The sequence below is a fragment of the Paenibacillus sp. FSL H7-0735 genome (assembly GCF_038008505.1).
Lineage (GTDB): Bacteria > Bacillota > Bacilli > Paenibacillales > Paenibacillaceae > Paenibacillus_AQ > Paenibacillus_AQ odorifer.
Map to the genome: position 1 here is coordinate 1 of NZ_JBBOZH010000001.1, position 57,671 is coordinate 57,671.

A 57,671-nucleotide genomic window follows, 5' to 3' on the forward strand; every position below is an offset into this window, starting at 1 on the left:
GGTGTCGTTGACGGTGTCGGTGTCGGTGTTGGCATTGGTGTCGTTGACGGTGTCGGTGTCGGCGTCAGCACCTGCGGCTGCTGTGCCTGTTCCTGCTGCTGTCTTTGCTGCTCCAAGGCTTTTTTCTGCTCCTCGAATTTTTGCTTCGCAGCATCCGAAAGTTGTTGCTTCAACTTTTCCTCTGCTTGTTTACGAGCTTCTTCTAGTTTGTTCTTGTTCTCCTGCTCGATTCGTTCTTGTTCAGCTTTGATCCTATCTAATAAGGATTGGTTCTTTGCAGCGGCTAGTTCACGCAGCTTATTTTGCTCCTCCAGCAGCCTTTTTTGTTCTTCCTCCAATTGCTTCTGTTTTTCCTGCAGCTGCTTTTGCTCATCCGTTAATTGAAGTGGCAGGACATTATTTAGGTCGATCTTTGTATCGGAATGCTTATTGACCTGATCAATAAGTGACTGCAACTCTCCTTGATTCATTACTTTCTTTTCAAGCGCCTGCTTTAAAATATTACTGAGCAGATTATCCAAATTATTTTGATATTGCTCCAGGTCGCGCTGAGACAAGCCGCCCGAATTTTTACCAGGGATAGAGCCGAAAGCCTCATTCCTCATTCTCTCCAGTATCTCCGCATTTTCCTGATCTATTTTCTGCTTTTGATTCAATAGTGATTCGATGATAGCAGGTGAAAGTTGATCAACGAGACTGAATGGGTCAACCATAACAGGCTCACTTGGTGAATCTGATCCTGGAAAAAAGTTCAGTACCTGAGTAGGATACACTAAAATTGGATTCTGACTGGTTCCGTTGCCGCTTCCCTGAACCAGTCCGCTATTTACAACAAGCGTCGGCAGCGCCGTAACCGGATCGATACCCACCATGAAATTTGTGCCGCGAACATTGGTCACAGCCGTCGGCGTCAGGATTTTGAAGGTATCCTTGGCATTTATCAGCGAGGACACATTGGCCAAAACCAGCCCGCTCCATAGCATAAAGCTTGTTTGCTTTGTAAGGGTTGTATCACTTAAATTTGATATATACAGCTCCGAATTTTCGCTAATCGTAATTTCATCCTTACGGTCGACCGTCTTTAATATCGCACTCGTATTATTTTCCGTGAGAAGTTGATCGCCTTGATGAAGAGTCATGCCCTTATAGGCTTGGTAAGCCAAAGAACCGCCCGCCTGAGTGACCCAGACCGTTCCTGTAATCTGTTCAAGAACCGCAGTGCGCGACTTACGATCTGCTACAGGTAGCTCATCTACGGCTTCCTTGATTTCTCGCAAAATAACCGTCCTCGTGCTTCGATCCCATTGCACATCTGCTCCGAATGCCTCACTGAAAAATCGGATTGGAACATAGGAACGGCCATCTTTCGTATATGGCGCTGCCTCAATTTCTCGTTGCTCTTCTGCATCCGCCTTCGCATTGTTAATGGAAATCACTTTACTCCCCATTTGCAGCCTGATGCTTACGTCTCCCTTTGTCAATTCAATGGTACGCTGGTTATCCAACAATTCAACCTTATAGCCCAGCATTTCGCTTAAAGCTCTCACAGGCACCATCGTGCGTCCCTTCACAATTTCGGGCTGCACGTCAAGGCTGATCACGGTATCATCGATCACAACCTTCACCTGATCATTGTGGGGCAAATTGGTTGGAAGCTGGTAATACTCAAGCTCACGGATTTTATTGTTATAGCTGTCCGCAATGAGCAAGCCGCCATTTGGCAGAACCGCTACATCTGTCGGATTATGGAGCAGATTATGACCGTTAATGCCATCTACTTGACCAAACTGAGCAGGTACACCAGCAATTGTACTCACATACCCGTCAACAAGATAACGAATCGTGTGGTTCAAGCTATCGGCAATGACTAGTCCCCCATCCTTTGTCACAACGATTCCTCTAGGAGACTGAAAGCGTGCCTGTGTAGCGGCACCATCCGCATAACCACCTTCGACATACAGGCTACCATTCGCATACACAGGCTCCTCCCCCGCAGACAAACCCGCCGCGGTTGTCACTGTACGATTGACCAGATCAATATAGCGAATTACTTGATTGCCTGTATCACTTACATATAAGTTGCCTTTATGGTCGATTGCAATGCTGGTAGGATCATTAAACTTGGCGGTTGAAAGCTTACCATCTGCATAATCACCTGCAGGAACAGCATAGCCGCCAATCACCTCGACGACTCGATCAGATGCAGCGTTAAGCGTAGTCACTTGACCATCCGCTGTTATTTGCCGGATTAAATGATTTAACGAATCCGCAACATACAAGGTTCCATCTGCAGCGACAGCCACATCCTGGGGATGATAGAATCCCGCTTCATTACCTATACCGTCTTCATTGCCGATTATGCCATCACCGGCAACCGTTGTTACCATCCCATCCTTAGATATTTTTCGTATTCGATGATTTTCGGTATCTGCTATGTATATATTACCTTCCAAATCCGTATCCATGCCCGAAGGACCGTTGAACACGGCATCTTCTTTAGCACCATCGTGCCAAGCTCCCTCAGGAGTTCCGTTGTCTTCCGCGTCAAGCATTAAGCCCGCATAGGTAGAAACCTCTCCATTCTTCACTTGACGGATGAGATGATTCCGGGTGTCCGCCACAAGCACAGAACCATCCTTCAAGACAGCGATTCCCTGAGGCATACGAAAAGAAGCCTCTGATGCCGCTCCATCCCAATCGTCAAATTCACCACTTCCTGCAAATACCGTTACTTTTGATAGAGCTTCATGGCTGTCGTCCAGGGACGGCTCGCTTTGAATGCCGGCAGCCCCTGCGGCTGTGCCTCCAATTAATGTGAAACTCATAACAGCGACTAGTAAACGACGATATACTTTCCTCACATTGATCCCCCTTCACCCGATAAAATCCAAGCAACAAAAAAACGACTATAATTCGACTTCCTCTGGACATTATAGTGATAAATATAATAGTTTGTAGTCCTACGAAAGTAGTATTCTATAAGATTATGCGGTAAATAGACGCTTAATTTTCCTTACAGCACCTCTCCTGTATACTTTTTCAGAACTTCATAAACTCCCTTTTTACGGGCACGTTTGATAATGAATTTAAAGAGAGAACGTTGTATCCAGAATGGAATACCCACGACTAGAGTGTTTTGTAGTGTTAAAACGAAAGCGGTATGGGCAAGTGACTTGGGGTTGCCCTTCTCATCTGTTAATCCATCGTCCATGAGCCCGTAATGAATGCGAACCGATTGTTCGAACTTGCTTGGCGGCGTTAGCCGAACGCGGAATACAACTGGCTCTTCATGCTCGTTCGCAAAGGTATGTGACGTTTTAAGTGGGGCAATACGGCGGTTTCCCGCTTATAACACATGCTTTGTTTTACCTAAAGTTACGGTGAGCTTACCTGTAATCACTTCAAATTGCTCTTCAAACTGATCATGAATATGCAAAGGTGGACCTTTGCCAAATGGAGGCAGTGCAACTTCGATTAATAAATACTCCCCGTTCGTATCCTTTGCCGTTTCTAGAAAAGTAATTTGTTCTCCTGTGACTTTATTCTTAACCGTTTGTTCCATTCATGTTCGCTCCTTGTTGATTATTTACCAAAACTAGATGCATAGACGCTTCATTATTAATTGTTTTCACGCAAAAAAAAGTCCTACGAAAGGAGTACACAGTAAAAAGGAGGGGGTGAACGACAAGCACCGCGCACAGTTCAAATCAAAAAATGGAAGAACTCACCAAGTTCTTCCACTCTGTAATAGTTTAAATCCTAAATCGCATAACGCTGGATTTCGGAGTTATTTTTGCAAGTATACAAGTTCGTCTGCACAGCGATCTTCCCCAGAGGTCGCCAATTTCATACCCCCCGGGCCTCGGGGATCGTTCGCCCTACTTATGATACGGTTCCCCCCGATTGATCTTCACCGCGCGATACACCTGCTCCACCAGCACCAGGCGCATGAGCTGATGAGGCAGCGTCATGCGCCCGAAGCTCATGCGCTGCTGCGCGCGGCGCATGACCTCGTCGGAGAGCCCGTGGCTCCCTCCGATGACGAACACGACATGGCTCGTCCCGTAGGTGCCGAGCCGGTCAATTTCTGCGGCAAGCTCTTCCGAGCTCCACAGCTTGCCGTCGATCGCGAGCGCAATGACATGCGCCTCGCTCTTAATCTGCGCGAGGATGCGTTCGCCCTCGCGTCCCTTTACCTGCACGACCTCTGCTTCGCTTAGAGAATCGGGTGCTTTTTCATCTGCCACCTCAATGACCTGAAACTTCAGGTATGGTGTCAGCCGTTTTGCATACTCCGCGATGCCATCGATCAAGTACTTTTCCTTCAATTTTCCTACGCCAATAATTTGAATAAGCATAAGTGCCTCCTGTCATAATCCTCTATAGAAATAGCAAAAGGACGCGCACTGGGCGTCCCTTGTAGTTTTAGTAAGTACCTTCTGTTCTATCACATATTTGGTGGAAAAGAAACGACAATTAAAACGGCCTACTCTTGCGCAGTCCCTAAATGTCCTATTTTTCATGCAATCTATGGATCTCCTGATCCCACGTATTCCTAGATTGCCTGAATCTAGAATTTCATGTATTCCTCGTCCTCAGCAGGTTCAATCCATCCCTACTTACTTTCTTCCTGCTCCTCCATCACAAAATCCGGTTTCCCCCCAGCTTCATAAGCGCTCAATATAGAGTCCAGCAAGCCTGGGAAACGTGCATTAAGATCCTCAGTCCGCAGGGACAACATGCGCTGTGTTCCTTGAACTCGTGTAAAAACAACTCCTGACTCGCGCAAAGTACGGGCATGGTGAGACATAGTGGATTTTGCGATCGGGACGTTGAAGCCGTTGCAAGCCTGTTCTCCATTTAAGTGAATATCCGATACGATATGTAAGCGAATCGGATCGCTGAGTGCATACAATACGGAGGCAAGCTGAATGTCCTTGCGGTCCGGATGAAATAGTATTTTCACGGATGATTATCCCCTTTTGTCGTACGATGAATGCGAAAAAAATATTGGTGTTCCTAATTGCATTTTATATCAACGCATGCTATATTTCAATTGTTCGTAAGTAATCGAACTATTAAACAATAATAAAAGGAGTGCTTCGCACATGACTTCTGTAAATAACCTCTCCGCGAATGCGGATCATGAAGCCTCCGTTCCGGAAGCGCCTCTTCCACGAGAAGGCCTGCTGACCCTGCTGTTCAGTGTCGCTGTGGTTCTCGTCATCATGAATACGGCTATGTTCAATCTGGCGCTGCCTGATGTGACCGAAGCCTTCGGGATTACGGCTGCGTCCGCTTCTTGGATTGTCACCGGGTATTCCATTATGTTCTCGATTGCCTCAATCACGTACAGCCGGCTTTCTGATTTTCTGCCGATTCGCCGTCTGTTGGTTATAGGCTTGTTGACGCTGGGCCTCGCGGCTGTTGCCGGCTTTTTCAGCACCAACTTTATCTTCCTGCTTATCGTACGCATTCTCCAGGCCTCAGGCGCGGGCGCAGTAATGTCCTTGTCGCTTGTCCTGTTTACCCGCTATATCCCGCAAGCTCGCCGCGGCAAAGCAATGGCGACAATTATGTCAGCCGTCTCGCTGGGTCTAGGGCTTGGGCCGGTCGCGGGCGGAGCCATCGTCGAATATCTTGGCTGGATTTGGCTATTCTCTGTAACGGCAGCTATTCTGCTTCTAGTGCCGCTGTTCCGTATCCTGCTGCCCAAAGAAGTACCCACCCGTGGCTCCTTTGATGTGCTTGGCGGGCTGTTCTTGGGCGTCGGCACGACCGGGCTGCTGCTGTTCCTGACCAGCGGGCTGTGGATTGCCTTGATCGCCGGAATTGTCGCCATTGCTTTATTTGTTGGCCGTATCCGCAGCACACCTGATCCATTCGTGATGCCGGAGCTTTTCCGTAACCGCTCATATCTCGTGTTGGCTCTGATCGGAGTTGCCTCCTACCTATGCAGCTTTGCCACGTTATTCCTGCTGCCGCAGATTCTGACTCACCGTTTCGGCTTCAGCGCAAGCCATGCCGGGCTTGTGATCTTTCCGGGTTCGCTGCTCGCCATCTTTGTCTCCCGCTCCGTCGGGCGAATCATTGACCGTTATGGCAATGCGGGGATTTTGCGTTTTGCACCATTGCTCGTATTGACCGCTACCATCCTATTCGCTTTCTTTGCTGGGCGGTCATGGATTGCCGTCATGTTCATCTATATGATTATGAGTCTGGCCTTCACGACACTGTCCAGTAGTGTATCCAATGAAATCTCTCGGATTCTGCCTTCTTCACAAATTGGCTCCGGGATGGGCCTGTTCCAGCTGCTGCAATTCTTCAGCGGCGCCTTCAGCGTGGCTATGGCCGCAAGCGCACTAGAATGGCAGCGCGGACTGCCGCTTTCTGCAGCCTACTCCAATATCTACTGGGGACTCTCTATTGCAGCATTAATCGCCATCATCTCAGCTATTCTCTACCGCCGAGGCAACCGAAGTAGCTCGCTGACCGACATAGTAGATGCAGCAGATGCATAAGACCTAATCGGCTAACACATATATTATTTCATGCAAAAAAACACCCTGCGGCCCATTTCCGGGACTGCAAGGTGTTTTTAATAAATTTTAACAGTCCTTTAGACCACTAAATATTCCGCATTCTTCTCACATTCCGCACATTTGGCCGGCGGGTCCCAGTCCGAGAACTCGGTCTCCTTCAAGTCCACAATATCAGGTGCATCCTCATACTCGTCCACAAATTTGTCGATGGCTAACTCTACATGTTCTTTACATACTACATACATTCAACCAAGCATCCCTTTCTGTGCCGCTGCGGCCTATACTCCTTCTATTGTTCTACCATACTTCCCACGAAAATGGAACTCCTATCTATCCATTCCAGCAATCTGTTCATCCATTGTCTATATTCTTGCCCTACCGAAAAAAAAGATTCCTCTCACCCCAAACGGGCAAAAGGAATCTCTTCACTAATATCTCTCTAATTTCTATAAATGTTATCTACCAACTCTCCATCTTACCCTAGAAACTCCACTGGACGATCCAGCTCATACAATCTGCGGTAACGTGGTTCTTTTTCCATCAGCTCCGCATGGGTTCCACGCATTTCTACCGAGCCATTTTCCATAAAAATCACTTCATCCATCTGCTCTGCACCAACCAAATGATGCGTTACCCAGATCAGAGATTTACCGTCCATAGCTTCAAACATCGTCTGCAAAAGATCACGTTCCGTGCTTGGGTCCAGCCCTACGGTCGGTTCGTCAAGAATGACGACAGGTGTATTTTGCAGCAAAATACGAGCTAACGCTATCCGCTGACGCTCTCCACCGGAGAAACGTTGCCCCGCTTCACGGACAAAGGTATTGTATCCCTCTGGTAACGAGGAGATCAGCGTATCCATTTTGGCTAATGCGCCAGCTTCTTTAATCGCTTGTTCGGAAGCCTTCGGATCACCCATGCGAATATTGTTCGCTACCGTAGTATCAAATAAGTGTGGGCTTTGATTTAGCACCGCAATAATAGAAGGAATATTATCGCCATAGGCAGCCGCCGCGATTCCATTAATCATAGCCGAACCTGCAGAAGGTTGGATAACCCCTTGAATAGCCTTTAACAACGTCGATTTCCCTGCCCCACTACGGCCGATGATGGCAATTTTTTTGCCTTGTGGGATGTCGAGGCTGAGATCACGAACCGACCAGTTATCCTCTGATCCATAGCGGTAACCCACATTTTCGAGCTGGATATGAGCACTTTTTATGGCCTGAGGTAGAACATCAACTACAGATGCCTGTTCGGAAACTATATTATGCTCTTCTCCAACCACTCCAGACAACCGCTCCAGCGAGTTACGGTACTGCGGGATTTTCTCCACAGCTTCGGATACTGGCAAAAAAGCATCTGCCACAGGAAAAACAACCAATACAAACGCCGCAATCAACGTACCTGCAATAGCACCATCCGCATACTCCCCGGCGGCCCAATATAACATCGAAAGCACGCCAACTCCAACAACTGCTTGCCCGATGAACGCACGTAGACGCGCCCAGCTGCGCAGCGCTGCATCCGTTTTGGCCACTTTTTTCTCATCTGCTTCATAGGTCTCCACGAACTGGCTTTGCCGTCCACTAATGACCCAATCGCCCATACCGAGAACGGCGTCAGTCAGCTTTTGATAGAGGCGATTACGCTCTACCTTCACTTCACGTTGACGTTTCTGGGTGAACAACAAAGATATAAGCGGCAATACCACGACCAACACCAAAATATACAAAGCCATTAATAACGCAAAACCGATATCAAAGGTGCCCAACGCAATCACCGCAACCCCGTAGATCAATAAAGCAATAACACTTGGAAATACAGTTCTCAGATATACATTTTGCAAATATTCGATGTCATCAGCTAACATCCCGAAAATATCCCCAGTACGGAAACGCGACGACAGGAACAAGGCCTGTGGCTCCAAAATATTGTACAGGCGCACACGCATTTTAGAAAGAATCCGTAAAATGGTGTCATGCCCAATCAGCCGTTCCACGTAGTGAATGACTGCTCGGCTTGTTCCGAACGTACGTACACCAACAATCGGCACGTAGATCATCAGGATATTTTCGACCGGTGTAGACGCTTTTGAGATCAGAAATCCTGAAGTATACATCAATGAAGAGGCTGTAAATATCGTCAACGCCCCAAGCACAATAATTAGCACAAAACGCCAAAAATACGACGATACATAGGGAGCAAACCATCCTTCACGTTTCAATGGATTCCCTCCAATTGCGACCCAATCAACTCATAATACGCACCCTTGCGGGCAAGTAACTCCTGATGGGTACCGATTTCTGCCACTTGGCCTTGCTTCATTACTACAATAATGTCCATATCTAGCATCCAGTGTAGGCGATGGGTAGCCAGAAAGACCAGCTTTCCTTCAAAAAGAGGCACCATCGTCTCCTTCAGCTCATATTCCGTTTCAATATCCAGATGCGCCGTTGGCTCATCTAGAAGCATAATTGGACGGCTGCTAAGCAGTGCCCGGGCTAATGCCACCCGTTGCTCCTGGCCACCGCTGAACGAACGGCCGCCGCCACCAATCATCTCATCTAAACCATGCGGAAGAGTATCCACCAGCCCCGATAAACCAGTAGCTTTCACTGCCGCGGCAACAGCTTCCATAGAAGCCTCAGGGTAATAAAAACGTATATTATCCGCTAACGTGCCGCTAAAAATATACGGACGCTGCGGGATATATGAGGTCTGTTTTCGCCAAGCCTCATCCGTTAATGCACTAACCGTTGTACTGTTAACCGTGATACTTCCTGAGGTAGGGTGTAAGAAGCCCCCTAATATATCCACTAAAGTAGATTTACCGGCCCCGCTCTCTCCGATAATCCCAATTTTGCTAGCTCCTTTAAATTGCAGGTTCAGCGCTTCCAGCGAAGAAAGCCCTGCTTCCTCATACTTCACGCTAACGTCATTTAATGTGAGCACGCTATTCTCATGCCAAGTGAATATTTGTTCCGATGTTTTTGCTGCAGAACCGACAGATAGATTACCGTTAGGGCCGATTACTTCAGCCTTCACCTCATCTTGATCTATAATGCTCTTCATTGCTTCAGCGGCTTCTTTCCCATCCAAAGTAGCATGGAAATCTGAACCCACCAATCTGACAGGCAGGAAATATTCCGGAGCCAAGATTAGAATCGTTAAGCCCGTAACCAATGTCATCTGTTCATTTACAAGCCGTAAACCGAGGCTTACCGCTACAGATGCTACAGACAGCATAGTGAAGAAATCCAGGGCGAACGATGACAAAAAGGCCACTCGCAGCGTACGCATGGTCGCCGAGCGATAACGATCGCTGACCGTAGCAATGCTGTCGCTATGACTACGACTTCGTCCTAGAAATTTTAATGTTTCTAGCCCACGTAGTGAGTCTACAAAATGATTAGATAATGTGCGATATGATTTCAACTGCCGATCCATTTGCTTACGGGCCGTCATCCCAATCAAAATCATAAAAACAATAATAATCGGCATAGTTACCGTAAGAATAATCCCGCTCGTAGTGTCCATCGTAAAGACGTAAATAAGCACCAAGACCGGTGTAACAGACATCCCTACCATTCTAGGAATGATTGCTTCCAGATACGTGCGGAATTTAGTTACGCCTTCCAGCACTAGTGTAACAAGATCCCCGGTTCCACGCCCGCCCACCATTCTAGGGCCAAGCTGGAAGAGCTTGTCCATCATTTCCCTCCGCATAGTGCTGCCCGTTGCTTCCGCGAAGCGGTAAGAGACACGGCTCATCAGCATAGCACAAGCATGGCGCACAAGAAATGCAAGAAGGAACAATAGCGCAGTGCCCCATTGTTCCTTCAGAGGTTCTCCCGCAAATAGCGCAGAGATGACTTCTGCCAGCGATTTAGCCAGCAGAAGTATGGACAAGCTTTGCACCAGGGTAAGGAAGCCTACAATCAGAAAGACTGGCTTAACTCCTTTATACCCAAGCAAGTTTTTATCCATTAGTATTCAAGATGCTCCTTCTCGTGAACCCGTTTATGAAAGACAAAGTAACTCCAAATTTGATATCCCAATACGAACGGAAGGATGGTCAGTGCCACAATCGTCATTACCTTCAAAGAGTAATGGCCCGAAGCCGCATTAGTGATCGTCAAATTAAAAGCTTGATCAATTGAACTAATCATAACACGCGGGAACAATCCTACAAAGATAGAAGTTACCGAAAGCGCCATTACCGCTCCTGTCATTCCAAAAGCGTAGCCGTCCTTCTTCTTCGTCATGAAGTAACCGGACAGTACAAAGGCGATAACTCCCAGGGCTACAATAATCATAAGAACCGTTCCACGTTGCTCGAAAATATCCGTCATATTATAAGTCATAATCACAAAAGCAGTAAATAAAGCTGCGAGTGGTATCAGCAATTTTTGTGCCAACTTGCGAGCGCGAGCCTGTAGATCACCCACTGTACGCAGCGTTGTGAACATGAGACCATGCACTAGGCACAGAAGGACAACAGTAAGCCCTGCTACTACAGTGTACACATTCACGATATCTGTGAACCCTGCATACATTTGCATATCCCCATCAATAGGCAACCCTTTGATAAAGCTTGCAAACACTACAGCCAAGAGGAATGGTGGAAGGAAGCTGCCGATAAAGATACAGGCATCCCAAGTTCTTTTCCAAGCTAATGAATCACGTTTACCTCTGAATTCAAAAGCGACACCACGCGCTATCAGAGCTAATAAGGCAAATACAAAAGGAATATAGAATCCACTAAACAGCGTTGCATACCACTCCGGGAAAGCCGCAAACATTGCACCCGCAGCTGTGATAAGCCATACCTCATTCCCATCCCAGAAAGGTCCGATCGAGTTAATCAGAACACGGCGCTCTGTATCATTTTTAGCGAGAATTTGTGTTTCCATCCCTACGCCGAAATCGAAACCCTCCAGGAAGAAGAACCCTATAAACAGAACTGCAATCAGCACAAACCACAATTCATTAAGAGATATCATGGGAACCCTCCTCGTTATATGGATCATTCGAATCGCCGTGATCGTTATCCATCGCATAAGGACCTTTTTTAATCACTTTAATAAACAATCCGACCAACACTAATCCTAGAATTAAATAAATCGTTGTAAAAGAAATCACGGAGAACAGAACTTGACCACTTGTAATATTAGGCGACACACTGTCTTCCGTTGTCATCAGTCCGAATACCGTCCATGGCTGACGCCCGAATTCGGTCATGACCCAACCGGCTGTATTCGCAATCGGAGGAAGCAACAAGCCCCATAACATGAACCGCATAAACCAAGTGTTCGGACGGTCCATTTTTTTGCGCCACATTAAGTACATAGCGTACATTCCCAATACAATCATTAACGTTCCTGCTAGAACCATGATCCGGAAACTCCAGAATGTCGTACGTACAGGTGGAATATAGTCACCGGGGCCATAGGTTTGCTCATACTCCGCTTGCAGCTCAAGCATACCTTTAACTTCACCGGAAAATTTACTGTATGAAAGGAAACTCAGCATATAAGGAATTTGAAATTCTCCAGTACTGATTTGATTCTCTGGATCAATGTTTGCCCATACGGTCCAAGGTGCCGGGTCACCACTCTTACCCCACAGTCCTTCGGAAGCTGCCATTTTCATTGGTTGAGTTTCAACCAAATATTGCGCTTGGGCGTGACCAGCAACAGCTACACCAATAGAAGAAATAATCCCTACGATAGCTGCAATCTGAAAAGACTTCTTAAAGAAAGAAACCTCTTGTTTCTTCAATATTTTATAAGCACTAATACCTGTTACAAGAAAAGCACCTGTTGCATAAGCAGCCAGTACTGTATGTGGGAATTCAACCAGCAATTGTCCGTTCGTAATAAGCGCGAAGAAATCATTCATTTCTGCACGTCCATTATTTATCTCAAAACCCACAGGATGCTGCATAAAAGAGTTAGCCGCTAGAATCCAGAATGCAGATAACATCGTACCGAATGCTACCAGCCAGATGGACAGTAAATGTACTCGCTTGGATACCTTATCCCAGCCGAATATCCATATCCCAATAAAAGTAGACTCCAGGAAAAAGGCTGCCAATGCCTCAACTGCAAGTGGAGCCCCGAATACATCACCCACAAAACGTGAATAATCGGACCAGTTCATCCCGAACTGAAATTCCTGCAATATCCCTGTAACTACCCCTACTGCAAAATTGATGAGGAATAGCTTTCCCCAGAACTGCGCCATTTTTTTGTACTCTTCATTACCTTTTCTAACGTACATTGTCTCCATGATTGCAATCAAGAGCGCTAGTCCGATTGATACCGGTACAAAGAAATAGTGGAATATTGTCGTCGACGCAAATTGTATACGCGACAGCATTACTGTATCCATATTTGTCCCTTCCTTCTCCCCTTTTCGTTAATTATATTCTGTCAAAAATTTAAGCTTCTTTTTGTGATAAATGTCACATAAAGATAGTCATTTAACGGTGAAATTCAAATGATTTGTGACAAAGATCACAATTTAGCATAAAGAAAGCAAAAAAAATAAGACGGTTTACCCGTCTTGAGTGGTTCGTCGTTCTATTAAATGCTTGACTCATTTAGGTATTGGTTAGATGGAAATACCCTTCTTCAGCGATTTGAGATCGCCATTCGAATTAAGCAATTGGGGTAGCATCTTCGTGCTGCGAACCATTGGAGAGTCACATAGACGGCAAGAAGGCGCATGTTCAAATGCGAAATTATCCCTCATCCATCCGTTGCATCCCTCATTGGTACATGCCCAAATTGCGGTATTTTCTTCCGGTATTTCTTCCAAAGGTTTCTTCCGGTAGTTCATTGCCGTTCCTCCCATCCTGTAAGTCAATAGTGAGTAACTAGATATAAAAAGACCGTCCCAACTTTCACAAGCTGGGACGGTTTCTTCTATTATTACAGTTTTACAACGTTTTCGGCTTGTGGTCCACGGTTGCCTTGAACAACGTTGAATTCAACGCGTTGGCCTTCGTCCAAAGTTTTGAAGCCGTCGCCAGTGATTGCGCTGAAGTGAACGAATACGTCGCTTCCGCCTTCAACTTCGATAAATCCGAATCCTTTTTCTGCGTTGAACCATTTAACTGTACCTGTTTGCATGTGTGTTACCTCCACAAATTTAAATTAATATGTTCTTTTTATCTTCAAACAAAGAAAAAATTCACACATTGAAAAAGGTTGTATTACCAAATATGACAGCCCTTTTCAATGCGAGAATTAGGGACTAAATGTATGATTGATATCATATTACCACACCTGATTAGCAAAGGCAAGCAAGCATCCGAATATATCCGGTTTTGCCCTAATAAGTATTACCTTCCAATGTAAGGGCTGCCACTTAGTGTTTATTCCCTAAATAGATCCTTTTTCTGGCATAATTATCATGGTTTTAGAAAAATAGCTTTCCCAAAAACGTTACTTTTATCCGCTTTTTCAAGAAGGTACCCCCTCGGAATCGAAGGGGTAGTCCGCTCTACTTGTCGTAACTGCTATCTCATTATATACCGACTTCCAGCATATTATTCCTGTGGTTTTTCAAGAAGTTTAACTGTTGCCTGTTTGGCCTCGCCGTTTCGATAGTAAGTAATTTTCAGATCATCACCGATCTTCGTATGATTATATAAGTACTTGCGAAGAGAAAGGGTAGATATGATGGATTGATCATTAAATTTGGTAATGACATCATTGAATTGCAGTCCAGCTTCCTTCGCAGGGCCAACGGCTTCTAGAACAACTACTCCATCCTTAACACTGTTCGGCAGGTTCAATTCATTGCGTTGATCTTCTGCTAGTGGAACGTACGGATTGTTCAAATCAACTGAATATACACCCAAGTACGAACGGGCAATATGCCCTTTTTCAGCCAGCTCATTAGCGATATCTATCACATGATTCGCAGGAATTGCAAAACCCAGACCCTCTACACCCGTATCTGAAATCTTCATCGTGTTAATTCCAATGACCTTGCCATCGAGATCCACTAACGCGCCGCCACTATTTCCTTCATTAATCGCCGCATCAGTCTGTATCACTTCTTGTTCCCAGTCATATACTCCATCCTGATTAAGGGATACGGGAACCATCCGTTCAGTATAGCTAACAATCCCCGAGGTCAATGTATCACCAAGTCCTAGCGGATTACCGATAGCAATGACCGTTTCACCTAGACGAAGCTTAGAGGAATCACCGAGCTGCGCGATGGTATCGATTCCTTTGGCATCAATAGAGAGTACCGCAATGTCGCTTACTTTATCCGTTCCAACGAGTGTTGCCTTACGGGTCTCTCCGTTCACTGTAACTACCTCGAGATTACCGGAGTCTTCGATGACATGATTATTGGTAATGATAAATGCTTTATTTCCTGTCTTTTTATAGATCACTCCTGAGCCTAGTGCGGACTCATCCAGAATGTTTAATTCTTCATTATCTTCTTTATGATTGATAATACTTACTACTGCAGGGCGAACCGTGGCAGCAGCTTGAATAATCCGGTCAAATGGATCACTACTGCTTGGGGCAACATTTCCAGTTGTTACAACCGGCTTTTGAGCAGTCTCATGACTCATCTGGCCTGTAAACATACTGAATAACAGAACTGCCACCACAGCGCTGACTAAGGAGCAAACGGCGGATATTTGCCAGGTAGATAGCCCTTTACGCGATCTGCGTACAGAATGTCTACGGTTAGCAAACGATCCCTTTGATGCTTCATCCCCTCTGGACCGCGAAACTTTAGTTGAATAGAAATCATCATCAAACAATCCCACCGAAAATCTCCCCCTTCTATTGCCAAGCGTTCACTGTTGTTAAGACCTGAACCTATAGCAACCACGTCCGAACCAAACCTCTGTAACCATTAGACTCCAAATATCACTAAAAAGTTTCACTTTATCCATTAACCCCACAAGAGTTTCGATCAATCGTTAGATTATGATAATCTTTTAATATATCTTCTCTATTAGGAATATTTTGCAACTTAAAAGACTACAATAAAATAGAAGTGTCCCTAAAATTTTAGCTTTGCTCATCACGCTTTTAATTGTATCACAGGCAACCTGCAATTCGGGATTTTCCTCAGCTAAAACACCTGCGAATTTTTTACAGTTTTCAGTTCTAATTACACTATATATTCACACTATTAAAGGAGGATTAATTATGAGTTCTTTTTCAACAAGTATGGATTTAGTCGAGTTTATCGGTAAGCTTGGTGACTTAAAGGATGAACACTACCACATGACCCTTGCCTTTAGCGCAATGATCGAATTGATGATTGAAAAAGGCCTAATCTCCCGCCAAGAATTAGATCGCAAGACCGCTGAACTTGATCAGCTTATGACTGGCTCAGCTTATCCCATGGCGTAGGTTGATCATAATACGTATCACACAGTCTGAACTCACTATCTTTGAAAAAACAGCCCCGATCCTCCATTGCGCCGCGTACCGACATTTTTGCCAAATCCATCATATTGTGATCCCGGCTTAAATGCGCCAAATAGGTCCGTTTGGTCCGCCCTGTAAGAATTTCGCTAAGCGCAGCTCCAGCTGCCTCATTGGAAAGGTGACCCATGTCGCCTAGGATGCGCCGTTTCGTATTCCACGGATAACGTCCCATTCTCAGCAATTCGATATCATGATTCGCCTCCAGCACCAATACATCTGCATCTGAAATTGCATCTCTTACCTTATCACTAACATAGCCCAGGTCTGTAGCTACACATAACTTCTCTTTTCCATCATAAAAATTGTAACCCACTGGCTCCGCTGCATCATGAGAAATCGCAAAGGATTCTACTCGCATACTGCCGAAATCCTTGTGCTGGCCAGACTCCATGATCATACGGTTATACTCCGGTATTTTACCAATTCCCTTCTCGATAGCTCCCCAGGTATTGGTGTTCGCATAAATCGGAAGATCGTATTTACGGGCCATGGCCCCGAGTCCCTTGATATGATCGGAATGTTCGTGTGTAACTAGAATCCCGTCTATATCATTACCCGTTAGTTCACGCATGGCCAACAGCTCATCGATCCGCTTGGCACTAAAACCTGCGTCAATCATAAGTGTTGTCTCCCCGTTTCGTACCACCGTTACATTGCCGGTAGAACCACTGGACAGTACTGTAAATGAAATCCCCATTTTCCTTACTCCTTCTACTCTGTTGTCTTAGGACTGATGATGTCCGCACTAATAGCATCCACATAATAGGCATTGCCGTTCTCCAGCATAAACCGCCACATCGGCGAAGCTACCTGACTTTCCGAGTTGAACAGCTCACCGTAATACCCCAGCTCAATCTCCTTCACTACGGAATCTGCCGGAAAATACTTCTCTATCAAGCTACTAAGTGCTTGCGATGCTGGAAGCACCTTCTGTTCTTTATCGCTGCTGCTTGTCCCTATTTCAATCTTCGGCCAGCGGTAAGCTACGATTTTTTGATCACTGTTAATCAACTCTAGCCTAACACGGAACAACGACCACTGATTTTGAACCAGCGGATGAAGAACGAACTTTCCTACCTCACTTTCCTGTGAATCAAAGCGATAATTGGAAATGTCAGGAATCTTATCCTCAAGCGCCTTGCTAAGCTCTGAGAAGGAAGAATAGATCAGCTTGCTGTCTATAGGTACATCTAATTTAATTGGTGGTTCAGTCTGCTCTTCAGCAGAATAACGATAAGTAATGTTAGGAAGCTGCGGGGTAGACGCCGGAATGGGACACAATACACGAATCCCTTTCTGCTCCATTACGGCTTGGGTCTCAGCAGACAGGGAAGTAAAATCAAGATTAGCACTAACCTGATCGCGCAAATCGACCCACAGCTGGTAACATAGCAGCAGATTCAGACCTAAAAAGGCGCAAATCAGTACATTTTTAGCTCTTCCCCAATCCATACCCGAACCTCCTAATTGTTATATGAACCACTTGTCCATTAATTTAAAGTAAGAACACTGCCATCACTAAGTGTAACTTTCCAGACAGGTATCAGCTCCAGATGATCTTCCTTCACCTCAGGCACATAAGCAGGCGTTAAATCCTTCACTGCCGAAGTTTTACTGACCAGAGACAACCTATACTCCAGATCCGCACCTCCAGATAGCTCCACTACCTTTTTTACGGCCTTACTTTCATCTATATAAATTAGAGAACGTTCATAAGAGGATACTGTTCCCTGCTGCAGTTCCAGATTTATTACACCATACTGTAATGATGAATTGCTCATTATCGGATAGGAGCCGTACGGATAGGAGCCATAATATTGTTGAAAAGAGACCTTTCTCTCCTGTCTGCCTTCCTCTGTAGCCTCCAAACGGTAAGTCCCATTCCATCCGCCATGCTGGTTCACAAATTCTACAGCTTCCAAAGCATCCTTGGCAGGGGTACTTTCTCCAGCTGGAAGCGCCGCAGGGTCACTATAGCTCATCCAGTTCTTACCCTGGTCCACCTGAAGGCTCCGTTTGCTATCCGTATAAATCTCCGAGCCGTTCTTCTCCCGAATATATCTAGTGCTTCCAACATCGAAGAAAAGATTACTCTGCATTTGCTCTATGGTGTACATCCCGGAAGGCATGTCTACCTGAACCAGAGAAATCTTACTGTCTGGCACATAATAATCCCCGCTTACGGTCTTGTAAGGCGTCCAATTCTTACCGAAATCAACATGCTGCTGCACATCCTGAACCGTTAAATCCGCTTTTGCCGCTTCGTATATGATGTCGCCTCTCGTACTGAAGAAAATAGCATGGGCCTTGGAATCATTCTTAATGTTATAGATCCAAATGCGATCAATGCTTTCTCCTTCAAAAAGGGAATCTGGCGATAACTGCATCACCCGCTGCAATAACGTTACCGGAATGCCCGCTCCGAATGAAAGCTCAATCCCAGGATTCTCATTGCGGATCTTATCCCAATCATAATCCTGTACCGAGTGCCGTTGGAAGCTTTCGAAGCCACGACCTTTTAAGCGATTCATGATCAAGCTATAGAACGTAGAGTCCGGATAAAAAAGCGTATGTTTGCCTTCTCCCATATGGATGATCATTTTGTCAGGGTATAACAGGTTCTCTACCTTCTCTTCCGGACCCATATTATCTGTCTTCACATACAGGTTCTCAGAAAGCACTGCTGAATCAGCACCAGGCAAACGGTAGATCAAATAATAGCTTTCAACCAGGCTTCCGAGCACGAGCAAGGCTAGAATGCATGATTTGATTCGTTCCTTCATGCCTCACTCCCCCTTTGCTCGTTCAAAGGCAGGGTAAAGGTTACCTTTGAACCTTCATTTAGCTCGGATTGCAGGGAAATGGAGCCTCCATGTGCCTTCACAATTTCCCGGGCAATGGAAAGGCCAAGTCCGGTGCCTCCCATGTTCCGCGAACGTGCCTTATCCACGCGATAAAATCGTTCGAAGATCCGCTCGATATCCTTTTTCGGAATCCCTATCCCCGAATCACGCACAGAAATGGAGAGCATTCCATCCTCATTCTTCAACGCTTCCAGTTCAATCGTACCGCCTTCTGGCGTATATTTTAGCGCATTGGAGACCAAATTCCCCAAGACCTGATCGATTTGATCGCGATCAAGCCACGCCGTGGTAACATCTTTGCGGACCCTTGTACTTATATCTATACGCTTCTGCCGAATTTGAAAAGAAAAACGATCCGCCACATCCTCCAGCATCTCGGTAATATCCGTCTGCTGAATTCGAAGAAGAGCTTCCTTGGAATCCAGACGGGAAAGATGCAGCAAATCCGTGACCAGACGAATCATCCGTTCGGTTTCGTTGCGAATAACCCCAACAAATCGAACCGCCAGCTGCGGATCTTCAAGTGCTCCATCATCCAGTGCTTCAACATAGCTTTTAATAGTGGTAAGTGGTGTTCTTAGCTCATGCGAAACGTTCGCCACGAACTCACGGCGTGATTCCTCCAGATTCTCCTGTTCGGTGACATCCTGCAGCACAGCAATTGTGCCGGCAATGCCACCCTCACGACGATGAATCGGAGTAAACGTCACTCTTACGATATTAGAATCTTCTCCACCCATATGAGTCAGATGAAGCATTGCAGATTGGGCATTGCCTTTAGCCAGAGATCCGCTTTGTTCGTAATCTAAGCCCAACAATTTATCTAGAGGGGCACCTTCCGGCAACGGTCCTTCATTTCCGAGCATCAGCGCTGCCCGCCGATTCATCAGAATCACTACTCCGTTCTCATCTGTAGCCACGACACCATCACTCATGTTCGTCAGAATAGAGGTAAGCTTCTCCTTCTCCTCTTCATTCTGCGAGAGTGCCTCACGCAATCTACCGGTCATATAATTGAACGCCTGACTGAGTTGTCCAATTTCATCATTGCCCAATACGGGCATTTTACGATTGAATCGGCCTTCAGCGACAGCCGTAGCATGCCTCGTCATTTCCTTAATAGGCTGCGTGATGGTGTGCGCCAGAATGACGCATAAAACAACCGTTAACGCTAGAGCTAACAGCAAACCTGAGATAAATACACTATTGATCCGGCCCATCGTGGCGTATAGATCCTTCATGTCAGCAGCAATATAGATTGCGCCCACTACCTTGTCACCCGAGAGCACAGGCTTGGCCACAACCTTTTTACGCACATTATCATCGGCAATAATATATTCCTCGTTATCACTGATGCCCTGCAAGGCCCGATTCACAACTGTCTGGGTGTTACGCTGCCCGACATAGTCATTCTGCGAGGGAACGGAAGTGGTGATGATTTTGCCGCTGGCATCCAGTACCTGAATCTCAGCCCCGTTAATGTACAGATTATTGACCATTCCGCGCAGACTTTCCACAGCGGTTTCCTCATCTGCGGTTCCAGCCTCACTACCAAATTTATCAGCAGTCAGGATAGACAACATCTCAGCACGTGCTTTAAGGTCCTTGGTGAAATTATCTGTTAACGAGTTCTTCATCGAGCTGACAAAATAAACCCCGATCAACTGCATAGCTATCAGAATTAGCAATACGTAAATAATAATAAGTTTTGCCTGAATTGTCCGGATAAAGGACCGCCACTTCATCACAGTCCTCCATTTTTAGGGCTATGCATCAAATAGCCGAGTCCACGCCGAGTATAAATATATTCGGGCTTGCTGGGGTTCTCCTCAATTTTCTCTCTTAGACGACGGATCGTCACGTCAACGGTCCGCACATCACCGAAATACTCAAATCCCCACACTGCCTGCAGCAAATGCTCCCGAGTCATCACCTTACCGGCATGTTTGATCATATAGTAGAGCAGCTCATATTCACGATGGGTCAAGTCAAGCGGCTCCCCGCCCTTATAGACCAAATACATATCTGTATCTATAAACAGATCAAAATGATAAATGCCCTGCTTATTCTCTGCTGGTTCACTCGCCATCCCCTGTGGTGACGGTTTATGCTGTCTCCGCATCTGGGCTTTAACTCTGGCCAGCAATTCACGTGTACTAAAAGGTTTGGTCACATAGTCATCAGCACCAAGCTCCAGGCCAAGTACCTTATCAATCTCTCCGTCCTTGGCTGTAAGCATAATGATAGGAATGTCCAAGTGCGCAGAACGCACCTCGCGGCAGACGTCCATACCATCTTTGCCGGGCAGCATAAGATCAAGCAGCATAAGATCGGGCCTTTTGGACAATGCCAGCTCCACTGCACTGTTGCCATCAAAAGCACAAATAACCTCGTAGCCTTCTTTTTCTAAATTAAATTTCAATATATCAGCAATAGGCTGTTCATCATCTACTACCAGAATCGTTCCCATCTGCATGTCCCAGCTTCACCTTCCTATCCTTACTTAATGATCATTCCTTTATTTTAACATACCTGTCTAACCGTCACATCCTACGAAATAAGCAATCCCCCTGCCCAGCAAAAAGAAACGGCTTTGCCGTCACTCGTAGATTAAAAAAAAATAAAAACCGCCCGATTGAAATCGAGCAGTTAAAGGACAAAGTATGAATTATTGCAAATACTTCATTGGATTTACAGCAGTGCCATTCTTCCGAATCTCAAAATGCAGATGTGTACCCGTCGAACGTCCGGTGCTGCCCATTACGCCAATCTTGCCACCCTGCTCCAAGCGTTGGCCTGTAGAAACCGAGATGCTTTTTAAATGACCATAATAGGTCTGGTATCCGTTGCGATGATCTACAATAACTACATTCCCGTATCCACTCTGCACACCTGCAAAGATCACGGTCCCGGCATCAGAAGCTTTTATATTCCGATTGCTAGATACCATATCAATACCCTTATGGGCACGGCTCCAACGCTCGCCGAAGCTACTTGTCAGTGTCGCCCCGCTTACCGGCCAACTGAACATGCCTGTTCCTTCACCAACAACCTTCGTTCCCCGATAAACAACTTCTGGCAGCGAGGCTTGTATAACGGTCTGGCCTAACCATTCTTCTTGGACGACCGTACCATTTTCCTTCGTTACCCGATACTCCATTTCTTTAAGTCCAGTTTGCCCTGGACGAACGACTTTGCTTTTGCCTGCCGCTAGCTGATCGCTCGAACGCACAACCACTTCCGGCTCAGTCACTATTTGCTCAGTCACTTTTTCCACAGTTACTACTGTAACATCTGGTTGGGGTACCTTCAGCTTCAGTGTATCTCCAATCTTCAACGTCAGCTCTTTCACGTTAGGATTGTTACTATAAATCTCTTTTTGGGTGATTTCAAACCGTTTGGCAATCCCCGAAATCGTATCACCCTCTTGAACGGTATAAAGAAGGGGCGCCTCTTTACCTTCGGTAAGTGTCTGGACCGCTGCCTCCACATCCAACACTTTATTAGGATCTGCTTTGATAGGAACGATAGAAATATCTTCACTAATCTCTACCGACTCTACTTGCTCCGGAGTCTTCGCTTTTGCAGCAGATGAGCTGGAAGCAGCCGTTCTTGTTAGCTTACTAGCCGTCGTTGCTACTTCTGCTTGTGGGACATAATGATTTTTTACCCCTTCAAGCACTGCATTAGCAGTTTCCTGATCCTTAACTATGCCAACAGCCTTGCCATCTACCATCAATTGTACGCCTACCGCATAAGCCTTCAGCATTCCATCTAGTTTAGTAAGTGTCGCCTCACTATCAACTTCTGGCTTGTATGCCTTCTGCTCTTCTATTGTAATGCCCTCTGTTTGCAGCACCATGGTTGAATTCGGATATTTCTCCTGATATTCTCGTTGTTTCTTATCGTATAGCTGGTTAAGCTGCGTCTGATCGGTAAGTCTTCCGATTTCTTCACCCTTCACCAACACTTGATAATAGGTAACCGTGTTAGCAGCTACATACCTTTTCTCTGCTCCAACCAACACCGTAGCTAGAAGCACAAGGCCGACAGATCCCAAAATCCAAGCGCGCCGAAATCTGCGAGTACCTTTCTCTTGTTGAAAGTGTTTGGAGTCGTGATCGAAATTGTGGCTCTGTTGAACATTCGCCTCGGACTCTGCTGGATGTCCATCTTGCAGCTTGCTCATCCGACGCATGAACTTAAATCCCTTCATGAAACTCTCCCTTTCAGTCCGCTTTTACTTCCGACAAAAGCGGCCAAGCTAATTGTACGACCTCGATTATATAGATTACGTCCACGTAAATTTCTGCGTATACTAGTGCTTAATTCCTGCTTCTAATGAACCTATAAAAAGGTTGTTAAGGAGGTTACAAAAAATTAACCTCTTGAGGTCCTTGTTTACTGTACCATAGCTTAGAGAAAAATTTCAACTTTAGACATAACAAAAAACCCGCCAAATACGCGGGTTTTTTGCGCAAATATGAAATTTTAACCTTTTTCATGTGTCTATAAAGTGACAATTACAAATGCTATTGCGTAGATTCTGTTGTTGGTGTAAGCATTTTCATTATGCTCTCATATTCGTCTGCATCAACATATTTTGCAATTACCTGCTGCAGCTCTTTAACCTCATCTTCTGTTAATCCATCCTCCATCGCTGTTGAAATTTTTGCCATCTCATCCTGGGGTAGTTTGGACATCAAAATATTGAATATATTTACCTTCTCTTCCGATGGAAGATTATCTTTAAAGTCACTGAGTGCCTCAGGTGTCATTACTAATTGTTGGTCACCAACACTTCCACTTCCGCTATCAGCTGAACTTTCGGTTGTAACTTGCCCCATAACTGGTAAGGCATCAGTCGGAGTATTATCATCTACGGGCTCACCCTTGCCTTTAGCTGGCGAATCCGTGCTTTTGTCGGTCTCCTTGCTAACTGTACTCCCTGTGGTTACTTCTTTATTAGCTGTATCCGAGTCAGATTTGTTATCCATGCCAATAATGCTCCGAATCATTCCTCCAAATCCCGGACCGGGAGTATTCACTTTAATATCGAAGCTAGCCAGTACCGACTGAATATAAGCATTTACAACCACGCCCGTTGTTAGAATTGAAAGAGTGCTGGCAAGTACCACAATCAGACATACGCTAAGTGCACGCTTCACGATCTTCATCTTCATTTCTCCTCTCACCTATGTTCAAGTCTATCTGGTAGATCATGTACATGTTCTTCTATACATCCAGTATTGACTAGAACCGGCCTTGGGAAACGTCTAGGCATAAATCTAGGCCCCAAAAGAGAGAGATATAGTCCTCAGAACAAAAAAAAGAGCCTCTAACGAGGCTCCTTAGTATAACTAGGTTTTAGATATAAATTGGCAATACTTGATTCGTCTGCTCACGGTTACGACCCACTGAGAAGATAGCAATCGGAATACCTGTAAACTCAGATACACGTTCAACATATCTACGTGTATTTGCTGGAAGATCATCCAATGTTTTTGCAGAAGTAATATCTTCGCTCCAGCCTGGGAGCTCCTCATATACCGCTTCGCATTCTGCCAGCATTTTGAGGCTAGCAGGGTAATGAGTAATTACCTCACCACGGTATTTGTAGCCTGTGCAGATCTTCACAGTCTCAAGTCCGCTAAGTACATCCAGCGAGTTAAGAGATAGCCCTGTGATTCCACTTACACGACGAGCGTGACTCACAACTACACTGTCGAACCAGCCTACACGGCGCGCACGTCCGGTAACTGTGCCATATTCATGACCTGTTTCACGGATATAATCACCTGTTGCATCATTCAGCTCTGTAGGGAACGGGCCATCTCCAACACGAGTGGTATAGGCTTTTGCAACCCCAATAACCTGTTTGATTTTGGACGGTCCCACACCAGAACCTATGCATACCCCACCGGCAGATGGGTTGGATGAAGTAACAAACGGATACGTACCTTGATCGATATCAAGCATTACTCCTTGCGCACCTTCAAACAACACTTTGCGATCCGCATCAATGGCTTCATTAAGAATAACAGAGGTGTCTGTTACATAATTACGCAGCACTTCTGCATATTCCAGATATTGAGTCAGAATCTCTTCTACGTTAAGAGCTTCCGCACCATAGACCTGTGTAATCACTTGGTTCTTCTCTTGCATCAAGGGGCGGAGTCTCAGTTCGAATTCCTCAGCGTCCATCAAGTCAGCAATACGGATACCGTTGCGTGCTGCCTTATCCATATAACAAGGACCGATACCTTTACGTGTAGTACCAATCTTGTTCGGACCCTTACGGTCTTCTTCGAGAGCATCCAGCACCATATGGTATGGCATAATGACATGAGCACGATCACTGATCACTAAGTTCTTAGTGTCAAAACCGTTCTCGTGAATATAATTAATTTCTTGGATCAAGGCAGCCGGATTAATAACCATTCCGTTACCAATTACACAAGTTTTCTCTTTATAAAATACACCCGAAGGGATCAAGCTGAGCTTAAACTTCTCACCGTCAATCAGAATCGTGTGACCGGCATTATTGCCCCCTTGATAACGGGCGACCACATCTGCACTTTCCGCTAGAAAGTCAGTGATTTTCCCTTTACCTTCGTCTCCCCATTGTGTTCCCACGACGACTACCGTTGACATGTTCATTCCTCCGTAGGTGCTACTTAGCACCATTATTTTTCATAATATGGGCCCTATACGTCATTCTTATGTACGTGGCCCTCCGGACGCCAAGCAGATTTAACCCGCTAAAGGACAATTCTCAGTGTAACAGCGGTTTTTTTCAAAGTCAAATAAAACGAACGATTACACAAAGAAATGTGCAATCGTTCGGGAATTATACATGTCAGGTTTAACCAGCAAAGGGTTCCGCATGTGCTCGCTCGTAGTTAACGAACTTGTTGAAATTTTTAAGAAAGACCAGTTCTACCGTGCCTACGGGACCATTACGCTGTTTAGCTATAATGATCTCAATAATATTCTTCTTCTCCGTATCCGCATTGTAATAATCATCACGATACAGAAACGCAACAATATCGGCATCCTGCTCGATAGAACCCGATTCACGCAAGTCACTCATCATTGGACGTTTATCCTGACGCTGCTCTACACCCCGGCTTAACTGCGACAGGGCAATAACCGGCACATCCAGCTCACGGGCAATCTGCTTCAATGTACGAGATATATCCGATACTTCCTGCTGACGGTTCTCTCCGCCTTTACCGCGGCCCTGAATGAGCTGCAAGTAGTCGATGACGATCATGCCAAGTCCTTTTTCCTTCTTCAGTCTCCGGCACTTTGCACGAATATCGGTTACCGTGATACCTGGTGTATCGTCGATATAAATCTCCGCTTCAGATAGAGACTGAATACCCATCGTCAGCTTGGACCAATCATCATCACTCTTGAAGTCACCGGTACGCATAATATTGGCATCTAAGTTGGCTTCAGCACAAATCATCCGCTGTACCAGCTGTGGCGCTGACATTTCCAGACTGAATATCGCAACAGTTTCTTTAGCGCGTACTGCCACGTTCTGTGCAATATTCAGGGCGAATGCAGTCTTACCAACAGATGGACGAGCCGCAACAATGATCAGATCGTTACGTTGGAATCCGTTAGTCATATGATCTAAATCCACAAATCCGGTTGGGATACCTGAGGTACCCCCCTTATTTTGATGAAGCAACTCAACCTTGTCGAACACTTCCATCAAGACATCGCGGATCGCAATAAATCCACTGCCGCTCCGCCGGTTGGAGATTTCAAGAATACGCCGCTCTGCATCACTCAGCATATCGGCTACATCTTCACCGCCAGTATAACCTTCGCTCACAATCTGCGTGGCTGTGCGAATCAAACGGCGCAGCATGGCTTTCTCTTCGATAATCTGGGCGTAGTATTCTACGTTAGCAGCAGTAGGCACGGCATGCGCCAGCTTAGCTAAGTAGCTAACACCACCAATATCTTCAAGCTCTCCTTTGTCCTGCAGTCTGGACGTAAGTGTAACAAGATCAATCGGCTGGCTCTCTTCTCCGAGCTGCACCATCGCCTCAAAAATCATTTGATGCGCTTTATCGTAGAAGTCTTCAGTATTCACCCGTTCCATTGCAGTAATGAGCGCTTCATCCTGCAACAGAACCGCACCAATTACCGCTTGCTCGGCTTCAAGATTCTGCGGGGGAACCCGATCGAAAAAGAGATCTCCACCCATGTTACTCCTCCGTTACCTCAACCTTAAGTGTGGCCTTTACTTCAGTATGCAATTTTACGCTTACTTGAAATACTCCTATATGGCGAATTGGCTCACCTAATTCAATCTTGCGCTTATCAATAGTAATTCCTTTGGTGGAAGCCAGTGTCTCAGCAATCTGTTTGCTTGTAATAGCGCCGAATAAACGTCCGCCTTCACCTGATTTTGCTTTCATTGTCAGTGTTAACTCGTCAAGCTTCTTACCCAATTGCTGTGCTTCTTCTTTTTCGTTATCTTTACGGCGTTGTTCAGCAGCTGCTTGATTCTCCAGCGTCTTCACGTTACCTTCCGTTGCCGGACGAACCAATCCACGTGGCAATAAGAAGTTGGAAGCATAACCTTCGGATACCTCTTTAACCTGACCTTTTTTACCTTGACCCTTAACATCTTTTATGAAAATGACCTTCATTCGAATAACCCCTCTTTCGATTCGATTTCCGCCAGCACCTGCAGTAATCTGGCTTCTGCTTCTTTACATGTTCCTTCAAGCTGTACTGCGGCATTGGATAGATGCCCACCGCCGCCTAATTTCTCCATCACGACCTGTACATTCATACGTCCGAGTGATCGGGCACTAATGCCAATCAGGCCGTCAGGCCGCTCGCTGATGACGAATGAAGCGACTACGTTGGTCATCCCAAGCAGCGTGTCCGCAGTCTGAGCAATAAGAAGCTGCGGGATTTTCATGCCTGGTGCCGTAACTACGAGCGCGATTTGGTCATACACCATTCGCGCATGTTTGATAATTTCGGCTTTGGAAATATACTCCTGTAAATCCTCCTTCAGCATGCGCTGAATAAGTACGGTATCGGCACCATTCCGGCGCAGGAAGCCTGCGGCCTCAAAGGTACGCGAACCCGTATGGAGCGCAAAGTGCTTTGTATCCACCGTGATCCCCGCTAACAACATTGTAGCATCCAGCGGACTGATCTTTACCTTCTCATGGATATACTGAAGCAGCTCTGTCACAAGCTCACAGGTCGATGAAGCGTAAGGTTCCAAATATACCAATACAGCATCATTAATGAACTCTTCACCTCTGCGGTGATGATCCACCACTACGATTCTGCTGGCATATTGTACTAGCCGCGGCTCCATCGTCATAGACGCCTTATGTGTATCCACAACAATAAGCAGGGTATGCTCTGTCATGATCTGTAGGGATTGCTCCGTTGTGATGAATGACTTATACAAATCGTCATCCTTACGAATCTGCTCCATCATGTTAGTTATCGATGGATTTGGAGTCTCCATCACAATGCTAGCCTCTACATTATACATCTGCGCAGCCCTTAACAGGCCGATTGCAGCACCCACAGCATCGATATCCGGTGTCCGATGACCGAGGATCAGCACACGATCGCTCTCCTGCATCAGATCCCGCAAAGCATGCGCAATGACCCGCGCCCGCACTCGGGTACGCTTCTCAGCAGCATTACTCTTGCCACCGTAGAAGGATAACCGTTGGCCTGCTTTTACAGCCGCCTGATCACCACCTCGGCCCAGCGCCATGTCTAGACTGGATTGGGCCAATGCCCCTAATTCACTTGCAGAGTCTGCGCCAAAGGCCAGACCAATACTCAGTGTCATAGGTACCTTGAGATCAGCAGTCATTTCTCTGACTTCATCTAGAATCACGAAGCGGCTCTCTTCCAACGCTTGCAGGCTACGATGATTAAGCAGCATTAGATAACGTTCCGAGGACAACCGCCGCAGATAAACCTCAAACTGCTTACTCCATTCAGTGATCTCACTCGTCACCTTAGCAATCAGCGAGGTTCGCTGTTGATCATCCATTCCTTGAGCGGATTCATCCAGGTTATCCATCATCACTATGCCGATCGCCAGCTTCTCATCCTCATACCGCTCACGTAACACCACAAGCTCAGTGATATCATACAAGTAAAGAATACGCTCACTCGGAATAATGACAGCTTGATAAAATCGTTCATCCACGGTGATCTCAAGGCGGGTGTCATGGAGCACACCTTCTTTGCCGACCTCCCGCTTACCCGCTGCAGCACCTGTAAAAAAAGACTGCATATCAGGCAATAATTCTTGCAGTGATTCCCCAACTAAAGACTTGCGTGCGAAAATATCGCCGGCATAGCGGTTATTCCATTCCACCGTTCGATCCTCGCTAAACAGAATGATTCCAAGCGGCAGCATGCTGACTGCTTCGCCCTCTACCCGCTTAATGCGGAAAGACAGCCCATTAATATATTCCACCAGATTACGACGGAACGAGATCTCCGCTTTCAACATATAGAAGCATAAAGTACCTGACAGAAACAGGCCGGCGACCCCAAGCGCCCAGTTATAGACACTGACAATTATAATAAGGACCAACAGCAGCATGAACGCCCATACGGTATGATAGCCGTGCCAGCGTCTTTGCAGAAATTTAGGCATGAACTCTCACCCTATCGTTTCGATTTGGTCACATACTCCCGCAGTGGGAACGCAAGATCAATAATACCAATAATGCGCAGCGGCGGCAGTAAAATAACCGGTATCGCTAACAAAACGGCAGACATCTTGTTCCATTTGCGTTCATGCGCCAGGAAGAAGAAAAATCCGATGGCCTGAATCATAAAGCCAATTCGCAGCAATGGCAGAAGATTGGCAGAAATCATGAGGATGAAATTGTTCTCCGACCCTGAGAAGAAGAGCTGTAGAACAACACCAATCAGATAGTACCAAATAAACGATCTCGAAAGTCTCCATTCACGTGCAGGCTTCATCTTAGGCACTGCATAATTCATACTGTTCAGAATCGGGCGGGCAATAGCATGCGTAATCACAGCAATCATGAAGGAGCTTACGATTAGAGTCATAGGGATCATTTGGACCGTCATATGACTTATCTTGTTTACATCCTCAGTTGAAAATCCAATATCAGTGAGCAGAGGATTGGTAGTTCCGAGCTCGGACAGAGGTGAATTAACCATTTGCAATACATCGTTCACATAGGTAGACAGGTCAAAATTAAATAATGCCGTACCCAGCAGCAAAAGCAGCAGGAACTGTGCAAGAATCGTAACCGTACCTGCGATCACAGTAGACATAGCCGGGGCATGTCTTTTATACCAGCGCCCCATAACCAGAGCCGGTATTAAGAAATACGCAGCTATCAACAGATAAATTGGTGTAATCAAGCCTACAATCAGCAACACCGGCAATACATGCAGCACAAATTGTCTCGTGTTCAGTGTAGTAAACAACACTACTGCCGGAACAATCATAAACAGGGTAGTGATGATGAGGAGTGGAGTCGTTAAACTAAGCAGCAAAAGTAAGTATGCTACGCTCCAAGCCACAGATGACCAGCGAAATTTCAACAGTATTCACCTCTTACGCATATGTTCTTCTAAAGCAGATATATCTTGGTACCAATCTTCCAGTTGATGCCCTTCCTGCTTGTGCTTTCTAAGCTTCTCCAGTAGCAAGTCATCTAAAGAACGATAAGGAATCCCTAGTCTGCGGCCCAAAATATAAGAGCTCATAATCAAGCTAGCCAGACTGTCACCGACACGGGTAGTACTGCCTTCCCATAACGCTTTAAATAACCGTGAAACTTGATCAATCACTTCGGTTTTCAGCCATTCAATTACCTTGGCGCGCTTGGCTACATCCAGATCCTTCGGCACATTGGACACGTCTCTCTACCTCCGGCAAAAAGCTTTATTCTCCATTATAGCATAAAAAATTCGGTGTCACACTGGACGCCCCGCGCCCCTTAAGTATGCTTCAATCCATGCTGACTATGCCTCTTTTTGGAGAGGAGCTTTCTTTAAAAAAGACCCGCATTCCGTTATCGCCGGAAATACAGGCCTTGTTCCGATAGCTTCTATAACCGCGAATACACTGGGACTATAATGATTCCTGTGATTGTCTTGTTACAAATTTCTCGCAATACTCTATGACTTGACTCCGGCGAACAATTCCAATAAACCGGTTCATATCATCGACCACAGGTACAAAGTTCTGCACCTTAGCCAAATTAATTAGATCTTCCATATCCGCATCAATCGAGACCGGCTTGTTATTCATACGTAATGGAACGTCCTTCAGCAAAAATTTTGAAGCGTTCTCAAACGAAACCTTGCCCTCCGACTCTTTCATGTACCAGAGCAGATCACCTTCCGTTACCGTGCCGGCATACTCTCCATTACGGTTAAGAATCGGGACTGCTGTATAGCGGTGAAACTCCATCCTCTCAAGCGTTTGGCGCAGCGTAGAATCGAGCGTTACGCAGGCCACCTCCTGTTTCGGAAGTAAAAAAAATGCAATATTCATCTCTTGATCCTCCTCAAAGAGTTCCGAAGGAATTACGGTTCTTTAACTTCCTTTTACTGCCATGCCAATGTGATTATACGTAGCAGCTAAATAATAGTTCCAACTCATTATAACATGAAGACAGTAAGCAGCAGCCATGAGAATGTTTATGGCTGCTGCAATTTATTTATATGAGTTTAGCTTTCCAATTAGAATTACTGCGTAACTGCTGTTGCTTTGGGCTCGAGTGCATTACTTGCTTTTCCCGGCTCAATCAGTTGATCTACTGGTGTTCCTGCATTCATCCAATTATCAATCAGCGCCTTAGCTTCACGCAAATCCTCTTCATCAACGATATCATAATAAAGTCCGTCAATACGTTTTCCTTCGCCCATTACCGTAAAGCTTGAGATATCCATGTCTTTGCCGCCCATGAATTTCTTGGCCAGACTAATGATCATTGAAGGCTCTATATCGGTCTTAAAATTATCGCCCATAATATCCAGCAGCTTTGGAATATTGCCGATTTGGCTGATCGATAACATTTTATTAGCTACAACATCAATAAAAACCTGTTGGCGTTTGGTCCGGTTAAAGTCACTATCTTCACGGTAGCGTGTATAGTTAAGTGCTTCTTGACCGTTATAATTCGACTTTCCACCCTCGATCGTAAACTTTTCATGGTCCTTACCCTTGTTTACAATGTCCTTCTTGATTGGCAGCGGAACGCCTCCAATAGCATCAACGGCATCCTTGAGCCCTTGAAAGTTAATGGTGGCATAATACTGAATATCATGCTCCAGCAGTGCTTCCAGAGTATCCTTAGCCATTTGCTGCCCACCAAAAGCATAAGCATGGGTAATCTTATCTTTTTTATTATCGTTATGCCCAATAATCTCGGTATACGTATCACGTGGAATAGAAATAAGCAGAATTTTGTAATCCTCTGGGCGAACAACAGCATACATCATCGTGTCCGAACGTGCGGTTTCATTGTCGCGTTGATCAGTCCCGAGCAGCATCAGCGAGAATGGATCGCTTTTGTATACAACCGGCTCTGGCTTAACCTTATTCTCATCCTTAAGTGGCTGGTAAGATTCTTCTTTCAGCTTGCTTTCTACCCGATCGGACAAAAAGAGGTCAAAAGCTAATACAGCCAAAGAATTCCGAAAGAGAAAACCTCCCGCTATAATAACGATGAGAACAATTAGCGCAATGTATCTTTTCTTTATTTTTTTCATCTTTGATTCCTTCTTTATTGTAGAATAATTACACGTACCATATATTTACAATGCCTCCTGATCGTTCTCAGGCAGTCATGGTTTTATTTCTCTCAGCGACGAATTTACTGTCCCTTATTCCATTATCTTATTGTCCCCCCTTTCAGGAAATTCGGGTCATTCTAAATTATAGAAAAAAAGTTTTTTTGCGTTTCTAAAATAATATGGGATAAAACAATATTTCTATTGTAATCACTAAATGGATAAAAAGAAACAACAAATACCGACATGAATAGGGAAAAAGCACCATACCAAGTAATAATTACTGGTATGATGCTCCAAATTTAACTTCGAATCCCAAGGGCATGTATAATATGTTTTACCCGTTCTCCATAATGTAAACCGCGGAAAAACCCATAATCGAACAATTTAGCAGCACCCTCAAATCGGCTGCCATAAGTCTCCGCCCCCATAACGACCGCAATAAGCCGGTGCCCCTCCCGCTGGGCTGATCCCGCAATACAATATCCCGTCTGGCTATCATATCCAGTCTTCAACCCATCTGCTCCATCGTATGCGTAAGCGCCGCCCATACCTGGAAGCATAAGGTTGCTATTACTAACATATAACCCTTTATCCTTTAATTGCATCTGTGTACGACCGGAAATATTCAGTACATCAGGATGATTATGGATTAGCGCAGCTGCCAATTTGGCCGTATCCCTCGCTGTCATCATCGTCTGGCCACCGATATGCGTAGGCTGACGAATGATACCAAGATCCTTGCTCGACAGTCCAGAGGCGTTGGTAAATACCGTATTAGGAGATAAACCTAAACTACGTGCTCTATCATTCATCATAAGTACAAAAGAATCCTCTGATCCTGCCATATATTCTGCCAATGCAACTGCAGCATCATTAGCAGAATATATGGTGATGCCTTCGAATAGCTCCCTTACTGTATAGAAATCTCCTCGTTTTAATGAGAGACTCATACCTCCCATTTGACTGGCGTAAGCACTAATAGGGACTCTATCCTCCCACCTAAGGGTTCCAGAGGTTATGTGATCCAGCACAATCATTTCAGTCATTAATTTAGACACACTGGCCGGTGGCATAGGCACATCGCCGTTTATATTGACCCATATCTCTCCACTATCCATATCTAGCAGCACTGCTGAACCCGCGTCAATATCCGGTTTAAAGCCCAACTCGATAGGCCTCCACACCGTAATTAAGACAACGACTATCAAAGCTGCACCAGCCCATATTAATATCCGTCTCTTCATCGTTGTCATCCTCCATAATATATATGACGAATGAAACAGCAATTTGATTTCACTTTTTGCGTAATTTTTTTTATTTTTTTTAATTTAGTCCTTTATCCACCATTTATTAGGCTCAATTATGGAGCCCAAAGAATCAACACGCACACCTTGTAGACGTTTATTGACAGCAGTAATGCTTTCTCTTTCCGCAAAAAAGATCATAGGAACCTCTTCATTCACTAGCTTCTGCCATTCATAATAGATTTGTTGTCGATAATCTCTATCATACGCCTTCATACTTGTGCCATCGCGAATCAATTCTTCATTCCGCTCCGAGGACCAACGTGGGTAGTTCCACAAATCATTCTCTCTCCAGAGACCTGAAGGATCAGGATCATTAGCTAATCCCCATACCCCGTTAAACAACTCAATGGACGGATCATCAGCCTCTACTGCTTCATAGAAGGTGTTGAGCTCTTTTAACGCCCCACCATTAAGCTGCACATCAAGTCCCACATTTCGCCAATCCTCCAGAATAGCAGCAGTTCGTAACTCCGCTGAATGACTGCCTAGCATAGAATCATAATGAATAACTAACTTTTCTCCTTTTTGATCCTCACGCAGCCCATCTCCATCAACATCTACAAAACCAGCCTCATCAAGCAGCTGCTTCGCTTTTTCCGGATCATAGGGATACGTATTAATCTGACTATCAGGGATCTTCGCCCAGCTTGCACTGGAAACCGGAGTTTCTATAGGCTTGCCTAACCCATGAGAAAATGATTGAATGATCCCCTCCCGATCAAGTGCATAATACATCGCCTGACGTAATCTTTTATCCGCAAATTTAGGGTTATCCATTACGATTTTTTCAGCTTCACTATCCCAATACCCAAATTTAAACCCTATATACTCATAAGCAAGCTCATTTGATTGTAAAATATTAATATTATCGAGTTTACTCAACTTTTCATAAGTATCTCGTGGAGCATTCTCTATATCAATTACGCCTTGTTCAAACAGGCTGATGATTTCCTTGTCATCAAATACCTTATACAACACACCATCCAATAAAGCCTTACCTTTATAGTATTGATCAAAGCGTTTCATCTCCACCCGCTGGCCAGGTTCAATAAGGCTCACCTCAAAGGGGCCAATCCCAATCGGATTTTTTCGCATCTGATCACTCTCAGGCATATCCTTAACAGCGACTCCAGTATAATATTTTTTATTCATCGGATACGGCCATAGATTATCAATCGTATTTACGCGGGCAGCTGTCATTGTTATTTTCAAAGTATAAGGATCTATAACCTTAAGACCTGTTATATTCTTCGCCTCACCTTTATGATAGGCTTCTGCACCTTGAATCATTTCCACACTATAATAACGCGATCCGGTGTAGTCTGGACTAGCAATAGTCTCCATCGCAAATTTCCAGTCCTCTACGGTCAGTTCATCTCCATTATGCCAACGGATTCCCGGTTTGATTTTAAAGGTAAATATTCTATGATCCTCGGACTCCTGCCAAGTGGCGATATTAGGAACCGTTGATAAATCATCATCTATCGTAAACATGGCCTCAGTAATAAACTCCAGCACATGAAAATCATCTTCACCTTCATAAAAAGCAGGCTCAAAGAAGCCCATAAACGGCGATGAGTATCCATAAGTAACTACTCCGCCAGTCTGTGGCTTTTCGACCACCTCATTGTGATGTAAAGATAATGAATTACTGCTGGTACCTGCTCTGCTGCATGCTGACAATACAGTAGTCATCACGAGCATTGTTAACAAGAACCCGCATATCTTCTTATTCTTCATGTGTTCCTTCCCTTCTCTAGTTGAACGTATATCTACATCTAAGCTATGGAATAAATATTTACTGTAACAAAGTTTTAGAATGGTTACAATAACTTCTAAGCTTTAGGCCTATACTCCTGCTTGAATTTACGCATATTTCATAGTATTTATAAAAAAAGAGGGACCTACCTCATAGGCAGATCCCTTTATTTCATTATTCTTCATCCTTATGCGTAATTCTCAGGCCTTCGACATGCTTACGCTGCATCAATTTACGCTTTTTACGGGTATCCTTGCTCTCAAAAATTATATCAAAGTCATATTCCTCAGGATACAGCTCATCTTTGGATAGATATGGCTTTAAACGTTTATGATTAATCCGCATTTTTTGCTTCTGGATCATCACTCCGACCATTCCTAAGTGATCTTTTTTCTCATAAACAATTCCTATCCGCCCCAGTGAAGTTACAAGAACGGCATCACCAATTTCATACTGGGTCTGCTTCTCCTTATCGCTCAGTGATTCCACAGCCGTTTCTTCTTTTTCAAAATCCTCTATAACAGGTGCAGTCTTCCCTTTCTCTCCCTCTTTGCTAAAAAGACTTGCCCATGCCGACCCATCACCTTTCTGCAGCCTTTGCTGCTGCGCCTCAACGATCTCCCACGATCGCTTGATAACGTTATCCTGGATACCCAGCTTTTTAGCAATTTGCAGAGCGTAACTCTCCCCCGCTTCTCCGATAGTCAGACGATACAACGGCTGCAGCGTTTCTTTGTCGAATTCCATTCGTGCATTTTGAAAACCGGCTGTCGCAGCGGCAAAGGCTTTTAGCTCATTAAAATGGGTTGTGACGATAATATTCGCCCCTTTACGGCTCAGCTCTTCCAGAATGGCGATTGAGAGGGCGATTCCTTCCCCAGGGTCTGTACCTGCCGCCAGCTCGTCAATGAGCAGCAGCACCCCTTTAGAGGCATCTCTCAGCATTCCCTCAATACTCTTCATTTGTGCCGAAAATGTACTGAGTGATTGGGCCAAACTTTGTCCGTCTCCGATTACACTGATCACATCCGTAAAGACCGTAAACTCACTCCCCTCCTCGACCGGAATCAACAGCCCCGATTGAGCCATGAGGGTCAGCAGCCCGAGGGTCTTGAGCACCACCGTTTTCCCGCCTGTATTTGGACCTGTAATGATTAGGGATTTATATCCCTTCCCAATCTCCAGGCTAATCGGAATCATGCCCTGCAGCATGGGATGCCTGCCTCCGTTCATCCTTAGAAAACCCCTATCATTTAGAGTAACCTCAGATGCTCCCAGCGTTCGTGCGTATTTTGCTTTGGCAAAAATAAAATCATAGGTGCCTGTAACCTCGATATTTAGGTGCAGTGCAGTTTGTTCCTGTTCTACCATGCTGGTCAGCATACTGAGGATCACAGCTTCTTCACGTGCCTCTTCTCCTAATAACAAATCCAGCTCAATCTGCATGGAGGCGATCTCATCTGGTTCGATGAACACCGTCTGTCCACTTGTGGATTGATCAAGTACCGATCCCTTTATTTGCTTATGATACTCCCGCTTTACGGGGATAACGTAACGTCCACCACGCTGACTATAAATATTCTCTTGCAAAATCGATTGATGGCGCGACATGATCCCGTCAATTTTTTTATGAAGACGTTCTTTAGCTACGCCAATCCGTTTACGAACCCGCTCTAACCCCTTACTAGCCCCATCATCAATTGCCCCAAAGCGGACACAGCGGTCAATTGCTTCCCGCACATGATTTAATTCCATCAGCGAGGAGGCATAAGCAGCAATCCGGGGAGCACTTTGCTCTTTAGAAGCCATATATTTGCGCAATTGACTACAGCTCTTTAGAAATGTAGCCACTGCAGTGAAGTCTTGCTCACTGTACAGATATCCAGTCCCCATTAGTGACATGATCCACTCAATCCCCTCTAATGAAGGAATCGGTACACTGGACCCCCGCTCCAGCAGCTCTTTAGCTTCAGACGTTTCCTCCATCGCTCTTTGAATGGAAGGCAAATAGGTCATAGGCATAAGCTCTTCTACAGTTTTCTTTCCTACATAAGATACCGCATGACGGCTAAGCTCGGTTTTAATAATTTCGTATTCCAACGTGTTTAGACTTTGTAAATTCACAGCAAATCCTCCTTATTGATCTAACTATTTTTTTGGAACAAAATCTCCCTAACGCAAAAAGGACAAAGAATGCCACTATGGCAGTCCTTGCCCTTCTTTTTATACTATTGTTCTCTGGCGTTTTAAGGTCCCCCTATAAAAGCCAGGGTGGCCGAAAAACAAAAAAACCGTGCTCTAAGAGCACGGTTAATTACAAAGAGAACAATAGCCGTAAAGAGGCCATATGACGCTTCGTGTGTTCTTAACTAAATCATCCACCGTTAGGAACAACAGACATCTGTGCGAGACGGACTCAAATAGAGCACGTTAACGCCAAAAGACGAGCCTGCTAAAGCCTTCCTAATCCAGTGTTATGAAATTGCTAGTTAAGAACGGTCACCAACATCAATATTTCCCCTTTTATTATAGGATAGCTGTAATTTAACACATTCCAGATTGAACGTCAAACGTAATCCGCACGCTGGCTTTTCACAACAAAAAAAGCAGCCGGTTTCCCGACTGCTTCTATAAAACGTCCTATTCCGTTGTGTAAGGAAGCAACGCGATTTGACGCGAGCGTTTTACAGCAATGGTAAGAGCGCGTTGGTATTTTGCACTTGTACCTGTTACACGGCGTGGCAAAATCTTTCCACGTTCGCTGATGAACTTCTTAAGAAGTTCAGTATCTTTATAATCAATGTGAGTAATCTTGTTCACAGTGAAAAAGCAAACTTTTTTACGCTTGTTGCGTCCACCACGACGTGCTGGTCTTTTGTCGTTGTCAGCGCCTTCTCTTGGTTTAAAAGCCATATTCTTTTCAGTCCTTCCTAATTAAAATGGCAAATCATCATCCGATATATCAATCGGTTTACCATCGCCCGAAAAAGGATCTTGAGTATTGTTGTTACGCAAGAAATTATTGTTGTTATTTCCGCGTCCAGCGTTACCACCGCCACCATATGCTGGCTCTTCAGGCATACTACTTGCACCACTTGAAGTATTTCCACCTTCACGGCTTTGTGAAGATTCCAGGAAACGAACATTATCAGCAATAACTTCAGTTACGTATACACGTTTACCTTCGTTATTCTCATAGTTCCGCACTTGGATGCGTCCTTCCACTGCTGTCAGACGACCTTTGCGCAAATAATTGGCACAGGTTTCTGCTAGCTGTCTCCAGGTAACAACCGGGATGAAGTCTGCCTCACGTTCACCGTTCTGGCCCGTAAAGTTACGATCTACGGCAAGCGTAAATTGAGTTACGGCAACACCAGCGGGAGTATAACGAAGTTCCGGGTCACGGGTCAACCGTCCGATCAAAATGATACGGTTCAACAATTCTGGTCCCCTCCTTTAGAGCGATTCATTACAAAGCTTGTCAAGATCTTAAGCAACGTCGTTCGTAATGAGATAACGAATAACTTCGTCAGAAATCTTCATAAGACGTTCTAATTCAGTAACTACTGCAGGTTCTGCATTGAAGTTAACCAAAACATAAACGCCATCACGGAATTTCTTGATCTCATACGCAAGACGGCGTTTACCTTGCACTTCGTGCTTTGTAATTTCCCCGCCATTGGAGATGATGCCTTGGAATTTATCGACTGCTGCTTGAACAGCTTCTTGTTCAATGTCAGGACGAATAATGTACATCACTTCATATTTGCGCATAATTTTCACCTCCTTATGGTCTGAGGCCCCTAATCACGTCAGGAGCAAGGAACGAGCACAAACATAGACTCGCACCTGATTAATATACCAAAACGAGCAGCAGAGTGCAAGCAATATTAATACCGGACAACCCTCCACCCTCTTTTTACATGAAAAAAACCCTACCTGCGCACAATAATCAGTGAATTCATCTGCACTTAAGGAAGGAGCGATAATGATGGGCGAAAAGACAGAATATGAAAAAGGCGACAAAGCCCCCAATCCAGGCATGTATACAGAGGTAGGTGAAGCGCGAAGCTTCCATACCGAAATTCAGAATCCACAGCATATTAAAATGGAAAAAGGGGACACCTTCCCCGAGACCAGTAACAAAAATCGGAAGTGGAAAAAGGTTGAAAAAGCACGTGTACATTAATTAATAATAAATGTGTATAAAAAAACCGACATTACACCATACTATTCTCAGGCAGTACAAAAGAGAGGTGTGGTTCCGTTGGCCGTCGTAGACGAACACAATCACAGGATATCTGATTCAGCATCTATTGTTAGCTGGGAATAGTAGTGGGTTATTGTCTAAAAAGCAGTAACCTCAGCAACGCCTAAATCACTTTAGTCGCTATATACAGAGAAATTCCAACATCATTGATGTACTGCCTCTTAAAGAAGGACCCGAAAGGGCCCTTCTTTTTGCATGTTATGATCTTTTGCAAACAGCTCATTGGACACAAAAAAACCTCCGTTACAGGAACGAAGGATTCATTAAAATGTTATATTATGCTGAAGTGGCGGAGAGGGTGGGATTCGAACCCACGCACGCTGTGACACGCCTAACTGATTTCGAGTCAGCCCCCTTGGGCCTCTTGGGTACCTCTCCGCAGCAAAAATAATTGTATCATGCAGACATGCCATTTGCAAGCTTAATTATTGTCTGTATTCCCCTCTACAGAACGCAGTACCTTCTTCATATTCTTCTCGAATTTCGCCCGGGGAATCAGAACACTATGCTGACATCCTGTACACTTAATGCGGATATCCATCCCCATTCTAATGATCTCCATTTCATTAGAACCGCAAGGGTGCTGTTTCTTCATCTGTACAATATCTCCAAGCTGAAAAACTTTACGTTCCACTACCCTTCCCCCTTTTTCCCCTCTTGTGTAGCTGCGATTTGGCGTCTCGATCCAGTGTCAGGCGTATCCGATACTTCCTGCTCATTTTCTGTTTTTGCCAGTTCAATTTCAGCCTTTGCTTCTTCCTCTGCCTTCAAACGCGCTTCCTCTTCGGCTTGAGCAGCTTGGGCCTGCTCTAGACTGCTTAGTTTCTCTAGTGCCTGCTTAATATCATTCTGAATCTGTCTCTCCGCAACCTCTTTTGCATTAGGTAAACAGCTAGCCGCTATACGAATTACATATTCCGAAGTACTCATGGACTGTATACCGAGCACATTAGGATAAGCAAGAACATTAGAGTTACGCTCTTCTATTCCTTTTAGCGCTTCTCCAATCAAACCTAGCGTGGCCTCCAAGCTGCGCTCCATTTTTACAGGAACATCAACTACAGCTAATGCATTCGAGAGAGAATAATTGGTCACGTTCGTGATTAATCCATTCGGGATAATAAATACTTCTCCAGTTGTGCTTAACAGTCTGGTTGTTCGCAGTCCGATTAATTCTACCGTTCCTTTATAGGTCCCCGTTTGAATTACATCACCCACTGCAAATTGATCCTCTAAAATAATAAAGAAACCTGTAATAACATCCTTCACCAAACTTTGCGCCCCAAAACCCACTGCTAAACCAAGCACACCCGCTCCAGCCAACAATGGTGCTAAATCAAAGTGGAACTCAGAAAGCACGAGCATGATCATCACAAAATTACAGATAACTGTCACTACATTTTTCATCAATTCCCCAACCGTAGTAAACCTTCGTGTGTTGGACAGAAGTCTGCCACCGGTTTTACGCTCAAGCGAACGATCAATAATATTAGAAACAATTTTAATAATAACCCGGGTTAAGAGAAAAATAACAAGAATCCGTAGACCCGCAAATAATACATCCGCCCACATATCAGCATCGGTAAACCAATTCCACACCTTATCTTTAAAGCGAATGGCATCTTTTAATGTATCCGCACCGGGTGTATCAGCCTCCAGTATCCACATATTCATCGCATGTACTCCTCCCTACCCCTAAATCAATATGTAGTTCTCGTTGTGTTTTCCGTAGATGCCGCGTATTTCTATTTCCTGTTCAACTATAATTCTTTTTACCTCTTCCAGCGCATTTTGAAAAAACTGAATGGAAATTGCGCAACCTGCGGTGATCTCCTTCGGAGTTGGAAATATATCAATTTCTATTTCAGCATACTCAAGCAGCATTTCAGCACGAAGCGCCTGCTGGGTGGAGTCAAATGCTATTAACATCTCATCCTGCATATACGTCAAGCCTCTCCATAGGTTTATCGTCCTATCTCTTGCTGCTGTAGTATAAAACCCCTCTTCTATCCATATACTAGATACCAACAAATAGAATCACCTTTAGAAAGGAAGATGGTATGAACTCCTCATCCAAGGCTACAGCAGCGCAAGAAACGTCCTGTTTAAAAATATCACATACAGATCCCGATATCTATTCCGCAATTACTCATCGGCTACTTTTTCACTTTTCACGCACGCGTCCAGAGACTCAAATTATCGTCATCTGTGTAGGCACTGATCGCTCCACCGGAGATTCTCTCGGTCCTCTTGTTGGTACTGCATTATCCCGTTTTCATAGCCCGTTGTTTCATTTATACGGTACCCTTGAGGAACCGGTTCATGCCGTCAATCTTGAAGAGACTTTGTCGCTAATTAATGAAAAATATAATAACCCGTTTGTCATCGGAATAGATGCCTGCTTAGGTCACTCTACTAGTGTTGGCTGCATCCAAGTCGTTGAAGGCCCCCTCAGACCAGGAGCTGGCGTAAATAAACAATTGCCGCCGGTTGGGGATATCCATTTGACTGGAATCGTTAATGTCGGCGGCTTTATGGAGTATTTCGTATTGCAGAATACACGGCTAAGTCTAGTCATGCGATTATCTGATATTATCGCTACAAGTCTATATTCTGCTTTAAAACAATGGAACCTACATGCTACTTCTGCTGCAACGCGAGAGTTATAACTTCTTTTTCTTCCGGCGATAAGGCATATTGTGACTCCCCATTTTGCATAGGCTTGGAGTAAATATATGAGTTCTCACGATTATGAAGGCTGGTTAATACAATGCCACTGCTATTGTCATCCAGAATAGCCACCGAGAAGCTCAAATCATTACCACGTTCACCGAAGGCATTATAACGCTTGAGAGCGACATTTGACTTCATGCCGCGGATTTTGACTTGGGTAGCTTCTATCAACGCTTTTTGCTCACGTTGTTCTTCTTCCAGCATGTCGCTTTGGTTCTTCAGATCAACCAGAAGGCCTTCCAGATCCTCCACACCACTTCCTGCCATCATGGCCTCATATTTGCGCCGTATAGTCCGCAGCTTAGCTCCCTGGGCGATTACAGTGACTATCAGCACTAGCATAATTACTACGAAACCAAACACAAACCACTGCAACTGTTCATTAATTAATTGATTCATTTCAGACATGAATGGACCATCCTTTTTATTTATCTGCTGCGGGCATCAGCCATATAACTCATCCATAGCAGCTAGCATTCTGCTTATATTATGCTCTGTTGTATCTACGCCTACACTCGCCCGAACAGCACCACTCTCTAGTGTATCGACAGCCTTATGTGCCAGTGGGGTACAATGCATACCCGCTCTGACGGCTATTTTATACTCACGATCTAGACGGTGGGCTATATTCGCCGATTCTTCCCCATCCACTACAAACGACACAATTCCAGTTCTCGGAGCCCCTAATGTGGGTCCTAGTAGTTTAATGTTTGGAATATGGGACAACCCCTCCATCAGCAGTTGAGTCAGCTTCCACTCTCTTTCGTGGATAACGTTTGTCCCTATCGATTTTACCTTTTGAACACCGGCTAGTAAACCAGCAATTCCTACCGCATTTTGCGTTCCCGCTTCATACCGATCTGGGCGAACAGAGGGTTGTTCACTATTCTCAGATTGACTGCCTGTGCCTCCATGCATTAAGGGCTCGAGATCCAATTCAGGTGATATATAGAGCCCACCAGTCCCTTGTGGTCCAAGCAATCCTTTATGCCCAGGAAAAGCTAATAAATCAATATTCATCTTTTTCACATCAATATCAAGCGAGCCTGCACTTTGAGCAGCATCTACTAGAAATATAGCACCCTTTGCTTTAGCTAGATCTCCGATTTCACCAATGGGAAGTATACTACCTAGTAAGTTGGAGCTATGATTACAAATTACCATTTTAGTGTTTGGTCGAAACGTTTTGCCCAATTCCTTCAAATCCAATTGACCCGCCCGATCCACCTTCAGATAATCAACACTTATCCCTAGTGACTTACGTAAATATTCCAAAGGTCTCCGCACAGAATTGTGTTCAGTCATTGTAGAGATTACATGGTCCCCTGCTTTGAGCGTACCTCTAATCGCCATATTTAATGCCATCGTAGTGTTTTGGGTAAACGCTATGTCTTGTGCATTAGAAACCCCAAACAACTCCGCCAGCAAACTCCGGGCTCTCACCAACACCCGTCCGCTTCCCATGGCCAGCGAATAATTCCCTCTGCCAGCATTTGCTCCCGACTGCAAAGCATTCATCATCGCAGCTGCCACCTCTGGAGGTTTAGGCCAGGACGTAGCCGCATGATCCAAATATACGAAGTCTTCCATAACCCCGCTCCTCGTCTCATACTCTTTTTCATTAAGAAGAAATAACGTTGTCACCCTTTATTGATAATAACCTTATCTGTAGAAAATATAAGGATAATATTCAGCTCTACTTTATACATCCTTATATTTTGAAAAAACATACCCCTACTTATCCGATTACGGATAGCTCAGGATATGTTCTTGGCATAGATACCCATTTAGTTACCCAATAATTCCAACAGTCTTTCTAAGTCCTGCGCACTGTAGTAATTCAGTTCAATCTTCCCTTTTTCCTTACCTTGTTTTATCTTAACCGTTGTTTTAAACCGTTCACGCAATACTTCCTCTACATTATCAATATAGGGATCACGTTTAACAACTTTAATCTTTGTACCGTTCGTTGGCTTTCGATCCAGATTTTTCACCGTTTCTTCAAGCTCTCTTACGCTCCATTGCTGTTCCACGCATTGTTCAGCCAATTGTTTAATAACTTCCGGATCTTTCAAGGCAACAATAGCTCGCGCATGTCCCATAGACATTGTTCCACGTGAAACATATTCTTTTACTTCTTCCGGTAAAGTAAGCAATCTTAGGAAGTTGGCGATGTGTGATCTGGACTTCCCAACTTTCAGAGATAGCTCTTCTTGTGTGAGTGAAAATTGATCCATCAAACCTTGATAAGCAACTGCGATTTCCATTGCGTTTAAATTTTCACGTTGCAAGTTCTCAATCAGGGCGATCTCCATAACCTGTTGATCACTTAGATTTCTTACGACTGCTGGAATCGTAGGTTTACCACAATATTGCGAAGCCCGGAATCTGCGTTCCCCGGCAATGATTTCATACCCCTTCAAAACACTCCGTACAATGATCGGTTGAATCACGCCATGTTGTCTGATAGACTCAGCCAATTCCTGGATTGCTTCTTCATTGAAATCCTTGCGTGGTTGATAAGGGTTAGCTCGCAATTGAGCTAATGGGATTTCTACTACCTTATCATCTTCATTAATAGATAAAGAAGGAATCAGAGCATCCAGACCTTTCCCTAAACGTTTACTCATAAGAAATCACTTCCTTTGCCAACTCTAAATACACTTCTGCTCCCTTTGAGCGAGGATCATAAGTAATAATGGATTGTCCATGAGACGGTGCCTCACTTAAGCGGACATTCCGAGGAATGATAGTTCTGTAAACTTTTTCCTGAAAATACTTTTTAACCTCTTCGATGACTTGGATCCCTAAATTCGTACGGGCATCCAACATGGTTAATAATACTCCCTCTATTTTCAAATGCGGATTAAGATTTTTTTGCACTAGACGCACGGTGTTTAAAAGCTGACTCAACCCTTCGAGCGCATAATATTCACATTGAATCGGAATGATTACCGAATCAGCAGCTGTAAGGGAATTGATCGTCAAAATCCCAAGGGATGGAGGACAATCAATGATGATATAGTCATAATTATTTTTAACCGCATTTAAGGCTTTTTTCAATTTCAACTCTCTGGAAATCGTTGATACTAATTCGATCTCCGCCCCCGCTAATTGAATAGTCGCTGGAATGATGTGCAGTCCTTCATTTTGAGTTTCAAGTATCGTTTCTAGAGGATTTACTTCATTAATGAGAATGTCATATATACAATTCGCTACGTCCGCCTTGTTGATGCCAACGCCGCTGGTAGTGTTGCCTTGAGGATCGATATCAACTAGAAGCACTCTTTTTCCTAATGTAGCCATACCGGCACCTAGGTTCACAGAGGATGTTGTTTTACCGACACCGCCTTTTTGATTTGCTATGGCAATAATCTTGGACACTAATTTCACCTCGAATAGTTAGGAAGAATCTTCTCGTAGATCGCAAGTACAAACGGCCAAACTATGTTACTTTATATAGGCTAAAACTCTAAAATGCAGGACTGAGCAATACATCCTGGTTCAAGTCACACAAAAGGCGGCCAATCACTTTAAGGCCGCCTTCAGCTTTTGAAACAATTTATCTTTTGGGGATTTGGATTACAATCTCGTAATGGTCACCACGGTCATTTTCTGACGTTTTGATTTCCATACCTGAGCCTGACACCATATCAATAGATTGACGAATTGTATTAAGAGCTAGACGAACATCCTTGGTATAGGAGACCCGTTTTGACTTTTTAGTTTGTGAGACTTGTTTATAGAAAGCAATACGAGCTTCCGTCTGTTTAACATTTAATCCTTTTGCAATAATCTCTGCCAAAACTTTTAATTGCATTTCCACACTATCCAGTGATAAGAGTGAACGCGCATGTCTTTCGGAAATCTGACGTTCCATCAACGCTGTCTTAACCTCTTCAGGTAAGTGGAGTAAACGAATCTTATTCGCTATAGTCGACTGACTCTTGCCTAAGCGTTGTGCTAAGCTTTCTTGTGTTAATTGATGAAGATCAATTAACTTTTGATAAGCGACAGCTTCTTCTATGGAGGTCAAACCTTCACGCTGTAGATTTTCTATGAGCGCAATAGATGCAGCCTGCGAATCATTGAACTCACGGACAATAGCAGGGATTGTCTCTAAACCAAGCTTTTTAACTGCCCGCCAGCGCCGTTCGCCTGCGATGATCTCATATATAGAATCTCGCATACGTACAACAATAGGCTGAATGACACCATGAGTTTTAATTGTCTGACATAACTCATCAATTTTGTCATCATCGAATATAGTCCGTGGTTGGTAAGGACTGCTAACGACCTCATGAACTGGTATTTGTTTGATTTCTTCTCCGCTGCTCCGCTCGTTAAACCCAAATAGCTTGGTAAATTGTTCTTTCATTCCGTTCATAACCACCTAATTTCGTTATAGTACGATCTTCTTGACCTTCTTCACGGAAAGCATATCGTACAGCAATCTAAAACATTCTGATATTATGGAATTACCTGTAATGAACAGGCATCATAATCTCTCCTTCTTTCGAACAAGAGTACAGAGAAGGAGTTATATACAAAATTAAAGTCTACTATGCTATTCTATCACTTTTCTCTACATAATCATATTCTCCGTAAAGACCTATTTTTCCTGCATTTTTACAGGTGCAACAACCAAATCAGCTTATAAATCTAATTTTTGTCTAATTTGATATTTATCGATTTTTGTTTTCATTATTTTCATAAAAAAGAGCATTCCCTTTGTTTAAAGAGAATGCTCCTAAAGGAACTTTGAGTAGCGGTAATGTTTCACGTGAAACATTATTTTATCAATGGCATTTTGGCAGGAATTCCCGCTTTTCTTGGATATTTAGCTGGTGTTGCTCCTGTCTTACGAATCATAACAATATGTCGATCCGACTCCTCCACGGGTAAGCTGAACGACTCCACTTTGCTGAGTTCAGCACGAAGCTCTTTTAAGCTGTACTTAGCTTCGCTTAATTCCTCTGAAGGATCGCTACCCTTCATTGCAGCAAACACCCCATCTTTGCGTGTGAAGGGGAGACAAAATTCATTCAATAAAGATAGTCTTGCTACCGCACGTGCTGTAACCAAATCATAGGCATCACGATGAGTGAACTTGCGCGCGACATCTTCTGCCCGCCCATGGATCAATTGTACATCAGTTAATCCCAATGTCGTACTTACATGCTGCAGAAATGAAATTCGTTTATTGAGCGAATCAACAATCGTTAGCTTCAAATGAGGAAAACATATTTTAAGTGGGATTCCTGGAAACCCAGCTCCTGAACCGATATCTGCGAGATTGGTGATCTCGTTAATATCAAGGAAAAAAGCTAATGAAATAGAATCATAGAAATGCTTCGTATATACCTGCTCTCGCTCAGTTATACCCGTCAGATTCATTTTTTCATTCCAGGTTACGAGTTCCTTATAATACAGATCAAATTGTGCTAACTGTTCTGCTGTAAGGGATATGCCCCGTTCCTGTAATAGTTGTGTGAATTGAACTTCCGTATTATCCATACCTTATCCTTTCGCCGCGGTTACCCGGTTGTAATGCTCAAGATATACAAGAAGAATGGAAATATCAGCAGGTGTAACTCCCGCAATCCGAGAAGCCTGCCCGATAGAGATCGGGTGAATCTTAGTCAGCTTCTGCCGCGCTTCCATCGCTAATCCATGGATTTCATTATAATTAATGTCATCTGGAATTTTCTTCTTCTCCATCTTTTGCAGGCGCTCCACATGTTGAAGTTGTTTTTCTATATATCCGGCATATTTAATTTGGATTTCTACTTGCTCCTTCATTTCTGCGTCCAGCATCTCTGGTGATGGTGATACTTGATCAACAAAACTATATACAAGCTCTGGGCGCCGCATCAGAACTAGCAAATTACTGCCATCTACAATAGGTGCCGATTCATATTGCGCTAGTACTTGATTTACATCAACAGGTTTAACCTTTGTTTCTTGCAGACGAACAATTTCACGCTCCACCCGTTCTTTCTTATCTGTGAAGTTATCAAAACGTTCCTGTGTGATCAAACCAATGTCGTAACCGATAGGTGTAAGTCTTAGATCTGCATTGTCATGGCGAAGCAACAAACGATATTCTGCACGTGAAGTAAGCAGACGGTAAGGTTCATTCGTTCCCTTAGTCACGAGATCATCAATGAGTACACCAATGTATCCCTGTGAACGATCTAGGATTACGGGTTCTTTGTCTTGCACTTTGCGTGCTGCATTAATTCCAGCCATAACCCCTTGGCCTGCTGCTTCCTCATAACCGGAAGTGCCATTGATTTGTCCAGCAGTGAACAGACCTGGAAGACGTTTAGTTTCAAGAGATGGCCATAGCTGTGTAGGAACCATTGCATCATATTCAATAGCATAGCCGTTACGCATCATCTCTACCTTTTCCATACCAGGGATGGAACGCAAGATAGCTAACTGTACATCCTCAGGAAGACTAGTGGACAGACCTTGTACATAGTATTCCGATGTATTTTTTCCCTCTGGCTCTAAAAAGATCTGATGCTTAGATTTATCACTAAATCTTACGACCTTATCTTCTATAGAAGGGCAATAACGTGGGCCAGTTCCTTCGATAATACCTGTGAACATTGGCGCACGATGAAGGTTGTCATTAATAATCTGATGAGTAACCTCAGAGGTATACGTTAACCAACAAGGAAGCTGTTCGTTATCGGATGATTTCGTTTCGAACGAAAAGAATTTCGGTTCATCGTCCCCTGGTTGAATTTCTGTCTTAGAGAAATCGATCGTGTCACGATGTACACGTGGTGGAGTACCTGTTTTAAAACGCACCAATTCAAACCCAAGCTCCCGCAAGTTCTCAGAAAGCTTCACGGATGGCTGTTGATTGTTAGGTCCACTTTCATATGTTAGCTCACCCATAATCACTTTACCACGCAGGTAAGTACCTGTTGTCAGGATAACAGTCTTACTATGGTATTCAGTGCCAGTCTTCGTAACTACACCTACACAACGTCCATCCTCAACGATTAAACGCTCAACCATCCCTTGACGAAGTGTCAAGTTAGGCGTTTTCTCCATAGTTTCCTTCATTGTATGTTGATAAAGGAATTTATCGGCCTGTGCACGTAAAGCATGTACTGCTGGTCCTTTACCTGTATTCAGCATACGCAGTTGAATGAATGTCTTATCTATATTGCGGCCCATTTCTCCGCCAAGCGCATCAATTTCACGCACTACATGTCCTTTGGCAGGTCCGCCTATGGACGGATTGCAGGGCATGAATGCAACCATATCCAGGTTAATTGTGATCATTAACGTACTGCAACCCATCCGGGCTGCAGCCAGTGCTGCTTCACAGCCAGCATGACCAGCGCCAATGACGATAACGTCATAGTTGCCTCCATCATAACTCATGTCCTGTTTCCCCCTTGAAATTATATTAAATCGTGAATCTTATTTTCCTAAACAAAATTGTGAGAATATTTGGTCTAACAAAGAGTCAGCTGCAGTATCGCCAATTATTTCCCCAAGCTGTTCCCATGCGAGTCGTACATCGATTTGAATCATATCAATCGGTATATACTGTTCTGCAGCATCGTATGCGTCTTGAAGTGATTTATAGGCTTTTTTGAGCAGGGCTATATGTCTCACATTACTCACATATGTCAAGTCACCCGATTCCAGCTTTCCACCAAAAAAGAGTGTCGAAATGGCATCTTCAAGTTTGTCTAGACCTTCCTCTTCCAGAACGGACATCGGTACAATGTTTGACTCCTCAAAAAACGAGAGCAACTTATCCTTATCCAGTTTGGACGGTAAGTCCATTTTATTCATGATTACTAGGCACTGTCTACCGTGGATTTGTTCCATCAATGCCAATTCATCCTCATGCAGCTCTTCATTAGCATTCAGCACAAGTAGAATCAGGTCGGCGTCACTAACTGCCGCTTTGGAGCGCTCCACCCCAATTTTCTCAACAACATCCATCGTTTCACGAATTCCCGCTGTATCGAGCAGCTTAAGCGGTATATTGTTTATCGTTATAAATTCTTCTATTACATCACGTGTTGTTCCCGGAATATCTGTTACAATCGCTTTATTCTCACGCGCTAATGCGTTCAGCAATGATGATTTACCAACGTTCGGACGTCCGACAATAGCTGTCGTAATCCCTTCACGAAGTATTTTTCCTTCATTAGATGTCTTAAGCAGCTTTGTTATTCCCTCCATAACCTCACTGCTTTTATCTTTAATAAATTCAGCTGTCATGGATTCTACATCATGTTCTGGATAATCTATATTCACTTCAATATGAGCCAGCATTTCAATAAGTGTATGGCGTAAAGCATGAATTCGATCCGATAAGGATCCGCTAACCTGTTTTAAAGCTACAGAAAAAGCCCGGTCAGACTTAGAGCGAATCAAATCAATAACAGCCTCAGCCTGCGATAAATCGATACGTCCGCCCAAGAAAGCACGCTTGGTGAACTCCCCCGGCTCGGCTAACCTTATCTCCTGCTGCAGAAGTAAATCCATCACTCTTCTTACAGAAATTACACCGCCATGAGCACTGATCTCTACTACATCCTCTGTCGTAAAAGAACGTGGTCCTTTCATAACGGTTACCAACACTTCTTCCATCTTCTCTCCGTCATCAGGACTTACGATATGTCCGTAATGAACGGTATGTGATTCCGCTTCAGTTAATGGAATTCGACTACGAAATAATGGTGCCACTTGGGAAATAGCCTGTGGGCCACTTACCCGAATAATAGCAATTCCTCCCTCGCCTAATGCCGTCGATACGGCAGCAATGGTGTCACTAAGCATGCTGTTTTTCACCCCAAAACTTATATTTTTTGAATAGAAACGTTCTTTTATTTTTAAAAAAACAATGACTCCTTACATTGGTCAAGGAGTCATTGCATCCATATAGTCTTTACTTCAAGGTTATAACGACGCGGCGATTTGGCTCTTCGCCTTTGCTGAGGGTACTCACTTGCCGGTGATCCTGTAACCTGGAGTGGATAATCTTGCGCTCCTGAGGAGACATTGGCTCCAATACAACCTCTTTACGAGTGCGAATTACACGTCCGGCTAAACGATCAGCCAGCTCTTCTAGCGTTTTTTTACGGCGCTCACGGAAGTTCTCTGCATCTAACACAAGCCGTATAAAACTGTCGGAATAACGGTTAGCTACAATATTAGCCAAATACTGTAGAGCATCGAGAGTTTGTCCTCTTCTGCCAATTAACAGTCCCAAATCTGGACCGGAAATTTGCAGAATCGTGGATTCCTTGGTGTGGACGATTTCTACCTCCACTTCGAGCCCCATGCTCTTAGCGACATCCACAATGAAATGAACGGCTTCTTGGTAAGCTTCCTCCACCGGTTGTCCGGAATCTTGGCGTGGCACACCGCCGATGGCCTCCTGTTTGCTCTCTCTTGCTGACTGTTGAGGCAGTGACGGAGCACTCGCCGCTGATGCCGGTGCGGCTTCGGCTATCAAGGTTAGTTCAACCTTGGCACCTTTCGCACCGATCAATCCCAGGAATCCTCTTGATGGCTGCTCAAGTACGTTGACCGTTACCCGGTCCTTTTGAACTCCAAGCTGGGTTAGTCCCCGTTCTACAGCTTCTTCAATGGTTTTCCCTGTTGCGACGACTTTGCTCATTTTGACTTTTTGGCTCCCTTCGATGACTTGTTGCCGCCTTTGCTCTTCGGAGCAGGACTGGAGTCATCTGTACTTTTTACAGCACTTGCGATTGCCAATTTGTGTTTATCGTTGTTGCGGTATAAGAAGTAGTTCTGAATAATAGTGTAAAGGTTACTGTACACCCAGTATAGTGGCAAGGCTGCAGGGAAGTTGTACGACATAACGAAGATCAGAACTGGATAGATCATCATCATGAACTGCATTGGCCCTTGTTGTTGCACTGGATTCATTTTGGTCATCATTCTAGTTTGAATAAATGTTGTTAATGCTGCTAGCACTGGCAAGATAAACAGATGATCGGGTTTACCTAGCTCCAGCCACAAGAAGGTATGCTCCCGTAGATGTGGATTATAGTAGATCGAGTTGTAGAGAGCGATAAAGATAGGCATTTGTACGATCAGCGGTAAACAACCCGCCATTGGGTTAACCTTATTTTCTTGGAACAAACGCATTGTTTCTTGCTGCACCTTTTCAGGTGTGTCTTTATATTTTTTCTGGATCTTTTGGAGTTCCGGTTGAATGGCTTGCATTGCACGCGAGCTCTTCACCTGTTTAATAGTAAGCGGAAGAATCAACGTGCGGACAATAATAACCATCACAAGTACGGCTAAACCATATTCTCCGTTAAACCAATCTGCAAACTTGTCCAAGGCAATGGCGAAATAATACACTACATTACTTTGCCAGAAGCCTCCATTCTTCAAATCCTCCGTAGTGTGCGTGACAGCAGTCGACGGAGCGCATCCCGACAGAACAGCTAACGACAACACCATTACCGTGATGAGGAGAAACCATTTTCCTCGTCTAGTCTTCATTAGAGACACTTCAAAACCCCTCTCTTAAACATTCCATTCCACCGTAAATCATACCATAATTATGAATACAAATAAACAAGCCTCTTAAGCACCCTTTATTTGCGGGAAGCCTTGAGTAGCTTGGCTTTACGAAGCACATGCAGCACACTTTTTTCGAGCTCTGCATACTCCATGGAAAGCGCTCCTTTTCTTACGATAAACACCATGTCTAAGCCACCTGCAATCTCAGGTTCATGGTGACGGACGATTTCCTTAACTAATCTTCTCATACGGTTACGGACAACCGCGTTTCCGACCTTTTTGCTAACAGACACACCTACTCTAAATCGCTCTACCTCTTTTTTGCCAAACCAATACACTACAAATTGATGATTCGCAAATGACTTCCCATGGCGGTATACACGACTGAAGTCGGCACGGTTTCGTAAACGTAACTTTTTGTGCACGGGAATCTCCTTCATAAAAATCCGGTTTAAGTGTCCCTCCGAATTTTTTCTTCTAATAGTATAGGCATTTGCAAGCAGCCATAAACGACCACATTTGCTGTGCTGAAATTAAGCTTCTATATATAGTAGGAAAAATAATTTCAACTTCTCACAAAATATTTCTCAATATACGTTAAATAGCCCCGCAAAGTGTAGCTAGCGCATTAAGCGAGATCCTAGACTTTTGCAGAGCAATAATAATAAAAAGCAGTAAAAAAAGACCACCGCAGTGGTCCCTTAGTGGCCTAACTTACGCACTCAAAACTTTTCTGCCTTTCAAGCGGCGAGCTGCCAGCACTTTACGGCCGTTTTTCGTGCTCATTCTTTTACGGAAACCGTGAACCTTACTACGTTTGCTCACATTTGGTCTAAATGTCGGTCTCATAATTGCACCTCCCTTACAGGAACTTAATTACTGTCATATAAGCAGAAACGGACTAAGCCGTCCTTATAGTAGGGACAGTATCTACAAGAATCATCATTTTTATATATCGAGACATATCCTTACAGAAAACACCTTTATATATTTAAACATATTTTATGAGCAAAAGTCAACCTAGTAACCGGCTTGTTCCTCCCCCTCAAGCTCAGGTGTTTATCCACAGCTCTCCCCAGAAAAAAAGTAATCCACAAGATATGACAGTTATCCACCTGTGCTTAAAAAATAAAGTCGACTACTCACAGTTGAGCACAACCTGTGTATAAAATTATCGAACCTTTGGCGTAAAGTGTCGAACCGTAAACAAATTATCAACAATATGTAGTGGTGTTCCTAATAATTGTACACAAGTGCTTGAATTTGTGGATAAAATAGCCCTGCTCATTGAAAAATAAGGGGCGTTTTGCTATGATGGTATTACTTTTGAATGTGAATAGATTTGTTTGTTCTCTTAATTATCAACAAGCTGTGGATAAAGTTGTGAACAAATCAAATTTATCCATATTTTTTTGTCTCTTCATATTGCCTACTGGGGATAAATATCAGCACCAACCTATTTTCTTCGACATTTCCACTTCATGGCTGATGCCACATTTGGAAGATTTAAAGGAGTGACAGTCTGTGGACAGCCATACTTCCGAATTATGGCAGCAAATTTTATCGATTATTCAAACCAAATTAAGCAAGCCGAGCTTTGATACCTGGTTTAAGGCTACTAAAGCGATAACCTTCAACTCCCAGGTTCTCATTATCTCGGCACCTACAACGTTTGCTGTAGAATGGCTGGAAAGTCGTTACACCAAACTGGTAGGAGCAACCGTCTACGAAGTCACAGGGAAACAAGTGGATGTAAAATTCGTGATTGAAGAAAGCAAGCCGCCTGAGCTTGTGGTTCAGCAATCCGCTCCGACTCCCGTAGTATCAAGAGAAGAAGCACAAACGCATCTGCTTAATCCAAAGTACACTTTTGACACCTTTGTAATCGGCTCTGGGAACCGCTTTGCGCATGCAGCCTCACTGGCAGTGGCCGAAGCACCAGCCAAAGCATACAATCCCTTGTTTTTATACGGTGGTGTAGGTCTGGGCAAAACCCATTTGATGCACGCAATTGGGCACTATGTCCTGGAACATAACCCAAATAACAAGGTAATTTACATCTCGTCTGAGAAATTCACGAATGAATTTATCAATTCGATCCGTGATAACCGCGGTGAAAGCTTCCGTAACAAGTATCGTAATGTTGACATTTTGCTTATCGACGACATTCAATTCCTCGCTGGAAAAGAGTCTACACAGGAGGAGTTTTTCCATACTTTCAATGCGCTCCACGAAGAACGCAAGCAAATTATCATCTCCAGCGACCGACCACCAAAGGAAATTCCCACACTGGAAGAACGGCTGCGTTCCCGGTTCGAATGGGGCTTGATTACGGATATTCAACCACCAGATCTGGAGACCCGGATTGCGATTTTACGCAAAAAGGCTAAGGCAGAGAACCTTGATATCCCTAATGAGGCCATGATGTATATTGCCAACCAGATTGACACCAATATTCGTGAGCTTGAGGGTGCATTAATCCGGGTAGTTGCTTATTCTTCGCTTACCAACCAGGATGTAACCACTCATTTGGCAGCTGAAGCGCTCAAGGATATTATTCCTTCCAGTCGTCCCAAGATGATCACCATCGCTGATATTCAGCAAAAAGTCGGAGAATACTACAATTTGCGCCTTGAAGACTTCAAAGCACGCAAAAGAACCAAAGCCGTAGCGTTTCCACGTCAAATCGCAATGTATCTATCCCGTGAACTAACGGATTATTCACTGCCTAAGATTGGTGAGGCTTTCGGAGGACGTGACCATACGACCGTAATTCATGCGCACGATAAAATTACACAGGCATTAAAGGTCGATCAGGAGTTGTACAAAGTGGTAAATAATCTTGCGGAGAAAATTAAAAATCCTTCCTAAGAGGAACAAAGAGCCTATACACAATCTATACACATGTGGGTAGGCTTAATTTTATGCTGTTTGGTGGGGTTATCCACATATTCGTCGCCCCTACTACTAATACTATTAAATAACTATAATAATTCATCATGTAAAGACGCGTAATTAACAGACTCAAATCCATCGAAATTCCCAATTTTTCAGCTAGGAGTGAAATCATGAAAATAAGCATTCTTAAAAATGAGCTCAACGAATCCATTCAACACGTATCCAAAGCTATATCCAGCAGAACAACAATCCCTATTTTGACCGGTATTAAACTGGAAGTTAGCCATCAAGGCGTCACATTAACTGCGAGTGATACCGATATTTCTATTCAATCGTTTATTCCAGCAGAGAATGACAGCCACACCATCGTGAAGATAGATCAGCCAGGAAGTGTTGTTCTTCCCGCTAAATTTTTCGTCGAGATTATTAAGAAGCTGCCCTCCAAAGAAATCCACATGGAAGTAAAAGAAGGATTCCAAACGTACATTTCTTCCGGATCCACTGAGATTCAGATGGTAGGTTTAGACCCTGAAGAATTCCCAGTGTTGCCGAGCATTGAAGAGAATGACACGATCTCTCTACCAGGTGATTTGCTGAAAAATATGATTAAACAAACAGCCTTTTCTATTTCTACCCAAGAGACAACTCCGATATTAACGGGTATACTATGGAATCTGAGCGACAATGAGTTTAAGTTTACAGCGACTGACCGTCACCGCTTGGCAACAAGAGCTGCTAAACTTGAAGGCACGGAAAATGTCAATTTCGGAAATATTGTTATTGCCGGTAAAACCCTTAATGAGCTCAGCAAAATTATCCCTGACCAAAATATGCTGGTTGATATTGTCGTTGCGGATAATCAAGTTCTCTTCAAAATCGACAAAGTACTGTTTTATTCACGGATCCTTGATGGGATTTATCCTGATACTTCTAGAATTATTCCAACAACCTACAAAACAGAACTAACTTTAGATACAAAAAAATTAAGCGAATCGATTGATCGTGCTTATTTGCTGTCCCGGGAAGAAAAAACAAATATTGTTCGTATGCAGACGCTTGATCAAGGCGGTATTGAAATTTCTTCAAGCTCATCAGAGCTGGGTAAGGTTCGCGAGGAACTTGAAGTCATTGATTTCAAAGGTGAACCTCTCAAAATATCTTTCAACTCGAAATATATGCTAGATGTATTAAAGGTCATAGAGAGTGAGCAGCTCGTTATTGCATTTACAGGGATGATGAGTCCAATCATTTTGAAACCACTTGACCAAACCAATAGCTTGTATATCATTTTGCCTTACCGTACAACAAATTAATGCCAACATTCATGAACATGTGGATAAGTGGCTGAAAGGATAAAAACCATGAAAAAAATACTTATCCACAGTGGATACATTAAGCTGGACCAATTTCTGAAACTCGCAGATTGTGTATCCACAGGTGGAATGGCCAAAGCTTTATTGCAGGA

General features: G+C 44.2%; 56 protein-coding genes and 1 tRNA gene (1 of these 57 running past the window's edge). 7 read left to right on the forward strand and 50 right to left on the reverse strand.

Going from position 1 to position 57,671, the window contains the following annotated elements:
• From NSS82_RS00005 to NSS82_RS00025, 5 genes are all read right to left on the reverse strand, one after another.
• Nucleotides 1-2,861, reverse strand: a 2,861-nt coding sequence (locus NSS82_RS00005; protein ID WP_341109694.1) for a stalk domain-containing protein, incomplete at its 3' end; no start/stop codon positions are given.
• Nucleotides 2,862-3,013: 152 nt separating this feature from the next.
• Nucleotides 3,014-3,211 carry a hypothetical protein gene (locus NSS82_RS00010; protein ID WP_178944233.1) on the reverse strand — a complete coding sequence of 66 codons (198 nt, stop codon included), beginning with the start codon at nucleotides 3,209-3,211 and terminating at the stop codon, nucleotides 3,014-3,016.
• Between the two features lie 135 nt (nucleotides 3,212-3,346).
• Nucleotides 3,347-3,562, reverse strand: coding sequence for a hypothetical protein (locus NSS82_RS00015; protein ID WP_076272990.1), 216 nt, complete (start codon nucleotides 3,560-3,562; stop codon nucleotides 3,347-3,349).
• A 316-nt stretch (nucleotides 3,563-3,878) separates the two neighbouring features.
• Nucleotides 3,879-4,358 carry a 23S rRNA (pseudouridine(1915)-N(3))-methyltransferase RlmH gene (gene rlmH, locus NSS82_RS00020; RefSeq protein ID WP_036677839.1) on the reverse strand — a complete coding sequence of 160 codons (480 nt, stop codon included), beginning with the start codon at nucleotides 4,356-4,358 and terminating at the stop codon, nucleotides 3,879-3,881.
• A gap of 257 nt (nucleotides 4,359-4,615) precedes the next feature.
• On the reverse strand, nucleotides 4,616-4,966 hold the full coding sequence (locus tag NSS82_RS00025) for an ArsR/SmtB family transcription factor (RefSeq protein ID WP_076105174.1): 351 nt from the start codon (nucleotides 4,964-4,966) through the stop codon (nucleotides 4,616-4,618).
• A gap of 142 nt (nucleotides 4,967-5,108) precedes the next feature.
• Here NSS82_RS00025 and NSS82_RS00030 point away from each other — a divergent pair, with 142 nt between their 5' ends.
• Nucleotides 5,109-6,521, forward strand: a complete 1,413-nt coding sequence (locus NSS82_RS00030; RefSeq protein WP_076272991.1) for an MFS transporter — start codon at nucleotides 5,109-5,111, stop codon at nucleotides 6,519-6,521.
• A 98-nt stretch (nucleotides 6,522-6,619) separates the two neighbouring features.
• Here NSS82_RS00030 and NSS82_RS00035 read toward each other — a convergent pair whose 3' ends face one another.
• From NSS82_RS00035 to NSS82_RS00070, 8 genes are all read right to left on the reverse strand, one after another.
• Nucleotides 6,620-6,787 carry a CxxH/CxxC protein gene (locus NSS82_RS00035; protein WP_063829780.1) on the reverse strand — a complete coding sequence of 56 codons (168 nt, stop codon included), beginning with the start codon at nucleotides 6,785-6,787 and terminating at the stop codon, nucleotides 6,620-6,622.
• A gap of 230 nt (nucleotides 6,788-7,017) precedes the next feature.
• Nucleotides 7,018-8,769, reverse strand: a complete 1,752-nt coding sequence (gene cydC / locus NSS82_RS00040; RefSeq protein WP_076272992.1) for a thiol reductant ABC exporter subunit CydC — start codon at nucleotides 8,767-8,769, stop codon at nucleotides 7,018-7,020.
• The gene (gene cydD, locus NSS82_RS00045) at nucleotides 8,766-10,532 is read right to left on the reverse strand and encodes a thiol reductant ABC exporter subunit CydD (protein WP_076140570.1); all 1,767 of its coding nucleotides are present in this window, start codon (nucleotides 10,530-10,532) and stop codon (nucleotides 8,766-8,768) included. Before cydD ends, cydC begins: the two co-directional genes overlap by 4 nt.
• Nucleotides 10,532-11,548: a cytochrome d ubiquinol oxidase subunit II gene (cydB, locus tag NSS82_RS00050; RefSeq protein WP_038573947.1), complete on the reverse strand. Its 1,017-nt coding sequence runs from the start codon at nucleotides 11,546-11,548 to the stop codon at nucleotides 10,532-10,534. The genes cydD and cydB overlap by 1 nt, the downstream gene beginning before the upstream one ends.
• A complete protein-coding gene (locus NSS82_RS00055; RefSeq protein ID WP_036677831.1) occupies nucleotides 11,535-12,938 on the reverse strand; it encodes a cytochrome ubiquinol oxidase subunit I in 1,404 nt (467 codons plus the stop codon). Before NSS82_RS00055 ends, cydB begins: the two co-directional genes overlap by 14 nt.
• 222 nt (nucleotides 12,939-13,160) lie before the next feature.
• Nucleotides 13,161-13,388, reverse strand: coding sequence for a cold-shock protein (locus NSS82_RS00060; RefSeq protein ID WP_036677829.1), 228 nt, complete (start codon nucleotides 13,386-13,388; stop codon nucleotides 13,161-13,163).
• Between the two features lie 92 nt (nucleotides 13,389-13,480).
• The gene (locus NSS82_RS00065; RefSeq protein ID WP_019914582.1) at nucleotides 13,481-13,681 is read right to left on the reverse strand and encodes a cold-shock protein; all 201 of its coding nucleotides are present in this window, start codon (nucleotides 13,679-13,681) and stop codon (nucleotides 13,481-13,483) included.
• A gap of 419 nt (nucleotides 13,682-14,100) precedes the next feature.
• A complete protein-coding gene (locus tag NSS82_RS00070; protein ID WP_036677827.1) occupies nucleotides 14,101-15,348 on the reverse strand; it encodes a S1C family serine protease in 1,248 nt (415 codons plus the stop codon).
• Nucleotides 15,349-15,736: 388 nt separating this feature from the next.
• Here NSS82_RS00070 and NSS82_RS00075 point away from each other — a divergent pair, with 388 nt between their 5' ends.
• On the forward strand, nucleotides 15,737-15,943 hold the full coding sequence (locus tag NSS82_RS00075; RefSeq protein ID WP_036677826.1) for a hypothetical protein: 207 nt from the start codon (nucleotides 15,737-15,739) through the stop codon (nucleotides 15,941-15,943).
• Here the strand turns inward: NSS82_RS00075 and NSS82_RS00080 are convergent.
• From NSS82_RS00080 to rpsF, 21 genes are all read right to left on the reverse strand, one after another.
• Complete coding sequence (locus NSS82_RS00080; RefSeq protein WP_036677825.1) at nucleotides 15,912-16,718, reverse strand: MBL fold metallo-hydrolase; 807 nt, start codon at nucleotides 16,716-16,718, stop codon at nucleotides 15,912-15,914. The two genes, NSS82_RS00075 and NSS82_RS00080, sit on opposite strands and share 32 nt — an antisense overlap.
• 14 nt (nucleotides 16,719-16,732) lie before the next feature.
• Nucleotides 16,733-17,473 carry a two-component system regulatory protein YycI gene (gene yycI, locus NSS82_RS00085; RefSeq protein WP_036677823.1) on the reverse strand — a complete coding sequence of 247 codons (741 nt, stop codon included), beginning with the start codon at nucleotides 17,471-17,473 and terminating at the stop codon, nucleotides 16,733-16,735.
• Nucleotides 17,474-17,511: 38 nt separating this feature from the next.
• Nucleotides 17,512-18,804, reverse strand: a complete 1,293-nt coding sequence (locus tag NSS82_RS00090) for a YycH family regulatory protein (protein WP_036677820.1) — start codon at nucleotides 18,802-18,804, stop codon at nucleotides 17,512-17,514.
• Complete coding sequence (walK, locus tag NSS82_RS00095) at nucleotides 18,801-20,630, reverse strand: cell wall metabolism sensor histidine kinase WalK (protein ID WP_036677817.1); 1,830 nt, start codon at nucleotides 20,628-20,630, stop codon at nucleotides 18,801-18,803. Before walK ends, NSS82_RS00090 begins: the two co-directional genes overlap by 4 nt.
• Entirely contained in the window at nucleotides 20,630-21,361 is a 732-nt protein-coding gene (yycF, locus tag NSS82_RS00100) for a response regulator YycF (RefSeq protein ID WP_036677815.1), read from the reverse strand. Before yycF ends, walK begins: the two co-directional genes overlap by 1 nt.
• 192 nt (nucleotides 21,362-21,553) lie before the next feature.
• Nucleotides 21,554-23,101: a M23 family metallopeptidase gene (locus tag NSS82_RS00105; RefSeq protein ID WP_076099794.1), complete on the reverse strand. Its 1,548-nt coding sequence runs from the start codon at nucleotides 23,099-23,101 to the stop codon at nucleotides 21,554-21,556.
• Between the two features lie 316 nt (nucleotides 23,102-23,417).
• The gene (locus tag NSS82_RS00110) at nucleotides 23,418-24,062 is read right to left on the reverse strand and encodes a hypothetical protein (RefSeq protein ID WP_038573956.1); all 645 of its coding nucleotides are present in this window, start codon (nucleotides 24,060-24,062) and stop codon (nucleotides 23,418-23,420) included.
• Nucleotides 24,063-24,252: 190 nt separating this feature from the next.
• A complete protein-coding gene (locus NSS82_RS00115) occupies nucleotides 24,253-25,539 on the reverse strand; it encodes an adenylosuccinate synthase (RefSeq protein ID WP_076272993.1) in 1,287 nt (428 codons plus the stop codon).
• A gap of 211 nt (nucleotides 25,540-25,750) precedes the next feature.
• The gene (gene dnaB / locus NSS82_RS00120; protein WP_036677807.1) at nucleotides 25,751-27,112 is read right to left on the reverse strand and encodes a replicative DNA helicase; all 1,362 of its coding nucleotides are present in this window, start codon (nucleotides 27,110-27,112) and stop codon (nucleotides 25,751-25,753) included.
• A 1-nt stretch (nucleotide 27,113) separates the two neighbouring features.
• Complete coding sequence (gene rplI, locus NSS82_RS00125; RefSeq protein WP_036677804.1) at nucleotides 27,114-27,560, reverse strand: 50S ribosomal protein L9; 447 nt, start codon at nucleotides 27,558-27,560, stop codon at nucleotides 27,114-27,116.
• Complete coding sequence (locus tag NSS82_RS00130) at nucleotides 27,557-29,563, reverse strand: DHH family phosphoesterase (RefSeq protein ID WP_036677802.1); 2,007 nt, start codon at nucleotides 29,561-29,563, stop codon at nucleotides 27,557-27,559. Before NSS82_RS00130 ends, rplI begins: the two co-directional genes overlap by 4 nt.
• An 11-nt stretch (nucleotides 29,564-29,574) precedes the next feature.
• Nucleotides 29,575-30,492 carry a DUF2232 domain-containing protein gene (locus tag NSS82_RS00135; protein WP_036677800.1) on the reverse strand — a complete coding sequence of 306 codons (918 nt, stop codon included), beginning with the start codon at nucleotides 30,490-30,492 and terminating at the stop codon, nucleotides 29,575-29,577.
• Nucleotides 30,493-30,498: 6 nt separating this feature from the next.
• Nucleotides 30,499-30,801, reverse strand: coding sequence for a MazG-like family protein (locus NSS82_RS00140; protein ID WP_170914153.1), 303 nt, complete (start codon nucleotides 30,799-30,801; stop codon nucleotides 30,499-30,501).
• A gap of 223 nt (nucleotides 30,802-31,024) precedes the next feature.
• Nucleotides 31,025-31,450: a CBS domain-containing protein gene (locus NSS82_RS00145; RefSeq protein ID WP_036677795.1), complete on the reverse strand. Its 426-nt coding sequence runs from the start codon at nucleotides 31,448-31,450 to the stop codon at nucleotides 31,025-31,027.
• Between the two features lie 194 nt (nucleotides 31,451-31,644).
• The gene (locus NSS82_RS00150) at nucleotides 31,645-32,670 is read right to left on the reverse strand and encodes an LCP family protein (RefSeq protein ID WP_076272994.1); all 1,026 of its coding nucleotides are present in this window, start codon (nucleotides 32,668-32,670) and stop codon (nucleotides 31,645-31,647) included.
• 323 nt (nucleotides 32,671-32,993) lie between these two features.
• Complete coding sequence (locus NSS82_RS00155; RefSeq protein ID WP_076272995.1) at nucleotides 32,994-33,938, reverse strand: D-alanyl-D-alanine carboxypeptidase family protein; 945 nt, start codon at nucleotides 33,936-33,938, stop codon at nucleotides 32,994-32,996.
• An 84-nt stretch (nucleotides 33,939-34,022) separates the two neighbouring features.
• Nucleotides 34,023-35,741, reverse strand: coding sequence for an oligopeptide ABC transporter substrate-binding protein (gene opp4A / locus NSS82_RS00160; RefSeq protein ID WP_036677787.1), 1,719 nt, complete (start codon nucleotides 35,739-35,741; stop codon nucleotides 34,023-34,025).
• 193 nt (nucleotides 35,742-35,934) lie between these two features.
• Nucleotides 35,935-37,884, reverse strand: coding sequence for an endonuclease MutS2 (locus tag NSS82_RS00165; protein ID WP_076272996.1), 1,950 nt, complete (start codon nucleotides 37,882-37,884; stop codon nucleotides 35,935-35,937).
• A gap of 516 nt (nucleotides 37,885-38,400) precedes the next feature.
• Nucleotides 38,401-38,673, reverse strand: coding sequence for a 30S ribosomal protein S18 (rpsR, locus tag NSS82_RS00170; protein WP_036651767.1), 273 nt, complete (start codon nucleotides 38,671-38,673; stop codon nucleotides 38,401-38,403).
• A gap of 21 nt (nucleotides 38,674-38,694) precedes the next feature.
• Nucleotides 38,695-39,201 carry a single-stranded DNA-binding protein gene (gene ssb, locus NSS82_RS00175; RefSeq protein WP_076272997.1) on the reverse strand — a complete coding sequence of 169 codons (507 nt, stop codon included), beginning with the start codon at nucleotides 39,199-39,201 and terminating at the stop codon, nucleotides 38,695-38,697.
• A gap of 48 nt (nucleotides 39,202-39,249) precedes the next feature.
• The gene (gene rpsF / locus NSS82_RS00180; RefSeq protein ID WP_036677776.1) at nucleotides 39,250-39,534 is read right to left on the reverse strand and encodes a 30S ribosomal protein S6; all 285 of its coding nucleotides are present in this window, start codon (nucleotides 39,532-39,534) and stop codon (nucleotides 39,250-39,252) included.
• 217 nt (nucleotides 39,535-39,751) lie between these two features.
• On the opposite strand from rpsF, the gene NSS82_RS00185 reads away from it, so the two are divergent.
• Entirely contained in the window at nucleotides 39,752-39,949 is a 198-nt protein-coding gene (locus NSS82_RS00185; protein WP_036677774.1) for a YjzC family protein, read from the forward strand.
• Nucleotides 39,950-40,317: 368 nt separating this feature from the next.
• Here NSS82_RS00185 and NSS82_RS00190 read toward each other — a convergent pair.
• The 4 genes from NSS82_RS00190 to NSS82_RS00205 form a co-directional block, all read right to left on the reverse strand.
• A tRNA-Ser gene (locus NSS82_RS00190) sits at nucleotides 40,318-40,408 on the reverse strand.
• 43 nt (nucleotides 40,409-40,451) lie between these two features.
• A complete protein-coding gene (locus NSS82_RS00195; protein ID WP_076132917.1) occupies nucleotides 40,452-40,664 on the reverse strand; it encodes a DUF951 domain-containing protein in 213 nt (70 codons plus the stop codon).
• Complete coding sequence (locus tag NSS82_RS00200; protein WP_076132919.1) at nucleotides 40,664-41,704, reverse strand: mechanosensitive ion channel family protein; 1,041 nt, start codon at nucleotides 41,702-41,704, stop codon at nucleotides 40,664-40,666. The genes NSS82_RS00195 and NSS82_RS00200 overlap by 1 nt, the downstream gene beginning before the upstream one ends.
• 21 nt (nucleotides 41,705-41,725) lie before the next feature.
• Nucleotides 41,726-41,971 carry a DUF3343 domain-containing protein gene (locus tag NSS82_RS00205; RefSeq protein ID WP_076124321.1) on the reverse strand — a complete coding sequence of 82 codons (246 nt, stop codon included), beginning with the start codon at nucleotides 41,969-41,971 and terminating at the stop codon, nucleotides 41,726-41,728.
• A gap of 119 nt (nucleotides 41,972-42,090) precedes the next feature.
• Here NSS82_RS00205 and yyaC point away from each other — a divergent pair, with 119 nt between their 5' ends.
• A complete protein-coding gene (yyaC, locus tag NSS82_RS00210) occupies nucleotides 42,091-42,699 on the forward strand; it encodes a spore protease YyaC (protein ID WP_036677770.1) in 609 nt (202 codons plus the stop codon).
• Here the strand turns inward: yyaC and NSS82_RS00215 are convergent.
• The 12 genes from NSS82_RS00215 to rpmH all read right to left on the reverse strand — a co-directional run bounded on the left by NSS82_RS00215 (nucleotide 42,671) and on the right by rpmH (nucleotide 54,157).
• Nucleotides 42,671-43,171, reverse strand: coding sequence for a DUF4446 family protein (locus tag NSS82_RS00215; RefSeq protein WP_076272998.1), 501 nt, complete (start codon nucleotides 43,169-43,171; stop codon nucleotides 42,671-42,673). The two genes, yyaC and NSS82_RS00215, sit on opposite strands and share 29 nt — an antisense overlap.
• A gap of 36 nt (nucleotides 43,172-43,207) precedes the next feature.
• The gene (locus NSS82_RS00220; RefSeq protein ID WP_076272999.1) at nucleotides 43,208-44,353 is read right to left on the reverse strand and encodes an aminotransferase class V-fold PLP-dependent enzyme; all 1,146 of its coding nucleotides are present in this window, start codon (nucleotides 44,351-44,353) and stop codon (nucleotides 43,208-43,210) included.
• A 197-nt stretch (nucleotides 44,354-44,550) separates the two neighbouring features.
• Nucleotides 44,551-45,393, reverse strand: a complete 843-nt coding sequence (locus NSS82_RS00225) for a ParB/RepB/Spo0J family partition protein (RefSeq protein ID WP_036677764.1) — start codon at nucleotides 45,391-45,393, stop codon at nucleotides 44,551-44,553.
• Nucleotides 45,386-46,147 carry a ParA family protein gene (locus NSS82_RS00230; RefSeq protein WP_036677762.1) on the reverse strand — a complete coding sequence of 254 codons (762 nt, stop codon included), beginning with the start codon at nucleotides 46,145-46,147 and terminating at the stop codon, nucleotides 45,386-45,388. The genes NSS82_RS00225 and NSS82_RS00230 overlap by 8 nt, the downstream gene beginning before the upstream one ends.
• 178 nt (nucleotides 46,148-46,325) lie before the next feature.
• Nucleotides 46,326-47,141, reverse strand: a complete 816-nt coding sequence (gene noc, locus NSS82_RS00235) for a nucleoid occlusion protein (protein WP_036677760.1) — start codon at nucleotides 47,139-47,141, stop codon at nucleotides 46,326-46,328.
• A 413-nt stretch (nucleotides 47,142-47,554) separates the two neighbouring features.
• Nucleotides 47,555-48,280 carry a 16S rRNA (guanine(527)-N(7))-methyltransferase RsmG gene (gene rsmG, locus NSS82_RS00240; protein ID WP_076218353.1) on the reverse strand — a complete coding sequence of 242 codons (726 nt, stop codon included), beginning with the start codon at nucleotides 48,278-48,280 and terminating at the stop codon, nucleotides 47,555-47,557.
• Between the two features lie 3 nt (nucleotides 48,281-48,283).
• Nucleotides 48,284-50,170 carry a tRNA uridine-5-carboxymethylaminomethyl(34) synthesis enzyme MnmG gene (gene mnmG / locus NSS82_RS00245; protein ID WP_036677754.1) on the reverse strand — a complete coding sequence of 629 codons (1,887 nt, stop codon included), beginning with the start codon at nucleotides 50,168-50,170 and terminating at the stop codon, nucleotides 48,284-48,286.
• A gap of 39 nt (nucleotides 50,171-50,209) precedes the next feature.
• Nucleotides 50,210-51,586 carry a tRNA uridine-5-carboxymethylaminomethyl(34) synthesis GTPase MnmE gene (gene mnmE / locus NSS82_RS00250; protein WP_076132924.1) on the reverse strand — a complete coding sequence of 459 codons (1,377 nt, stop codon included), beginning with the start codon at nucleotides 51,584-51,586 and terminating at the stop codon, nucleotides 50,210-50,212.
• A gap of 109 nt (nucleotides 51,587-51,695) precedes the next feature.
• Nucleotides 51,696-52,430 carry an RNA-binding cell elongation regulator Jag/EloR gene (gene jag, locus NSS82_RS00255; protein WP_036677749.1) on the reverse strand — a complete coding sequence of 245 codons (735 nt, stop codon included), beginning with the start codon at nucleotides 52,428-52,430 and terminating at the stop codon, nucleotides 51,696-51,698.
• Nucleotides 52,427-53,296: a YidC/Oxa1 family membrane protein insertase gene (locus tag NSS82_RS00260; RefSeq protein ID WP_036677747.1), complete on the reverse strand. Its 870-nt coding sequence runs from the start codon at nucleotides 53,294-53,296 to the stop codon at nucleotides 52,427-52,429. Before NSS82_RS00260 ends, jag begins: the two co-directional genes overlap by 4 nt.
• 86 nt (nucleotides 53,297-53,382) lie before the next feature.
• Nucleotides 53,383-53,733: a ribonuclease P protein component gene (rnpA, locus tag NSS82_RS00265; RefSeq protein ID WP_036677842.1), complete on the reverse strand. Its 351-nt coding sequence runs from the start codon at nucleotides 53,731-53,733 to the stop codon at nucleotides 53,383-53,385.
• 289 nt (nucleotides 53,734-54,022) lie between these two features.
• The gene (gene rpmH / locus NSS82_RS00270) at nucleotides 54,023-54,157 is read right to left on the reverse strand and encodes a 50S ribosomal protein L34 (RefSeq protein ID WP_036677745.1); all 135 of its coding nucleotides are present in this window, start codon (nucleotides 54,155-54,157) and stop codon (nucleotides 54,023-54,025) included.
• A 675-nt stretch (nucleotides 54,158-54,832) separates the two neighbouring features.
• Here rpmH and dnaA point away from each other — a divergent pair.
• The 3 genes from dnaA to yaaA form a co-directional block, all read left to right on the forward strand.
• Entirely contained in the window at nucleotides 54,833-56,179 is a 1,347-nt protein-coding gene (gene dnaA / locus NSS82_RS00275; protein ID WP_036677741.1) for a chromosomal replication initiator protein DnaA, read from the forward strand.
• A 197-nt stretch (nucleotides 56,180-56,376) separates the two neighbouring features.
• A complete protein-coding gene (gene dnaN, locus NSS82_RS00280) occupies nucleotides 56,377-57,519 on the forward strand; it encodes a DNA polymerase III subunit beta (RefSeq protein WP_036677739.1) in 1,143 nt (380 codons plus the stop codon).
• 48 nt (nucleotides 57,520-57,567) lie between these two features.
• Nucleotides 57,568-57,671, forward strand: partial view of a S4 domain-containing protein YaaA gene (gene yaaA, locus NSS82_RS00285; protein ID WP_036677736.1) — the 5' end (the start) only. It continues 124 nt past the right edge of the window; 104 of the gene's 228 nt are visible here — the first part of the coding sequence; the start codon lies at nucleotides 57,568-57,570; its stop codon lies off the right edge, out of view.

Excerpts from the sequence above, each read along its gene's own strand:
- cydB (WP_038573947.1), bottom strand. The coding sequence starts at position 11,548 with ATGATATCTCTTAATGAATTGTGGTTTGTGCTGATTGCAGTTCTGTTT.
- rplI (WP_036677804.1), bottom strand. The coding sequence starts at position 27,560 with ATGAAGGTCATTTTCATAAAAGATGTTAAGGGTCAAGGTAAAAAAGGT.
- NSS82_RS00065 (WP_019914582.1), bottom strand. The coding sequence starts at position 13,681 with ATGCAAACAGGTACAGTTAAATGGTTCAACGCAGAAAAAGGATTCGGA.
- NSS82_RS00225 (WP_036677764.1), bottom strand. The coding sequence starts at position 45,393 with ATGAGTAAACGTTTAGGGAAAGGTCTGGATGCTCTGATTCCTTCTTTA.
- NSS82_RS00080 (WP_036677825.1), bottom strand. The coding sequence starts at position 16,718 with ATGGGGATTTCATTTACAGTACTGTCCAGTGGTTCTACCGGCAATGTA.
- NSS82_RS00110 (WP_038573956.1), bottom strand. The coding sequence starts at position 24,062 with ATGAAGATCGTGAAGCGTGCACTTAGCGTATGTCTGATTGTGGTACTT.
- NSS82_RS00075 (WP_036677826.1), top strand. The coding sequence starts at position 15,737 with ATGAGTTCTTTTTCAACAAGTATGGATTTAGTCGAGTTTATCGGTAAG.
- NSS82_RS00200 (WP_076132919.1), bottom strand. The coding sequence starts at position 41,704 with ATGAATATGTGGATACTGGAGGCTGATACACCCGGTGCGGATACATTA.
- NSS82_RS00215 (WP_076272998.1), bottom strand. The coding sequence starts at position 43,171 with ATGTCTGAAATGAATCAATTAATTAATGAACAGTTGCAGTGGTTTGTG.
- NSS82_RS00220 (WP_076272999.1), bottom strand. The coding sequence starts at position 44,353 with ATGGAAGACTTCGTATATTTGGATCATGCGGCTACGTCCTGGCCTAAA.
- NSS82_RS00010 (WP_178944233.1), bottom strand. The coding sequence starts at position 3,211 with ATGGACGATGGATTAACAGATGAGAAGGGCAACCCCAAGTCACTTGCC.
- NSS82_RS00055 (WP_036677831.1), bottom strand. The coding sequence starts at position 12,938 with ATGGATACAGTAATGCTGTCGCGTATACAATTTGCGTCGACGACAATA.
- mnmE (WP_076132924.1), bottom strand. The coding sequence starts at position 51,586 with ATGCTTAGTGACACCATTGCTGCCGTATCGACGGCATTAGGCGAGGGA.
- rpsR (WP_036651767.1), bottom strand. The coding sequence starts at position 38,673 with ATGGCTTTTAAACCAAGAGAAGGCGCTGACAACGACAAAAGACCAGCA.
- NSS82_RS00155 (WP_076272995.1), bottom strand. The coding sequence starts at position 33,938 with ATGAAGAGACGGATATTAATATGGGCTGGTGCAGCTTTGATAGTCGTT.
- NSS82_RS00015 (WP_076272990.1), bottom strand. The coding sequence starts at position 3,562 with ATGGAACAAACGGTTAAGAATAAAGTCACAGGAGAACAAATTACTTTT.
- yycF (WP_036677815.1), bottom strand. The coding sequence starts at position 21,361 with ATGCAGATGGGAACGATTCTGGTAGTAGATGATGAACAGCCTATTGCT.
- NSS82_RS00035 (WP_063829780.1), bottom strand. The coding sequence starts at position 6,787 with ATGTATGTAGTATGTAAAGAACATGTAGAGTTAGCCATCGACAAATTT.
- rlmH (WP_036677839.1), bottom strand. The coding sequence starts at position 4,358 with ATGCTTATTCAAATTATTGGCGTAGGAAAATTGAAGGAAAAGTACTTG.
- mnmG (WP_036677754.1), bottom strand. The coding sequence starts at position 50,170 with ATGAGTTATGATGGAGGCAACTATGACGTTATCGTCATTGGCGCTGGT.
- dnaN (WP_036677739.1), top strand. The coding sequence starts at position 56,377 with ATGAAAATAAGCATTCTTAAAAATGAGCTCAACGAATCCATTCAACAC.
- NSS82_RS00205 (WP_076124321.1), bottom strand. The coding sequence starts at position 41,971 with ATGCAGGATGAGATGTTAATAGCATTTGACTCCACCCAGCAGGCGCTT.
- yyaC (WP_036677770.1), top strand. The coding sequence starts at position 42,091 with ATGAACTCCTCATCCAAGGCTACAGCAGCGCAAGAAACGTCCTGTTTA.
- NSS82_RS00060 (WP_036677829.1), bottom strand. The coding sequence starts at position 13,388 with ATGAACTACCGGAAGAAACCTTTGGAAGAAATACCGGAAGAAAATACC.
- jag (WP_036677749.1), bottom strand. The coding sequence starts at position 52,430 with ATGAGCAAAGTCGTCGCAACAGGGAAAACCATTGAAGAAGCTGTAGAA.
- NSS82_RS00130 (WP_036677802.1), bottom strand. The coding sequence starts at position 29,563 with ATGCCTAAATTTCTGCAAAGACGCTGGCACGGCTATCATACCGTATGG.
- NSS82_RS00150 (WP_076272994.1), bottom strand. The coding sequence starts at position 32,670 with ATGAAAAAAATAAAGAAAAGATACATTGCGCTAATTGTTCTCATCGTT.
- NSS82_RS00185 (WP_036677774.1), top strand. The coding sequence starts at position 39,752 with ATGGGCGAAAAGACAGAATATGAAAAAGGCGACAAAGCCCCCAATCCA.
- dnaB (WP_036677807.1), bottom strand. The coding sequence starts at position 27,112 with ATGGGTGGAGATCTCTTTTTCGATCGGGTTCCCCCGCAGAATCTTGAA.
- NSS82_RS00105 (WP_076099794.1), bottom strand. The coding sequence starts at position 23,101 with ATGAAGGGATTTAAGTTCATGCGTCGGATGAGCAAGCTGCAAGATGGA.
- walK (WP_036677817.1), bottom strand. The coding sequence starts at position 20,630 with ATGAAGTGGCGGTCCTTTATCCGGACAATTCAGGCAAAACTTATTATT.
- NSS82_RS00030 (WP_076272991.1), top strand. The coding sequence starts at position 5,109 with ATGACTTCTGTAAATAACCTCTCCGCGAATGCGGATCATGAAGCCTCC.
- rpmH (WP_036677745.1), bottom strand. The coding sequence starts at position 54,157 with ATGAGACCGACATTTAGACCAAATGTGAGCAAACGTAGTAAGGTTCAC.
- rsmG (WP_076218353.1), bottom strand. The coding sequence starts at position 48,280 with ATGGATAATACGGAAGTTCAATTCACACAACTATTACAGGAACGGGGC.
- cydD (WP_076140570.1), bottom strand. The coding sequence starts at position 10,532 with ATGGATAAAAACTTGCTTGGGTATAAAGGAGTTAAGCCAGTCTTTCTG.
- NSS82_RS00145 (WP_036677795.1), bottom strand. The coding sequence starts at position 31,450 with ATGAATATTGCATTTTTTTTACTTCCGAAACAGGAGGTGGCCTGCGTA.
- yycI (WP_036677823.1), bottom strand. The coding sequence starts at position 17,473 with ATGGATTGGGGAAGAGCTAAAAATGTACTGATTTGCGCCTTTTTAGGT.
- noc (WP_036677760.1), bottom strand. The coding sequence starts at position 47,141 with ATGAAAGAACAATTTACCAAGCTATTTGGGTTTAACGAGCGGAGCAGC.
- NSS82_RS00115 (WP_076272993.1), bottom strand. The coding sequence starts at position 25,539 with ATGTCAACGGTAGTCGTCGTGGGAACACAATGGGGAGACGAAGGTAAA.
- rpsF (WP_036677776.1), bottom strand. The coding sequence starts at position 39,534 with ATGCGCAAATATGAAGTGATGTACATTATTCGTCCTGACATTGAACAA.
- NSS82_RS00090 (WP_036677820.1), bottom strand. The coding sequence starts at position 18,804 with ATGAAGGAACGAATCAAATCATGCATTCTAGCCTTGCTCGTGCTCGGA.
- opp4A (WP_036677787.1), bottom strand. The coding sequence starts at position 35,741 with ATGAAGAATAAGAAGATATGCGGGTTCTTGTTAACAATGCTCGTGATG.